Genomic DNA, 56,159 nt, shown 5'->3' on the forward strand with positions numbered 1-56,159 from the left:
TCTGCAGCACCTCGCCGATGCTCTTGCCGCGCCAGCTCACAGCCAGCGTCTCGGGGTTGAAACGCGCGCCGTGGCACACCTCGCAGGGCACCTTCACGTCGGGCAAAAAGCTCATCTCGATGGTGCGCACGCCGGCGCCATCGCAGCCGGGGCAGCGTCCTTCACCGGTGTTGAAGCTGAAGCGCGCCGGTCCGTAGCCGCGCGCCTTGGCTTCGAGCGTGTCGGCAAACAGCTTGCGGATGGTGTCCCAGAAGCCGATGTAGGTGGCGGGGCAACTGCGCGGCGTCTTGCCGATCGGCGTCTGGTCGACCTCGAGCACGCGGTCGATGGTTTCGTAGCCTTCGACGCGATCGCAGCCCGACCATGCGGGACGCTTGCCCGCGGCGTCCGCGTCGCGGCCAGCCTTGGTCATGCGCTGGACGACGATGGCATGCACGCTGGCCAGCAGCACGTCGCGCGCAAGGGTGGACTTGCCCGAGCCGCTCACGCCGGTCACCACCACCAGGCGGTGCAGCGGCAGCGCGGCGGTCACGTCTTGCAGGTTGTGCAGGTCGGCGCCATGCACGGTGAGCCATTGGCCGCTGTCTTCCGCCTTCGGGTCGGGCGAGGGAATCAGCCGCCTCGCCTGCAGCGGATGCTTGATAGCGTCGCGCAGGTATCGGCCGGTCTGCGAATCGCCCGCCGCCTGTATGTCGGCCACCGAGCCTTCCGCCACGAGGCGGCCGCCACGCTTGCCGGCGCTGGGGCCGATGTCGATGATGTGGTCGGCGCGGCGGATGGTGTCTTCGTCGTGCTCCACCACCACCAGCGTGTTGCCCTTGTCGCCCAGCTTGTGCAGCGCGTCGAGCAGGATCTGGTTGTCGCGCGCGTGCAGTCCGATGGTCGGCTCGTCGAGCACGTAGCACACGCCCTGCAGGTTGCTGCCGAGCTGCGCCGCGAGCCGGATGCGCTGGGCCTCGCCGCCACTCAGCGTGGGTGCGCCGCGGTCGAGCGTGAGGTAGCCCAGGCCCACTTCTTCGAGAAATTCGAGGCGGCTCTTGATCTCGGGCACCAGGTCGCGTGCGATCTCGGCCTCGCGTCCCGTGAGCGCGAGCCCTTCGAACCACTGCCGCACCTCGGTCACGCTCATGCGTGCGAGTTCGGTAATGCCGATGCCGCCCATCCCGTCGGCCGGCGAGGCGCCGAAGCTCACCGCGCGCGCGGTGGCATTGAGCCGCGTGCCCTCACAGGTCGGGCATGCCACGTCGGCCAGGTCTTCCACCTCGGGCTCGGCAAAGGTCTGCTCGCGCCCCTTGCTGTCGTCGTCGCGGATGGAATCGTCGAAGACCTTGCGCTGGTCCTTGCTGAGCTTGACGCCGGTGCCCACGCAGTCGGGGCACCAGCCGTGCTTGCTGTTGTAGCTGAACAGGCGCGGATCGAGCTCGGCGTAGCTGGTGCTGCAGACCGGGCAGGCGCGCAGCGTGGAGAACACGTTGACGCGGCCGATGCCGTGCGCCGACACGCCGGCCATCATCGCGGCCTTGAGGCCGTCGAGCTGGCTCAGCACGTGCACCACGCCCTTGCCGTGTTCGAGCGCTTTGGTCAGCGCCTCGCGCAATTCGTTTTCCTTCGAAGGCAGCACGTCGAGGCTGGCCACCGGCAGCTCGATGCTGTGCTCCTTGAAGCGGTCGATGCGCGGAAAGCCCGTGGTCGGCAGGAAGTCGCCGTCCACGCGCAGGTGCGTGAAGCCGCGCGGGCGCGCCCAATCGGCCAGCTCGGTGTACACGCCCTTGCGGTTGCTCACCAGCGGCGCGAGGAGGCCGATGTGCTGGCCCTTGAAGTTGCGCATCAGCTGCGCCGCGATGCTGTCGGGCGTCTGCGGCTGCACGGCCGCGCCGTCGTGGGTGCAATGCTGGATGCCCAGCTTCACGTACAAAAGCCGCAGGAAGTGCCAGACCTCAGTGGTGGTACCCACTGTGCTCTTGCGCCCGCCACGCGACAGCCGCTGCTCGATGGCCACCGTGGGCGGAATGCCGTAGACCGCGTCGACCTCAGGCCGGCCTGCCGGCTGAACGATGCTGCGCGCATAGGCGTTGAGCGACTCCAGATAGCGGCGCTGCCCTTCGTTGAACAGGATGTCGAAGGCCAGAGTCGATTTGCCCGAACCGCTGACGCCCGTCACCACGCTGAACTTGCCGCGCGGGATGTCCACGCTGAGGTTCTTCAGGTTGTGCTCGCGCGCGTTGACGATCTCGATGGCGTTGCTGCCGGGCGCCGTCTTGGCGTTGGCGATGTAGCGACGCGCCGCGCGCTCGGCCACCTTGTAGGCCTCGGGGCCGATGGCCAGCTCGTAGTCGGCCAGGGCCGCGCCGGTGAGCGAGGCGCGGTTTTCGCGCAGCTGCTCGGGCGTGCCCTCGGCCACCACCATGCCGCCGCCCTCGCCGCCTTCGGGGCCGAGGTCGATGCACCAGTCGCTGGCGCGGATCACGTCCAGGTTGTGCTCGATGACGATCAGCGAATGGCCTGCGTCGAGTAGCTTGCGCAGCGCGCGCATCAGCCGCGCGATGTCGTCGAAATGCAGCCCGGTGGTCGGCTCGTCGAACAGGAAGAGCGTGCCCCGGCGCGCCACCGATTGCCTGCTCGCCGTCGCGCTCTTCGCCGCTTCGGCCAGAAAGCCCGCGAGTTTGAGGCGCTGCGCCTCGCCGCCGCTCAGCGTCGGCACGGGCTGGCCCAGCTTCACGTAGTCGAGCCCCACGTCGGAAATGGGCTGCAGCACGCGCAGCACGTCGCGGTCGGCTTCGAACACCGCCGCTGCCTCCGCCACGGTGAGGTCGAGCACGTCGGCCACGCTATAGCTCTTGCCCTTGCGCTCGACCTTCACTTCGAGGATCTCGGGCCGATAGCGCTTGCCGTCGCAGTCGGGGCAGCGCAGGTACACGTCCGACAGGAACTGCATCTCCACGTGCTCGAAGCCCGAGCCGCCGCAGGTCGGGCAGCGGCCGTCGCCGGAATTGAAGCTGAACTTGCTCGCGGTGTAGCCGCGCTGGCGCGACAACGCCGCGGTGGCGAAGATCTCGCGGATCGCGTCCCACGCACCCACGTAACTCGCGGGATTGGAGCGCGCCGTCTTGCCAATGGGCGACTGGTCGACGAAGACCACGTCGCCGAGGTGATCGGCGCCCAGCATGCGGTCGTGCGCGCCGGGCGTTTCAGTGGCCTTGCCGAAGTGGCGCATGAGCGCGGGCGCGAGCACGTCCTGGATCAGCGTCGACTTGCCCGAGCCGCTGACGCCCGTCACGCACACCAGGCGCGCGAGCGGAAAGTCGACCGTGATGTTCTTGAGGTTGTGCTCGCGCACGCCTTCGAGGATGAGCCGGTGCGTGTTCTCGCTCACGAGCCGCTTGAAGCCCATGCCTATCTTCTTGCGCCCGCCCAAGTACTGGCCGGTGAGCGTGTCGGCATCGCGCAACTGGTCGGTGGTGCCGTCGAACACAATTTGCCCGCCACGGATGCCGGGACCGGGACCCATGTCGATCACGCGGTCGGCGGCGAGCATCACGGCCGGGTCGTGCTCGACCACCACCAGCGTGTTGCCCGCGTCGCGCAGGCGCAGCATGGCCTCTGTGATGCGGTTCATGTCGCGCGGATGCAGGCCGATGCTGGGTTCGTCGAGCACGAACAGCGTGTTGACCAGCGAGGTGCCCAGCGCCGTCGTGAGATTGATGCGCTGCACCTCGCCGCCCGAGAGCGTGCGGCTCTGGCGGTCGAGCGTGAGATAGCCGATGCCGACGTCATGCAGATAGCGCAGGCGGGTGGTGATTTCTTCGAACAGCAGCTTCAAGGCCTGCGCTTCGCCCTCGCTCGTGGTGTTGCCATTGCCATGGCGCTCGACGCGGTCGAAGAACCGCCGCAGCCGCTCAATCGGCAGCAGCATCAAATCATGCAGGCAAAGCCCCGGCAGCGCCTCGAGCTGCGGCCGCGTCCATTTGGCACCCGTCGGCATGAAGCGCTTGGCGGGCTCCAGCACCGCATCGGCGTCTTCCTTGCTGCCTATGCGCCACAGCAGGCTGTCCAGCTTGAGCCGCGCGCCGCTGCAGACGGGGCATGGCGTGTAGCTGCGGTATTTGGACAAGAGCACGCGGATGTGCATCTTGTAGGCCTTGCTTTCCAAGTAGCCGAAGAAGCGCCGCACGCCATACCACTGCTTGTTCCAGTTGCCTTCCTTGTAGTTGGGCGTGCCCTCGATCACCCAGTGCTTCTGCTCGTCAGTGAGCTTGTTCCAGGGCGTATCGCGCGGAATGCCCGCCGCCTCGGCGTGGCGCATGAGGTCGTCCTGCGCCTCCTTCCAGGCGGGGGTCTGGATGGTCTTGATCGCGCCGGCGCGCAAGGTGAGCTTGTCGTTCGGAATCACGAGGCCCAGGTCGACCCCGATCACGCGGCCGAAGCCGCGGCAGGTGTCGCAAGCGCCGACGGCCGAATTGAACGAGAACATCGACGGGATCGGGTCGGTATAGCGAATGTCGCTTTCGGGGCAGTGCAGGCCGGTGGAGAATTTCCACACCTCGGCCGGCGCGGCCTCATCGGCCGCCAGCGCATGCACCGTGACCCGCCCGCTGCCGCGCTTGAGTGCCACTTCGATCGCCTCCACCACACGCGAACGCTCGGCGCTCGAGATGCGGAAGCGGTCGGCCACCACGTCGAGCACCTTGCGCGGCCCGGTAAGCGTGGCCATCTCGCGTTCCGACTGCACCCGCGTGAAGCCGCTGGCCGACAGCCACTGCGTCACTTCTTCCGCCGACGTGCCCGCCGGCAGTTCGACCGGAAAGGTAACGACCAGCCGTGGATCGCCCGCCACGGCCGCCCGCCCGGCGATCTGCGCATAGATGCTATCGGGCGAATCGTGGCGCACCAGGAGCGCGGTCTCGCGGTCGAACAACTGGGCTGCGCGCGCGTAGAGCAGCTTCAGGTGGTCGTTGAGCTCCGTCATCGTGCCGACGGTGGAGCGCGAGGAGCGCACCGGGTTGGTTTGGTCGATGGCGATGGCGGGCGGCACGCCCTCCACCTTGTCCACCGCGGGCTTGTCCATGCGGTCCAGGAACTGGCGCGCATAGGCGGAGAAGGTCTCGACGTAGCGCCGCTGGCCTTCGGCATAGAGGGTGTCGAACACGAGGCTTGATTTGCCCGAGCCGCTCGGCCCGGTGACCACGGTCATCTCGCCGGTGCGGATGTCGAGGTCGAGGTTCTGGAGATTGTGCTGGCGCGCGCCGCGAATCCGGATGGAGCCCTGTGTCATGAGTGCCTTGGGGGGTGGGGCAAACATTCTAGGGAGTGGCAAGTGTCGGATTCGTGCACTCCGTCACATGATCCACGCCCGCGCAGGGGTTTGTACCAATTCAGTTTTAGACACTTTAAGTAACAAATAGTACCTTTGCTTGCGTTTCCAACTGCATTGGGAAGTTATCCATGAAGAAGCTGCATGTGCTTTGTGCCGCCGTGTTGGCACTGGCCGCGACGGCCGCGCCCGCCCAGATCCTGATCGGCCAGACGGCGGGCCTGACCGGTTCGGTGGCCGCCGGCGTGAATGAAACCATCACCGGCTCCCAGCTGGTGATCGATGCCGTGAACGCGCAAGGCGGCCTCCACGGCGAAAAGATCGAGGTCCTGCGCATGGACGACGGCTTCGACGTCAAGCGCGCGAGCGAGAACGCCCGCGTGCTGATCGAAGAGAAGAAGGTGGTAGCGCTCTTCATGAGCCGCGGCACCCCGCATTCGCAAGCCATCATCCCCTGGCTCGACAAGTACGACGTGGCGCTGGTCGGCCCTTCCACCGGGGCCATGGCGCTGCACAAGCCGGTTCAAAAGCACGTGTTCAACGTGCGCGCCACCTACCAGCGCGAAGCCGAGAAGGCGATCCAGCACCTGCTCACCACCGGCATCGCGCGCATCGCGGTGGTGCACGTGACCGACTCTTTCGGGCAGGACGCGCTCGAAGGCGCCATGACGGGCTTTGCCAAGGCACAGGCCAAACCCGTGGTCACCGTGCCGGCTGACCGCGAAAAGCCCGACTACAAGACCATCGTGCCCGCCATCAAGGAGGCCAATGCGCAGGCCGTGCTGTGGATCGGCTCGGGCGCTGCCGTGGTCGACGGCATCAAGGCGCTGCGCGCCTCGGGGTCGGCGGCGCAGGTGGTTACCTTGTCGAACAACGCCGCGTCGGGGTTCATCAAGCAACTGGGCGAAGCGAGCAAAGGGGTGATCGTGACCCAGGTGTTCCCGAACGAGCGCTCCATCAGCTACCCCATGGTCAAGGAAGCGCTCGCGCTGGCGCAGGCCAAGGGCCAGACCGAACTCTCCCCGGCCGCCCTCGAGGGCTTTGCCGCGGCCAAGGTGCTGGTCGAAGCGCTGCGCCGCGCCGGCCCCAAGCCGACGCGCGCCAAGGTGCTTACGGCGCTCGAAAGCCTTCGCGCTTACGACCTCGGCGGCCTGGAAGTGAGCTATTCGCCGCAGGACCATTCAGGCATCGATTTCGCCGACCTGGCGATCATCAGCGACGGCCGGTTCAAGCGCTAGACCTGCAGCGCTGGCGCCCCGCCGCAGCGGGGTGGCGCGGCCCTGGAAACGACTTTCTCTTTCCCTTTACTTGGGAGCTGCAGCAGGCGCAGGTTCATGCGTTGCGTCGCCACCGTGCTTCTCGCCCGACATGTCGATCTTGTCGCCGCCTTTCGAGATGACATACAGCGCAATGGCGGCAAAGATGATGAAGCCGACAACGAGTTTCCACATGGGTCTGTCTCCTGATGATGATGTGAGGGGCTCAAGAAAAAGGCCTCATGCCGACGGCATGAAGCCCCTTTGTTGAACGGAGGGCCGGCTTGCGCCACCCTCCTTCTGAACCTGCGTTCAATCGTTCGCGTAGATGTCGACGTCCTTGGTTTCCCGGATGAACAGCGTGCCGATGACCAGCGTCATCGCCGCGATGATGATCGGATACCAGAGGCCGTTGTACATGTTGCCGGTGGTCGCCACGATGGCGAAGGCGGTGGTCGGCAGCAGGCCGCCGAACCAGCCGTTGCCGATGTGGTACGGCAGGCTCATCGAGGTATAGCGAATGCGCGTCGGGAACAGTTCGACCAGCATCGCGGCGATGGGGCCGTACACCATCGTGACCAGCAGCACCAGCCAGAACAGCAGCGCGACGACCATCACCTTGTTCATCTTCGCGGGGTCGGCCTTGGCCGGATAGCCCGCCACCTTCAGGTCCTCGGCCACGCCCTTCTTGAAGGCGGCGATCTCCTTGGCGGAGGCTTCGTCGAACTTCAGGTTCACCACGTTGCCGATCGGCGCCTCGATGGTCTTGTCGCCGATCTTGACGATGGCCTTGGAACCGGGCGCGCCTTCGACGTTGTCGTAGCTCACCGAGTTCTGCACCAGGTAGCGCTTGGCAATGTCGCACGAGCTGCGGAAGTCGATTTCACGCGCCACAGGGTTGCCCTGGAACGAGCACGACTTGGGATCGGCCGTCACCGTAACGCCGGCCGTGGCTTGCGCCTTGGCGAGGTCGGGGTTGGCGTAGGCCGTGATCATCTTGAAGACCGGGAAGTAGGTCACCACGGCCAGCAGGCAGCCGGCCATGATGATCGGCTTGCGGCCGATCTTGTCCGACAGCGTGCCGAACACCACGAAGAACGGCGTACCGATCAACAGCGAGGCGGCGATCATCAGGTTGGCGGTCGTGGGATCGACCTTGAGCTGCTGCGTCAGGAAGAAGAGCGCGTAGAACTGGCCCGTGTACCAGACCACGGCCTGGCCGGCGGTCAGGCCGACCAGCGCCAGGATCACGATCTTGAGGTTCTTCCACTGGCCGAAGGATTCGGACAGCGGCGCCTTCGAGGTCTTGCCCTCGGCCTTCATCTTCTGGAAGGCGGGCGATTCGCTCAGCGAAAGGCGAATCCACACCGAGATGCCCAGCAGCGCGATCGACACCAGGAACGGAACGCGCCAGCCCCACTCGCCGAACGCCTGTTCGCCGAGCCAGGTGCGCACGCCCAGGATGACCAGCAGGCTCAGGAACAGGCCGAGCGTGGCAGTGGTCTGGATCCACGAGGTGTAGGCGCCGCGCTTGCCGTGCGGCGAATGCTCGGCCACGTAGGTGGCTGCACCGCCGTACTCGCCGCCGAGCGCAAGGCCCTGCAGCATGCGCAGCGCGATCAGGATCACCGGCGCCGCAACGCCGATGGTCGCGTAGCTGGGCAACAGGCCGACGATGAATGTCGACAAGCCCATGATCAGGATCGTGACCAGGAAGGTGTACTTGCGCCCGATCATGTCGCCGAGCCGGCCGAACACGATGGCGCCGAACGGCCGCACCAGGAAGCCTGCGGCAAACGCCAGCAGTGCAAAGATGAAGGCCGCGCCCGCATCCAGACCGCTGAAGAATTGCTTCGCGATGATCGCGGCCAGCGAGCCGTAAAGGTAGAAGTCGTACCACTCGAACACCGTGCCAAGGGAGGAAGCGAAGATGACCTTCTTTTCCTCCGCGGACATGGGCCGGGGGGCCGGGTGCGGCATCCCCCTCGAATCCAGTGTTGCTGCCATATGCGTCGTCTCCTGTGTATGCGTTCGTGTCGGTCCCGGCATTCGGGACCGTGAAGCATTCTTGGAGGCGCGACTGACCCGAGCCTTTCGCGAAACTGAACCGACGCTTACGAATTAAGGTGAAACCCGCGGGGCTCGTTTCAGCTTGTAAGAAATCGGCCGGTTACTCAGCTTTTGCTGCCGCGCAGCAAGGATGGCCGCTGGTCGGCGCCAGCCCATTCGGGGCCGTCGAACCACGCATCGCCAGCCAAGTAGGCGCTCAGCATCGCAAGGCCATCGAAACCCCAGAACAGGCGGCCGTCGACCACATAGGCCGGCGTACCGAACACGCCGAGCTGCAGCGCCTCATCGGTGTTCTGCTTGAGCAGTGCCTTGTTCTCGTCGCTGTTCATGTCGCGCTGCGGCTTCAGCTGCGCCGCCAGCGCGGCCAGGCGCGTGGCATCGCCCGCCTCTTCGCCGCCGTGCCACACGCTGCGGAAGATGGTTTCGGCCGCCAGGCGGCTGATGCTGCCGTCGCCGGAGGTCGAGAGCGCAAGCCGAAGGTGCGGAAGCGGGTTGTAGGGGTGCGAGGCCGGCATCTCGATCCGGACACCGTTCGCATGGCCGAGCCAGAGCACGTGGCGGTAGGTCCAGCTGCGCTTGGCCGGAATCTCGGCCGGGCCGAGCTGCCCGTGGTGCTTGAGGATTGCGCCGAGCAGCACCGGCTTGTAGGCCACGCTGTAGCTCAGGCCTTCGAGCGCCTCCGGCAGATGCTCGAACGCAAGGTGCGCGTAGGGCGAGATGAAGTCCAGGTAGAAGTCGATGTGCTTCATGCGTGCGTGTCTCCTGATTCCTCGGTGACGCGCCAGATGCCGGCGCGTGCCCGCAACTCTATCGCGTGCCACACGCCGCGCCGCGCTTCGTCTTCCATCTTGCTCCAGCCCGCGATCTCGGGGATGGTGCGCAGACACCCTTCGCAGAAGCCGCTCAGGCGGTCCATGCGGCAGACCGAGGTGCAGGGCGATGGCACCTCGCCAGCCGCGCGCTGCACGACGACGGCGCGCTCGGCCAGCGTTTGTGCGTCATCGAAATTCACACCACGTCCGCCACGGGTGCGCCGGTGAGTTTCTCGAGGTCTTGCGGGCGCAGCTGGAACACCGCGTGCGGATGGCCCGCGGCCGCCCAGATCTCTTCGAAGCGGAACAGCTCACGGTCGATCAGCACCACGGGCTTCGTCACATGTCCGACCGGCGACACGCCGCCGATGGTGAAGCCGGTGCGCGCCTTCACGAATTCGGCATCGGCACGGCCGGTCTTGCCGACCAGCGCATCGACTTTCTTTTCGTCGACCCGCTTGTCGCCCGAGGTGATGACCAGCACCGCCACCTCGTCGCTCTTGCGCCTGAAAATGATGCTCTTGGCGATCTGCCCGACCAGGATGCCGAGCGCGTCGGCCGCCTGCTGCGCGGTGCGGCAGGCGTCGTCGAGCATGCGCGGCAAGTGTGGATGGCCCGCGTCCTGCAGCACGCGAGAAACACGTTGCACGCCTTCCGGCAGCGAATGAAGTTCGGCGCCGCACATCACATGGCTCCCAAGGTTACTGGGGCGCTCATCAGCCGGCCCTCTTTGTGCGGATCGCCTTCGACGCCCGCGAATTCGGCTCGCGCCCCAGCGCCTCGCTGATGTACACGCCCGCGTCGATCAGCTTGTCGAGATCGATGCCGGTCTCGATGCCCATGCCGTGCAGCATGTAGACCACGTCCTCGGTCGCCACGTTGCCCGTCGCACCCTTGGCGTAGGGGCAGCCGCCAAGGCCGGCGGAGGACGACTGGAAGTTCCAGACCCCCAGCTCCAGCGAGGCCAGCGTGTTGACCAGTGCCTGGCCGTAGGTATCGTGGAAGTGGCCCGAGATGTGGTCCACGCCGAAATGCGCCAGCGTGGCCTCGATGGCGGCCTGAACCTTGCGCGGCGAGCCCACGCCGATGGTGTCGGCCACGTCAACGCGCTGCACGCCGATATCCTTCATCAGCTTCGCCAGCATGCCCACACGTTCGGGTGCGATCTCGCCTTCGTACGGGCAGCCGACGGTGCACGACATGGCGCCGCGCACGTCGATGCCTTTTTCGCGCGCCGCGGCCACCACGGGCGCGAAGCGCTCGATGCTCTCGGCAATCGAGCAGTTGATGTTCTTCTGGCTGAAAGCCTCGCTCGCAGCGCCGAACACCACGATCTCGTCGGGCCACTCTTCGCGCGGCGCGGCAATCGCGGCCTCGAAGCCCTTCATGTTGGGCGTGAGCACCGAGTAGCGCACGCCGGGCTTGCGTTGGATGCCATGCATCACCTCGGCGTTGTCGGCCATTTGCGGCACCCACTTGGGCGATACGAAGCTGGTGACCTCGATCTCCTTCAGGCCGGCGTCCTGCAGGCGGTGCACGAGGCCGATCTTCACTTCAGCCGAGACCGGCTGCTTTTCGTTCTGCAGCCCGTCGCGCGGGCCGACGTCGACGATCTTGACTTTGGAGGGTAGCTTCATGGCATGTCTCTGGGTTTGCACTGAAAAGAAAAAAGCCGTCTTTCAATTGTCGGCCGTCTGCGCGCGGCGTGCTCGGCAGCGCGGTCTACGCCGTTCCGCGCTGCACGAAATCCGATGGCGGCTCGGCGGGCGCGGGGACCTCCGCCACATCCAGTGCACTCACCTGCGCGCCGTCCGGACCGTTGCGGGCCCACGCCGTCAACGCGTCGACCGCCACGGCCGGACCGAAGGCCAGCGCCTCCACGCTGCCGTCGCGCCGGTTGCGCACCCAGCCGCGCACGCCCAGGCGCTGTGCGGCCTGCACCATCGACCAGCGATAGCCCACACCCTGCACGAGGCCGCGGACGACGAGATGGCGGGTGACGGCGGGTGGATTCATGGCGTTGGCAACATCGGTACGAGGTGGGCGTTTCCAGCGCGCCTTCAGTAGCCCCGGATCGGATCGACCACGCCGCTGACCGGAAGGCCCTGCTCCATCGCGCGGATCTTTCCGGCGATCTGGCTGATGGATTCTTCCCGCAGCGTGCGCGCCGAGGCGTGCGGCGTGACGACAATTTTTGGATGGCGCCAGAACGGATGTTCGGCCGGCAGCGGCTCGACCTGGAACACGTCGAGGGTGGCGCCAGCGAGCTGACCTGCGTCGAGCATCGGAATCAGGTCGTCTTCGACCATGTGCGCGCCACGCGCGATGCTGATGAGGTAACCGCCCGGCTTGAGCTTGCCGAGCGTATGGCGGTTGAGGATGCCGCGCGTGGCTTCGGTCAGCGGCAGCAGGTTGACCAGCACGCGCGTGGACGACAGGAACTCGTCGAACTGCGCCTCGCCGCTGAACACCTTCACGCCATCGATCGCCTTGGGCGAGCGGCTCCAGCCCAGCACCGGAAACCCGAACTGCGCAACGGCTTTTGCGACCCGTTCGCCGAGCACGCCCAGCCCCATGATGCCGACCGGAAAGTCGCGCCGGAGCTTCGGCTTGCGATAGCTCCATCGGCCTTCGCGCGCATCGGCCTCGTAGACGTCGAATTCGCGAAAGTGGCGGATCAGCGTGTGGCAGACGTACTCCGCCATCTGCACCGACATGCCCGCATCGTCCAGCCGCACGATCCGCGTGTGCGCTGGCACCTTGAGCTTGAGTAGCGCGTCGACGCCGGCACCGATATTGAACAGGCCGCGCAGGCCCGGCTGTTCGTCGAGCAGTTGCTGCGGCGGCACCCACACGACCGCATGGTCGGCCTGTGCCGCTCCCGGCTGCCAGGGCTCGATCTGCGCGTCGGGCAGCTCGGCCTTGAGGCCTTCGATCCACGGTTCGGGGCGGTTGTCGGTGAGAGAGACGATGATTTTCATGAATCGAATCTTATTAGGGCCTCGGCCTGTCCGCAGCTTGTCGCCCTTTGTTCCTTCTTCTATGCTCGTGCGCCAGCATCCAAGACCAGACACACCAGGAGACCGAAGCATGATCAAAGTCAGCGTGATGTACCCCTACACAGACGGCGCAAGGTTCGACCACGCCTACTACCGTGACAAGCACATGCCGCTGTTGAAGGCGCGCATGGGCGATGCTTGCAAGTCGTACACCATCGACAAGGGGCTTGCCGGCGGCGCACCCGGAACCCCACCGACCTACGTCGGCATGTGCCACGTGTTCTGCGACTCGGCCGAGGCGTTTCAATCCGCGTTCGGCCCGCATGCCAAAGAGATCCTGGGCGACATCAAGAACTACACCGACATCGCACCCGTGTTGCAGATCAGCGAAGTGGTGGTGGGCTGACCGCAATAGGGTCAAGCCGCCGCGGCCATCCGCAACAGCTCGTCACCTTCGGTCACCTGCTCGCCGGGCGAGAACATCAGTTCTTCCACCGTTCCGTCGGCCGGCGCGGCAATGGTGTGCTCCATTTTCATGGCCTCCATCACCGCCAGCGGCTGGCCGCGGCTGACCTTGTCGCCGGCCTTGACCGCAAAAGACACCACCTTGCCCGGCATCGGTGCCGTGAGGCGGCCGCCTTCGGCATGGGTGTCGCCCGCGTGGGCCAGGCGATCGACGGCCGTGATCTTCGTGGCGCCCTTCGACGCGAACACATGGGCCGTGGCGCCATCGAGGTGCACGTCCAGCGTCTGCCGCATGCCGGCAAATTCGACCTCGAACTCGCCCGACGGAAATTGGCCAACCACCAGCAGGCCTTGGACGCCGCCGGCCTCGAGCCACAGGCTGCCGTCGCGCTTGTAGGTCAGCAAAGCGGTCTGCTCGGCACCGCGAAACTCGAAGTCGAAGTGCCGCCGGTATTCGCCATGGGAGCGCCAGCCGTCGCGCCGCTCGAACGGATCGGGCGCGCCGGTCGGCCGTTCGGTGATCAGCGTGCGCGTGATGGCGGCGGCGGCGGCCAGCGGCAGGCCCAGCGCCTCGCGGTCGAACAGCACGGCGCGCTCGCGCTCGATCAGCGCCGTATCGAGATTGGCCTTCGAGAACGACTCGGTCGCGAGAATGCCGCGCAGGAACTGCACGTTGGTCGACACGCCCACGATCTGCACCTGCGCCAGCGCCGCATCGAGCCGCGCCAGCGCCTCGGCGCGCGTGCTGCCGTGCACGATCAGCTTGGCGATCATCGAGTCGTAGAAGGGCGAGATCTCGCCGCCCTCGCGCACGCCATCGTCGATGCGCACGCGGCTGCGCTGGAACGCCGTGGCTTGCGGCTTGCGGTACACGCGCAGCGTGCCGGTGGCGGGCAAAAAGTTGTTGTCGGGGTTCTCGGCGCAGATTCGCGCTTCGATCGCGTGGCCGTGGATCTGCAGCTCTTGCTGCTTCGCCGGAAGCGTCTCGCCCGATGCGACGCGCAATTGCCATTCGACGAGATCGAGGCCGGTGATGGCCTCGGTCACGGGATGCTCCACCTGCAGACGGGTGTTCATCTCCATGAAGAAGAAGTTCATCTCGCCGCCTTCCCGCTGCTCGACGATGAACTCGACAGTGCCCGCACCCACGTAGTTAACGGCGCGCGCTGCAGCCACGGCGGCTTCGCCCATCTGCTTGCGCATTGCCTCGGTCATGCCAGGCGCGGGCGCTTCTTCCAGCACCTTCTGGTGGCGCCGCTGCACCGAGCAGTCACGCTCGAACAGGTAGACGTAGTTGCCGCGCGTATCGCCGAACACCTGGATCTCGATGTGGCGCGGGCGCTGCACGTACTTCTCGATCAGCACCGCGTCGTCGCCGAAGCTGTTGATCGCTTCGCGCTGGCATGAAGCCAGTGCGGCCGCGAAGTCTTCCGCCCGGTCGACCGCGCGCATGCCCTTGCCGCCGCCGCCCGCGCTGGCCTTGATGAGCACGGGGTAGCCGATGCGATCGGCCTCGCGCTGCAGCAGCGCGGAGTTCTGGTCGTGGCCGTGGTAGCCGGGCACCAGTGGCACGCCGGCTTTTTCCATCAGCTGCTTCGACTCGGCCTTGAGGCCCATGGCCTTGATGGCCGAAGGCGGCGGGCCGATGAAAACCAGCCCCGCGTCCGCGCAGGCCTGCGCGAACTCTTCGTTCTCGCTCAGGAAGCCGTAGCCCGGATGCACGGCCTCGGCGCCCGTGGCCTTGGCTGCTTCGAGGATCTTCTCCCAGCGCAGGTAGCTGTCCTTCGGCGCGCTGCCGCCCAAGTGCACCGACTCGTCGCAGGCGCGCACATGGTTGGCATGCGCGTCGGCATCGGAGTACACGGCCACGGTGCGGATCGCCATGCGTCTCGCGGTTGCGGCAACACGGCAAGCGATTTCACCGCGATTCGCAATCAGTATCTTCTTAAACATGGTGGACTTTCGCGGTGAAATTGCCAGAGCACGCTGCGCGTGCCATGCGATTTGGCTTCGCCGCTGCGCCGCTTTGCGGCTGGTCACCGCGATTCGCAATCAGGATCTTCTTAAACATTCGGAGTGTCTCCCGGAGGATTCTTTTTCAGTTGAAACGCAGGCGTGACGCCCGGATCGGGTCGGCCGCTGAAGATGCGTGCCACGCGGGTGAACAGCGCCTTGAGAAAGCGCCAGCTCTTGCGGATGAGCCACACGCTGAGCACCAGCACGAGGATGAACAGCGCGAGAAAGACCAGCGGATGCGCCACCGCGAGCCACAGCCCGGCGGGCACCATGCTGTCTTCGACCAGCGATGCGCCCACGTTGGAAAACGGCTCGGGCGAGGTGTTGATGGCTGCACGCGTCGTGGCCTTGGCCGCATGCGCGGTGGCCGCGAAGCCGCCGCCCAGCAGCGCCGCCACGATGGCCATCACGCCATGGTCGGCGCCGAACACACTGGCCGCGAGCGCCGCACCGGCGGGAATGCGGATGGCGGTGTGCACCACATCCCACAGGGAATCGAGGCCGGGAATCTTGTCGGCGAAAAACTCGATGAACACCATGAACCCGCTCGCCGCGATGACCACCGGATGCGCGAGCAGCTGCAAGCCGCTCGGCAACGGCACCCATCCGAAGTAACCGGCGAGCCCCGTCAGGAGCACGACGAGGTACAGCCGCACGCCGCTGGCCCAGCCGATGGCCGCAGCCAGGGCGAGCAGTTGGGGCATGTCGAGCGCGTTCATGGCATGCGCTCAGTGGCCCAGCCAGGACGGCTTGCGCTTCTGCAGGAAAGCCTGCACGCCTTCGCGGCCTTCATCGCTGGCACGTATGTCCGCGATGCCTTCCACGGTCTTCGCGATCAGCGCGTCGTCGATCTCGCGGCCATTCACGTCGGCAATCAGCTGCTTGCACGCGCGCACCGCGGCCGGGCTGGCACCGGTGAGTGCTTTCAGCAGCTCGTCGACCTTGGCGTCGAGCACGTCGGCAGCGACGACTTCATGCACGAATCCGATGCGGTGCGCCTCGGCGGCGGTGAAGCGCTCGGCCGTGAGAAAGTAGCGCTGCGAAGCGCGGGTGCCCATGGCGCGCAGTACATACGGGCTGATGGTCGCGGGCACGAGGCCGATCTTGACTTCGCTCAGGCAGTACCAAGCCGTGTCGACGCTCACCGCCATGTCGCAGGCCGCGACCAGCCCCATGCCGCCGGCATACACATCGCCCTGCACGCGCGCGATGGTGGGCTTGGGGCATTCGGCGATGGTGCGCAGCATCTCGGCCAGCTTGCCCGCGTCGGCGATGTTCTCGTCGCGCGTGTAGTCGGCCATGCGGCGCATCCAGTTGAGGTTCGCGCCCGCGCAGAAGGCCGGGCCGTTGGCGCCGAGCACGATGGCTTTCACCTGCGGCGCGGCGCCGGCTTCGGTGAAGGCCTGCGTCAGCTCGGCGATCACGACATCGTCGAAAGCATTGCGCGCATCGGGCTGGTCGAGCCAGATGCGTGCGATGGCGCCTTCGATCGTGAGGTTCAGCTTGGTGAAAGTGCTCATGCCGCGCCCCTCGTCACATGCGGAAGATGCCGAACTTCGGCTCTGGAACGGGTGCGTTGCGCGCGGCCGCCAGGCCCAGCGCCAGAACGCGCCGCGTATCCGCCGGATCGATGATGCCGTCGTCCCACAGCCGCGCCGTCGCGTAGTAGGGATGGCCTTGGTCTTCGTACTGCTGGCGGATCGGCGCCTTGAAGGCTTCTTCCTCTTCCTTGCTCCAGCTGCCGCCCTTGAGCTCGATGCCGTCGCGCTTCACCGTGGCCAGCACGCTCGCGGCCTGCTCGCCGCCCATCACGCTGATGCGCGCGTTGGGCCACATCCAGAGAAAGCGCGGGCTGTACGCGCGGCCGCACATGCCGTAGTTGCCGGCGCCGAAGCTGCCGCCGATGATGATGGTGAACTTCGGCACGTTGGCCGTGGCCACGGCCGTCACCATCTTGGCGCCGTGGCGCGCAATGCCTTCGTTCTCGTACTTGCGACCCACCATGAAGCCCGTGATGTTCTGCAGGAACACCAGCGGGATCTTGCGGTGGCAGCACAGCTCGATGAAGTGCGCGCCCTTCTGGGCCGATTCGCTGAACAGGATGCCGTTGTTCGCGATGATGCCAACGGGCATGCCCTCGATCTCGGCAAAGCCGCAGACAAGCGTGGCGCCGAAGCGGGCCTTGAACTCGTGGAACTCGCTGCCATCGACGATGCGCGCGATGATCTCGCGCACGTCGAAGGGCTTGCGGGTGTCGGTCGGGATCACGCCGTAGAGTTCTTCGCGGGGGAATGCGGGCGGGTGCACCTCGGCCTTCGCCGGAGCTTCGACTGCGTTGGCATTGAGATTGGCCACCGCCGAACGTGCCAGCGCCAGCGCATGCAGGTCGTTCTGCGCCAAGTGATCCACCACGCCCGAGAGCCGCGTGTGCACGTCGCCGCCGCCCAGGTCTTCGGCCGTGACGACCTCGCCGGTGGCCGCCTTCACGAGCGGCGGGCCGCCCAGGAAGATGGTGCCCTGGTTCTTCACGATGATCGACTCGTCGCTCATCGCCGGCACATACGCGCCGCCCGCCGTGCACGAGCCCATGACCACCGCGATCTGCGGGATGCCCTGGGCGCTCATGTTGGCCTGGTTGTAGAAGATGCGGCCGAAGTGGTCGCGGTCGGGAAACACCTCGTCCTGGTTCGGCAGGTTGGCGCCGCCCGAATCGACCAGGTAGATGCAGGGCAGGCGGTTCTGCTCGGCGATCTCCTGCGCGCGCAGGTGCTTCTTGACGGTCATCGGGTAGTAGGTGCCGCCCTTCACCGTCGCGTCGTTGCAGACGATCATGCAGTCGACGCCGTTCACGCGGCCGATGCCGGCGATGAGGCCTGCGCCCGGTGCCGATTCAGCCCCCTTCGCGTCGAGGTACATCGCATGCGCGGCCAGCGGCGCGATCTCCAGGAATGGCGTGCCGGGGTCGAGCAGCTCGGCCACGCGGTCGCGCGGCAGCAGCTTGCCGCGTGCCGTGTGTTTGGCGCGCGCGGCCTCGCCGCCGCCCTGCTCCACTTTCGCGAACTGCTTGTACAGGTCGTCGACCAGCGCGCGCATGGCCGCGACGTTGGCCTGGAAGTCGGCCGACCGCGCGTTGAGTTTGGTTTCGAGTTTGCTCATGCTGTCTTTTCTTGTTCGAGGCCGAGTTGTTCCGCCATCGCTTCGCGGATCTTGAATTTCTGGATCTTGCCGGTCACCGTCATCGGGAACGCGCTGACGAACTGGATGTACCTCGGCACCTTGTAGTGCGCGATCTGGCCCTTGCAGAAGTCGCGGATCTCGGTGTCGGTCGCGGTCTGGCCGGGTTTGACGATGATCCAGGCGCAAAGCTCCTCGCCGTACTTCTTGTCCGGAAGGCCCACCACCTGCACGTCCTGCACCTTCGGATGACGGTAGAGGAACTCTTCGATCTCGCGCGGGTAGATGTTCTCGCCGCCGCGGATCACCAGGTCCTTGATGCGGCCGACGATGTTGACGTAGCCCTCGGCGTCCATGGTGGCAAGGTCGCCGGTGTGCATCCAGTGCTCGGCGTCGATGGCTTCGCGGGTCTTTTCTTCGTCTTCCCAGTAGCCGTGCATCACCGAGTAGCCGCGCGTGCAGAACTCGCCGGAGGTGCCGCGCGGCACGATGGCGCCGGTCTCGGGATCGATGATCTTGATCTCCAGATGCGGCTGCACGGTGCCCACCGTCGACACGCGCTTGTCCAGCGGCGTGTTTGTGCTGCTCTGGCAGCTCACCGGGCTGGTCTCGGTCATGCCATAGGCAATGGTGATTTCGCTTAGGTGCATCTCGTTCACCACGCGCTTCATCACCTCGATGGGGCATGGCGACCCGGCCATGATGCCGGTGCGAAGCGTGGAGAGGTCGAACTCCTTGAAGCGCGGATGGTCGAGCTCGGCGATGAACATCGTGGGCACACCATGCAGGCCCGTGCACTTCTCGGCCTGCACGGTCTCCAGCACGGTGAGCGGGTCGAACCCATCGTTCGGGTACACGATGGCCGAGCCGTGCGTGAGGCAGGCCAGGTTACCGAGCACCATGCCGAAGCAGTGGTACAGCGGCACCGGAATGCACAGCCGGTCGGACGGCGTGAGCTTCATGCATTCGCCGATGAAGAAGCCGTTGTTCAGGATGTTGCGATGCGTGAGCGTCGCGCCCTTGGGAAAGCCCGTGGTGCCGCTGGTGAACTGGATGTTGATCGGATCGATGGCCTTGAGCGTCTTCTGCACCTGCGCCACGCGCGGGTCGGCCGCATCGCCGCTCGCGAGCAATTGGCTGAAGCGCTGCATGCCGGGTTCTTCGACATCTGCCGCGGCCTTGCCGTCGATCCAGAAAGTGTGCTGCAACTGCGGCAAGCGCTTCGGTCCGAGTTCGCGCAGCATGCCGAGGTAGTCGCTGGTCTTGAACTGCGCCATCGTCACCAGCACCTTGCAGCCGACCTTGTTGAGCGCGTATTCGAGCTCTGACGTGCGGTAGGCCGGGTTGATGTTGACGAGGACGAGGCCGGCCTTGGCGGTCGCGATCTGCATCAGCACCCAGGGTGCGTTGTTGTGCGACCAGATGCCCACGCGGTCGCCGGGTTCGAGGCCCAGGTTCAGCAATGCGCTGGCGAGTTTGCTGGACTCGGCCTGCAGTTCGCGGTAGGTGAAGCGCTTGCCTTCATGGCGGCTGACGAGCGCCTCGCGGTCGGGGTGCTTCGAGACCATGTCGTCGAAGAAGTCGCCGATGGTTTGCTCGATGAGGGGGACGTCGGTGGCGCCCTGGCCGTAGCTTTGATTCAGCGCAACAGTCATATCTATGTCCTTGTCTGGCTCCTTCCCCTTTCGGGGGAAGGCTGGGATGGGGGCAAGCGGCGCCTGTTCGGCGCAGTGCTTCATCGACAGCCCCTGCCCCCACCCCCGCCCTCCCCCAGAGGGGGAGGGAGAAAAACATCCTACGCAGTTTCCGCGAACAACTCGCGCCCGATCAGCATCCGCCGGATCTCGCTCGTCCCCGCGCCAATCTCATACAGCTTGGCATCACGCCACAGCCGCTCCACCGGAAAGTCCTTGGTGTAGCCCACGCCGCCTAGCGCCTGGATCGCCTCGCCGGCCATCCACGTCGCCTTCTCGGCCGAATAGAGAATCGCGCCCGCCGCGTCCTTGCGGAAGGTGCGCGCATGGTCGTTGCGGTCGCAGGCCTTGCCCACGGCGTACACATAGGCGCGCGTAGCCTGCCACGTCGAATACATGTCCGCCAGCTTGCCCTGCATCAGCTGGAATTCGCCGATGCTCTGGCCGAACTGCTTGCGCTCGTGGACAAAGGGCAGCACCGCGTCCATGCAGGCGGCCATGATGCCTAGCGGGCCGCCCGAGAGCACCGCGCGCTCGTAGTCGAGCCCGCTCATCAGCACCTTGGCGCCCATGCCCTCGCCGCCGAGCACGTTTTCTTCCGGCACTTCGCAGTTGTCGAAGAACAGCGGGTAGGTGTTGGAGCCGCGCATGCCCAGCTTGTCGAGCTTGGTGCCGGCCGAAAAGCCCTTGAAGCCCTTTTCGACAATGAAGGCCGTCATGCCGCGTGCGCCCATTTCAGGTTCGGTCTTGGCATAGATCACCAGCGTGTCGGCGTCGCCGCCGTTGGTGATCCACATCTTGCCGCCGTTGAGCACGTAGTAGCCGTTCTTCTTTTCGGCCTTGAGCTTCATGCTCACCACGTCGGAGCCGGCGTTGGGCTCGCTCATGGCCAGCGCGCCGACGTGCTCGCCGCTCACCAGCTTGGGCAGGTATTTCTTCTTCTGCGTGTCGCTGCCGTTGCGGTGGATCTGGTTCACGCACAGGTTGGAGTGCGCGCCGTATGAGAGGCCCACCGACGCCGAGGCGCGCGAGACTTCTTCCATGGCCACGATGTGCGCCAGGTAGCCGAGCTCGGTACCGCCGAACTCTTCCTTCACCGTCATGCCGTGCAGGCCGAGCTCGCCGAGCTTCTGCCACAGGTCGTGCGGAAACAGGTTGTCGCGGTCGATGTCCGCGGCGCGCGGCGCGATTTCGTTCGCGGCAAAGTCCTGGATGGCGCTGCGCAGCGAATCGATGGTCTCGCCCAGGTCGAAGTTCAGGCCGGGATCGTGCATGTGTCTTGTCTCCTCTGAGGGGGTCGGCGCGCAGGCTGTCCCACGCGGATTGGCGCTTGGTAGAAACGCAGCTTACGCTTCGCGGCGCCGCAATTGGCGCCACAATGGTTGCAAATTGCGCCACGTCTTGTCCGTCCATCCATGACTTCGCCCGCCCTCCTTCGACCTGCCCGCGCTGCCACGCCGATGGCCTTCGTGAGAGCCATCGTGCGGGGCTACGAGCGCTACGGCGCCGATCCGGCGGCGGCCCTGCAGGCGGCACAGATCACGCCGCCTGAACTGACCCGGCCGGACGCGCGCGTGACGGCCGGGCAGTTCGAGGCGCTGTCGGGCCACGCGATGCAGGAACTCGACGACGAGGCCCTTGGCTGGTTCTCCCGGCGGCTGCCATGGGGCAGCTACGGCATGCTGTGCCGCGCCTCGCTGACCTCGCCCGACCTGGGCGTGGCCATCAAGCGCTGGTGCCGCCACCACCACCTGCTGACTGACGACATCACGCTGGCGCTGGAAGTGTCCGGCGGCGTTGCCACGCTGCGCATTACCGAGAACCGCCCGCTGGACGAGGCGTTTCGCGAGGTCTGCCTGGTGACCACCCTGCGCTTCCTGCACGGGTACGTCTGCTGGGCCATCGACTCGCGCATTCCGCTGCGCGACGCCGCGTTTCCGTTCGCGGCGCCGCAGCACCGCGACGCCTACCCGCTGATGTTCACGGCCGACGTGCGCTTCGATGCGCCCGAGGCCAGCTTCACCTTCGACGAGCGGTACCTCGCCCTGCCGCTGCAGCGCGACGAACGCGCGCTGCGCACCATGCTCAAGCGGGCGCTGCCGCTCACGGTGCTCCAGTACCGGCGCGACCGGCTGCTGGGGCAGCGCGTGCGCGAACTGCTGCGCTCACGCGCCAGCGAGGCCACCACCGCGGAGGCCTTGGCCACGCTACTCAACGTGTCAAGCCGCACGCTCCACCGTCAGCTGCATGAGGAGGGCACGTCGATGCAGACGCTGAAGAACGAGGTGCGCCACGAGATGGCAGTGGACCTGTTGCGCCGGACCACACGCCCCATCAAGCAGGTGGCGCTGTCGGTCGGCTTCAGGAACGAGAAGAGTTTTTCGCGCGCCTTCCTGCAATGGACCGGGCACGCACCGCGCGATTTCCGGCAGCAGGGAAAGTAGCGCTCAGGCAGCCGGTGTGTCGATGAGTGCGAGCGCGTCGACGATGGATCGGCTGTCTTCCGGCCGCACCAGCTTGGCGACCTGCTGTCCGTCGCGCATGAACACCAGCGTAGGCCACAGCCGCACGTTGAACGAGCGGCCCAGCGGGCGTCCGCTGCCGTCCTCGACCTTGATGCGCTTGATGTGGGGGTACTTGGCGAAGGCCTCGGCGATGTTCGGCTGCGCAGCCTTGCAGATGCCGCACCAATTGGTGCCGAACTCGACCACGGCGGGGCCCGCAAGCGCATCGATCTCGGCGCGGTCGGGCTGCTCGGTCTTGTACTCGGAAGTCATGCGATCTGGCTCCTTGTGGACTTGCTTTGCCGCCATTGCAGCAGAAACCCGGCGGGCTTGCCCGCGGCAGGGGCTTGGTTTTTCTTCGGCTTTTTTTTCAGGCCGGCTGCAAGCCGTGCGCGGCCAACAGCGCGGGCAGTTCCTTCATGTCGCCGAACACCTGCAGTGCGCCGACGCTGCGCAGCGCCTCGGGGCCGCTGTGGCCCGATTCGCCGGTGCTGTAGCCGAACACCGTGGCACCCGCGGCCACGCCGGCCATCGCACCGGTGACCGTGTCCTCGACCACCGCGCAGCGCTTCGGGTCGACGCCGAGTGCTGCTGCGGCTGCAAGGTACACGTCGGGATGCGGTTTGGAGCGCGGCATCTCGTGCCCGCTGAAGATGCGTCCCTCGAAGCAGTCGAGCAGGCCCACCTTCGCCAGTTGCAGCTCGACCTTGTGGCGATCGGCACCCGAGGCGCAGGCAATGCGGCCCTCGAGCGCCGCGTGTATTTCGCGGATGGCCGCGGGAGCATGGGGAATCGCCATCAGGTCGCGTTCGAGTGCGTCGTTGCGGCGGGCCCTGAATGCTTTGAGCCACTCTTCGGTAATCCGGACGCCGGTTTTGGATTCGATGAGCGCGGTTTCGTCCTTCACGGCCTTGCCGGTGAAGGTGTTCATCGACTCTTCAGTGGTGAGGTGCCAGCCGAGTTCGCCGAGCATTTCGGCGAGGACGCGATTGGTGATGGGTTCGGAATCTACTAGGACGCCGTCGCAGTCGAAGAGGATGGCGTCGAAGGGGTATGAGGGCATTTGGTTTGTTCGGCTTTGCTTGGTTTTGGGGACGATGGTAGCAATTGGAGGTTTTTGAGTTCCGAGGCCGGGTGTCGCCCCGGCGGGCGACCTACTTTTCTTTGCTTCGCCAAAGAAACGTAGGCAAAAGAAAGGCGACCCCACTGTCTGCGACCCTCCGCTGCGCTGCGGGCAACCTGCGGTGCTCGGGTTTCGCGGGGTCTCGCAGAACTCGCTTCGCTCAAACAGCTGCGAGCCCTGATCCGCGAAACCCTGCGCTCCTCGGCGCATACAGAGGGGCTTGGAGACCGAACGGGCCTTTGCTTCGCTCGGCCACCGGGCCACCACAGGCGCGCAGCGCCTGGGTGGTTGGTATTGGGCTTCGGTATCGAGTTTGGCTGTTGGCCTTGGGGCCGAGCGAAGCGATGGCCTGTCGGCTCCCACCCCTTCTGTATGCGCCGAGGATCGCAGATGGAGGTGGGATCAGGGCCGCAGCTGTTTGAGCGAAGCGAGTTCTGCGGACCCCCGCCGGAATCGAGCACCGCAGGTTGCCCGCAGCGCAGCGAAGGGACGCAGACAGTAGGGTCGCCTTTTCTTTGCTTACTTTCTTTTGGCGAAGCAAAAGAAAGTGAGTCGCCCGCCGGGGCGAGTCCCGGCCTCGGAACTCAAAAGAAGACAGCGATCAACGCGCGTGCGTAACCCCCCCATCCACCACCAACGTAGACCCCATCACATAGTCCCCCGCCCGCGAAGCCAAATAAATAGCCGCCCCCGCCATATCCTCAGGCGTCCCGATGCGCCCCGCAGGAATCCGCTCCTTCACCTCATCGCCATGATCGCGCGCCAGCTTGTTCATGTCCGAAGCAAACGCCCCCGGCGCAATCGCGCTCACGACGATGCGGTCTTGCGCCAGCCGAAGCGCCATGCGCCGTGTGAGCTGGATCAACCCAGCCTTGCTCGCGGCGTAGGAATACGTCTCCTGCGGATTCACCGAAATGCCATCGATAGAGGCAATGTTGATCACCTTCGACAGATGATCGGTCGCGGCCTTCTTGAGCATCGGCGTCAGCGCCTTGGTCAAGAAGAACGGCGTCTTGAGGTTCAGGTCCACCACCTTGTCCCAACCGCTCTCGGGAAACTCGTCATACGGCGCGCCCCAGGCCGCCCCGGCGTTGTTGACCAGGATGTCGAGCGAGCCTTCGTGCTTCGCATAGGCATCGACCAACGCTTGCGCCCCCTCCAGCGTGGACACGTCGGCCGGCAGCGACACGCAATGGCCGAAGGCCGAAAGTTCCTTGGCGGTCTGGTCGCAGGCCTCGGCTTTGCGGGCCGAGATGTACACGCGCGCGCCCTGCGCCAGGAAGCCCTCAGCGATCATGCGGCCGATACCGCGCGAGCCGCCGGTGATCAGGGCGCTGCGGCCCTTCAGCGAGAAAAGTTGGGTGGTGTCCATGGCGAAGGTGTCTCCTGAATGAATGACTGACTGACTGACGAAAGATCCAGGAAACGAGCTTAGTGCGCCGCACGCCGGCGGCGCGTCACCTTGGCGGCAGCGACAGACTCCGCGGGCTCGTGAAGCTGCGCAGCTCGCCGCTCACCGGGTCCTGGAACGCCACCGACTTGGCCAGCAGCTGCAGCGGCTTGTCGAAGTCGTCGCTGCCCTGCGGCAGCAGCGTCGGGTAGATCGGGTCGTTCACGATCGGCATGCCCAGCGCCATGCAGTGCACCCGCAGCTGGTGCTTGCGGCCGGTGACAGGCGAGAGATCGAGCAAGGCATGACCGCCCGCCGCCTGTTGCACCACGATTCGCGTCTCGGAGTTGGGCTCGCCTGCCTCTTCCTTCACCCGCATGAAATGTTCGTCGTCCGCCAGCCGGCTGCGGTAGGTGCCGGGCACCGACGACACGCCCGGCTGCCACGGCACCACGGCCTCGTAGTGCTTGGCGATTCGGCGCTCCGGGAACATGGCCTGGTAGGCGCCGCGCGTTTCGGGCCGCACCGAGAACAGCACCAGCCCCGCCGTGCTGCGGTCGATGCGGTGCAGCGGCACCAGGTCGTCGAGCTTCAGCTTGCGCTTGAGCCGCACCAGCAGGCTTTCCTGCAAGTACTTGCCGGTCGGCGTCACGGGCAGGAACGGCGGCTTGTCGACCACAACCAACTGGTCGTCCTGGAACAGCACCTGCTCGTCGAATGGAATGCGCACCTCGGCATCGAGCGTGCGGTAGTAGTACACACGCAGCGGCGCCTGGTAGCGGCGCTGCGCGGTCACGGGCACGCCGTGTTCGTCGACCACGTCGTTGGCCTCGATGCGCGCCATCCACGCTTCGCGCGTGATCGCCGGAAAGCGCGCCATCAGGAACTCGGCGATGGTGGGCCACGGGCCTTGCGGCAGGCCGACGCAGCTCGGACCGACGCCGTCGCGCGTGGGCAGCGGCAAGCGCGGGCTCGTCATTGCGAGAGCGCGTTCTGCAGCAGCGACAGCGCCTCGGTGAACAAGGGCCGCGCCGCCACGTCGGCTTGCATGCAGCGGACTTTGAGGGCAGCCATGGCTTCTGGCGGTGCATCGCTGCAATGCGCGAGCAGTTCTTCGAGCAGGCAGCCGAAGGCGCGCATCTCCAAGCGCTGCAGAGCCTCGGCTTGCACCGGATCGAGCGCGCCGGTCATCCAGGCCGCGCCGAAGTCGCCGAGCAACCCGCCGCCCTGCACGCTCCAGAGGATGTTGTGCGCGTAAAGGTCGCCGTGCAGGATGCCGCTCGCATGCAGGTGCCGCATGGCCGAAGCGATGTCGCGGGCGATGCGCAGTGCCACGACGGAGGTCCATTGCGCGTCGGCCGGATAGACGTCGCGCGTGCAGGAGGCAAGGCTGGGCGGCCCCGCGAGCGTGCGGAACGATGGGTCCACCAGCGCCATGACCAGGCCTTCGGCGCCGCCCGGATGCCCGTCGATTCTGCTTTGAGCGGCAATGAGAGTCGGGTGCGCGCCGGCCGCGATGCTGGCGGCCATTTCACTGTGCGGCCAGCCATCGCTCGTCACCGCGCCCTTGAAGAGCTTGACGGCCACCGGCCGCATCGCCGAGCCCAGAGTTGCCTGGTGGATTACCCCCGACGCCCCTTCGCCGAGTTTCGGGCCGAGCGCCAATTCGCACCAATCGACATGCGGCACCGACTGCGCAGCAATGGCTGCATCCTCGGCCTGCGCATCGAAAGGATTGCCCGCACCCGCGAGCCACGAGAGGCGCGGCAGCGAGAGCAGCCGCGGAGGCAGCACCTCGAAGCGGTTGGCGGAAATGCGCAGCAGTTCGAGCTGGCCGCAGGCCGCCAGCGATTCCGGCAGCGTACGCAGCTGGTTGCCGGCGAGCATGAGTTTCTGCATCGCGGTGCACTGACCCAGCGCCTCGGGCAAGGTCTCGATGCTGTTGTCCGTCAATATCAGCCAGCGCAGCAACGGCAGCCGTAGCGCGGCGGCGGGCACGGAGCAGATGCGATTGGCCTTGAACCCGACCATTTCCAAGGCTTGGCACTGACCGATCGATTCGGGCAGGTGCGTGAAACGGTTGTCAGAGCAGAACAGCACGCGCAGGCGATGCAGCCGGCCCAGGTCATCGGGCAGCGAATCGAGCGCATTGCCTGAGAGATTCAGGATTTCGAGCGAATCGGCCAGGTCGAAGATCTCGCGCGGAAACTCGGTGAGTCCGTACGAGAGATCGATTCGTTTTGCGCCTGCCAGCCGGCCCGCGCGCAGCTCAGCAAGCGTGTCCATCCACCGAGTCTAAAGTGCCTGGGTCGCGGCGGCTCCGGCGCCAAAACGGTAGATGCCGTCCGCGCCCAGCTCGCGCCTGACCTGGCCCGCAAACCACAGCAGGTGCAGGTGCGCCACCGTCTCGCCCATCGCGAAGGTCATCTGGTGCAGGTCGAGTTCGCGCTTGAAGAGGATGGGCAGGCCTTCGGCTGCAGTCAGCGGACGTGCGGTGCACGCCTCGAGCAGTTCGGCCAGGCGGTCGCGGTGGTGCTCCTGCAGCTGGTCGACGCGACGGTGAATGCCGGTGAACGGCTTGCCGTGCGATGGCAGGCCCAGCGTATCGGCCGGCAGCGCCTTGAACTTGTCGATGCTGTCCAGGAAGAGCCGCAGCGAATTGGCTTCGGGCTCGCCGGCGTGCACGCTCACGTTGGTCGAGATGCGCGGCAGCATCATGTCGCCGCCCAGCAGCAGCTTCAGCTCGTCGCAGTACAACGCGATGTGCTCGGGCGCGTGGCCGTAGCCACTGATGCAGCGCCAGGCGTGGCCATTAATGTCCACGGTGTCGCCGTCCAGCATACGTGTGAAACGGTCGGGCACCGAGGGCACCATGTTGGCGTAGTAGTTGGTGCGCGCGCGAATCTTGGCTACGGCCGCGGGATCCGTCAGGCCGTGCGAGGCAAAGAAGCTCGCCGCGGCATCGCCGCCCGCCAGCGTGTCGCCGTTGGTGCTCAGCACGCGCGCCACGTGGTAGTCGGTCGAGCTGATCCACAGCGGCGCATTCCAGCGCGTGCACAACCACTCGGCCAGGCCGATATGGTCGGGATGCATGTGGGTGACGATCACGCGCAAGATCGGCAGGCCCTGCAACTGGGTCTCGAAGATCTGCTCCCACTGCGCGCGGGCTTCGTCATGCGCGATGCAGCAGTCGACCACCGTCCAGCCTTCGACGCCGTCGATGCTGTCGCGCAGCAGCCAGAGGTTGATATGGTCGAGCGCAAACGGCAGCCGCATGCGGATCCATCGCACGCCCGGCGCGACTTCCAGTGCTTCGCCGGGGGCGGGCAGGGTGTCGCCCAGGGGGTAGTGAAGTTCGCGTTCGAGGAGGTTCATGTAAGATTGACGTTTACGTAAACGTCATGGGTTGATGGCACCATTGTAGGGAGCGCGGGGCAAACCTGCTGTCGCGCCCGCAACGCCCCCACAGCCGGCTTCCAGACAAACCGCAGCATATGTCCGCGCAGACCTTCACCATCAGCCAGCTCGCGAAGGAGTTCGACCTCACGACGCGCGCCATCCGCTTCTATGAAGACATGGGGCTGCTGACGCCGGAGCGCTCCGGCATGCAGCGCATCTACAGCGCGCGCGACCGGGCGCGGCTCACGCTCACGCTGCGTGCCAAGCGCCTGGGCCTGAGCCTGACCGAGGCCAGGGAAATCCTGGACATGTACGACAGCCCGCGCGACACCGTGCCGCAGCTCGAGAAGTTTCTCGGCGTGCTCGGCGCGCACCGCGCTCAGCTCGAAGCCCAGCTGACCGAGCTGCAGGCCAACCTGGCGGAAGTGCGCGAACACGAGAAGAAAGGCCGCGCGACGCTGGCCAAGGCGCAGAAGGCGGCCAGAACGGCCTGATATACCGCACCCAATCACGACTCATCGACAATCACGCCCATGTCCGACACTCTTGATGACCTGTTTGCCCACAACCGTGCCTGGTCCGCACAGATGGAACGCGACCGGCCTGGCTTCTTCACCAGCCTGGTGAAGCAACAGACGCCGCGCTACATGTGGATCGGCTGCTCCGACAGCCGCGTGCCCGCCAACCAGATCACGGGCCTGGAACCTGGCGAGGTCTTCGTGCACCGCAACGTCGCCAACATCGTGGTGCACTCCGACCTCAACGCGCTTTCAGCGATTCAGTTCGCGGTCGAGCACCTGAAGGTCGAGCACATCATGGTGGTCGGCCACTATGGCTGCGCCGGGGTCAAGGCGGCGCTCAGCGGCAAGCGCATCGGCCTGGCCGACAACTGGATCCGCCACATCCAGGACGTGCGCGACCGCCACTCCGTGATGCTCGAAACCCTGCCCGAAGACGTGCGCGTCGATGCGCTGTGCGAACTCAACGTGGCCGAGCAGGTGGTCAACGTGGCCGTCAGCACCGTCATGGTAGATGCCTGGGGCCGCGGCCAGAAGGTCAAGATCCACGGCTGGACCTTTGGCGTGCACGATGGCCTGCTGCAAGACCTGGGGCTGAATGTCGACGGCGCGAAGCCGCTCGACGCGGTGTACAAGGCCGCGGTGCAGCGCATCCGCTACAAGTGGAGCAAGCCCCTGGGTATCTCGCCCTCTGCGCAGGCCGGGTCCGATGGCACCGAGGTCATCGAAGTCATTCCGGCTGCCGAGGCCAACACCCCCGTTGGCGAAGGCACCGAAGCGAAATCTGGCTGAAGCCATGTTCCCGCAGCGTCTCGATTCACCGCTGGCCTACGACATTGCCAAGGCGATGATCGATGGATTCAATCGCCATTACAGCCTGTTCCGCGCTGAATCGGCACGCGCCAAGCACCGCTTCGAAACGGCCGACTGGCATGGCCAGCAGCGCGCGCAACGCGAACGCATCGAGTTCTATGACCTGCGCGTGAACGAGGCCGTGGCCCGCCTCGAGAAAGAGTTCAAGGCCGGCGACCAGCCGATGGAGGTGTGGCACCAGGTCAAGCTGCACTTCATCGGCTTGCTGGTGGACCACCACCAGCCCGAACTGGCCGAGAGCTTCTTCAACTCAGTGACCACGAAGATCCTGCACCGGGCCTACTTCCAGAACGACTTCATCTTCGTTCGCCCGGCCATCAGCACCGAATACATCGAGCCGCGAGGCGCGCCCACCTACCGGCCCTACTACCCTTCGCACGAGACGCTGGCCGACACCATCGAGCAGATGCTCGACGACTACGCCCTGCAGGGCGGCTTTGCCAACAAGCGGCGCGATGCCGAGCGCGTGGCGCACGCCATCATGGGGCGCTTTCACCAGGTGAAGCTGCGCGCCAATTTCCAGCTGCAGGTGCTCTCGGGGCTGTTCTATCGCAACAAGGGCGCCTACGTGGTCGGAAAGATCATGAACGGCTTTGTCGAACTTCCGTTCTCGCTGCCCATCCTGCATGACAGCCATGGCAAGTTCTATGTGGATGCGGCGCTCTTCGGCGAAGACGACCTGCAGATGCTCTTCAGTTTTGCACGCGCCTATTTCATGGTCGACATGGAAGTGCCGTCGGCCTGCGTGCAGTTCCTGCGCTCGCTCATGCCACGCAAGCCGCGTGCGGAAATCTACAACGCGCTGGGCCTGGCCAAGCAGGGCAAGACGCTGTTCTACCGCGACTTTCTTTCGCACCTGAACTACTCGAGCGACCGCTTCCGCATCGCCCCCGGCATCAAGGGCATGGTCATGCTGGTGTTCGACCTGCCGTCGTTCCCGTTCGTGTTCAAGGTCATCAAGGATTTCTATCCGCCACAGAAGGACACCACGCGCGAGCAGATCAAGGGCAAGTACATGCTCGTGAAGCAGCACGACCGCGTGGGCCGCATGGCCGACACGCTGGAGTACAGCGACGTGGGTTTTCCGCTCGACCGCTTCGAGCCCGAGCTGATCGAGGAGATCCGCAAGTTCGCGCCCAGCCAGCTCGAGATCGGCGACCGCGACGGCAACGGGGAGATGGAGCTGGTGCTCAAGCACGTCTACATCGAGCGCCGCATGATCCCGCTCAACATCTTCCTGCAGGAAGCCTTCGACACGCTGGCCCACCCCGAAAGCCCGGCCCATGCCAAGCGAGCGAAGGAGCAGCTGGAGCATGCGGTGATTGAATACGGCAACGCGATCAAGGACATGGTCGCCGCCAACATCTTCCCGGGCGACATGCTGTGGAAGAACTTCGGCGTCACGCGCGGCGGCAAGGTCGTGTTCTACGACTACGACGAGATCGAATACATCACCGACTGCCGGTTTCGCAAGGTCCCTGCAGCACGCAACGAGGAAGACGAAATGAGCGGCGAGGTCTGGTATTCGGTCGGCCCGAAGGATGTGTTTCCCGAAACCTTCGAACCCTTCCTGCTCGGCAACAGCGACGTGCGCGCGGCCTTCATGGCGCACCATGCCGACCTGCTCGATGCTGCCTTCTGGCAGCACCACAAGGAACGCATCGAGGCGGGCCAGATGCTCGACGTGTTCCCGTATGAAGAATCGCAGCGCTTCCAGCACGAAGGCCATGCGACCCATTTCTGATTGAGTCCCCGGTCCACGACGACCACTTTCAACTTTCCGAAGGAGACCTCCATGCCTGAATCCATCGTCATCGTCGGCGCCGCCCGCACCCCCATGGGGAGCTTCCAGGGCGACTTTTTTTCCCTCTCGGCGCACGACCTCGGCGGCGCCGCCATCAAGGCCGCCGTCGAGCGCGCGGGCATCGCCCCTGACAGCGTGGGCGAAGTGTTGTTCGGCAACTGCCTGATGGCCGGCCAGGGCCAGGCCCCGGCCCGCCAGGCGGCCTACAAGGGCGGCCTGCCCGACAGCGCGGGCGCGGTCACGCTCAGCAAGATGTGCGGCTCGGCCATGAAGGCCGCGATGCTCGCGCACGACCTGCTCTTGGCCGGCACGCACGAGGTGATGGTGGCGGGCGGCATGGAAAGCATGACCAACGCGCCCTACCTCATGCTCAAGGGCCGTGGCGGCTACCGCATGGGCCATGACCGCATCTTCGACCACATGATGCTCGACGGCCTGGAAGACGCCTACCAGCCGGGCCGCTCGATGGGCACCTTCGGCGAGGACTGCGCCGCCAAGTACAAGTTCACGCGCGAGCAGCAGGACGCCTTCGCCATTGCCAGCGTGCAGCGCGCCAAGGCGGCCACCGAGTCTGGCGCGTTCAAGGAAGAGATCACGCCCGTCACCGTGAAGGGCCGTGGCGGCGACACGGTCATTTCCATCGACGAAGGTCCGGGCAAGGTCAAGCTCGACAAGATCGCCACGCTCAAGCCCGCGTTCAAGAAAGAGAACGGCACCATCACCGCCGCATCGAGCTCGTCGATCAACGACGGCGCCGCCGCGCTGGTGATGATGACCGAGTCGCACGCGAAGAAGATCGGAGCCAAGCCCATCGCCCGCCTCGTCGGCCATGCCACACATGCGCAGCAGCCCGAGTGGTTCTCCACCGCCCCGGTCGGCGCCGTGGCCAAGCTGTTCAAGAAGACCGGCTGGACGGTCAAAGACGTCGACCTGTGGGAAGTGAACGAGGCTTTCGCGGTGGTGCCGATGGCGCTGATGCACGAGCTCGACGTGTCGCACGACATCGTCAATGTGAACGGCGGCGCCTGTGCGCTGGGGCACCCGATCGGCGCCAGCGGCGCGCGCATCATGGTCACTCTGATTCATGCGCTGAAGGCACGCGGCAAGAAGCGCGGCGTGGCCACGCTGTGCATCGGCGGCGGCGAAGGCACGGCCGTGGCGCTCGAATTGCTCTGATAAAAACAACCGCCACGAGCGCCCCCGACCGGGGCGCTTCGTGGTTTTACTTTACGACCATTGCACCCGGCAGGAGATTCTTCATGCGCCCATTCAACCAACGTACCGTCATGGCGGCCTTGCTGGCCGGCGCTTTCCTGGCGCCCGCCGCCAGCTGGGCACAAAAGCGCGACAACGTGCTGTTCCAGGCGGCCACCGATGCGCAGCCCGCGGTGCTCAAGACGTTGGAGCAGCTGGTCAACATCGAAACCGGCACGGAAGACGCCGAAGGCATTGCGGCCGCCGGCAACTACCTGGAAGGCGAGCTCAAGAACCTGGGCTTCACCGTCACGCGCAGCAAGTCCACCGGACTCGTGGTGGGCGACAACATCGTCGGCAAGCTCAAGGGCCGCGGCGGGAAGAACCTGCTGCTGATGTCGCACATGGACACCGTGTACCTCAAGGGCACGCTCGCGAAGGCGCCGTTCCGCATCGAGGGCACCAAGGCCTACGGCCCGGGCATTGCCGATGACAAGGGCGGCAACGCCGTCATCCTGCACACGCTGAAGCTGCTCAAGGACTACGGGGTGCGCGACTACGGCACCATCACCGTGCTCTTCAACACCGACGAGGAAAAAGGCTCCTTCGGCTCGCGCGACCTGATCCAGGAAGAAGCCAAACAGGCCGACTACGTGCTGTCGTTCGAACCCACGAGCGCGGGCGACGAGAAGCTTTCGCTCGGCACTTCCGGCATTGCCTATGTACAGGTCAACATCACCGGCAAGGCCTCCCATGCGGGCGCGGCGCCCGAGCTGGGCGTGAACGCCCTGGTGGAGGCTTCCGACCTGGTGCTGCGCACCATGAGCATCGACGACAAGGCGAAGCACCTGCGCTTCAACTGGACCATCGCCAAGGCCGGCAACGTGTCGAACATCATTCCCGCCAGCGCCACGCTGAACGCCGACGTGCGCTATGCGCGCAACGAAGACTTCGACGCCGCCGTGAAGACGCTCGAGGAAAAGGCGCAGCAGAAGAAGCTGCCCGAGGCCGACGTCAAGGTGATCATCACGCGCGGCCGTCCGGCGTTCAACGCCGGCGAAGGCGGCAAGAAGCTGGTCGACAAGGCCGTGGCCTTCTACAAGGAAGCCGGCGGCACGCTCGGCGTGGAAGAGCGCACGGGTGGCGGCACCGATGCGGCCTACGCGGCGCTCTCGGGCAAGCCGGTGATCGAAAGCCTGGGCCTGCCGGGCTTCGGCTATCACAGCGACAAGGCCGAGTATGTCGACATCAGCGCCATTCCCAGGCGCCTATACATGGCCGCACGCTTGATCATGGATCTGGGCTCGGGCAAGTAAGACGCAAGAAAAAGAGAAAGACAGGAGACACGCCATGCTGCTCAGTGCCGACCAGGAAGCCATCCGCGACGCGGTACGCGATTTTTCTCAAGCTGAACTTTGGCCCAACGCCCCGAAGTGGGATCGCGAGCACAGTTTCCCGAAGGAAGCGCATCAGGGCCTTGCGGCGCTGGGCGCCTATGGCATCTGCGTGCCCGAGGAACACGGCGGTGCGGGCCTGGACTACCTCACGCTCGCGCTGGTGCTGGAAGAAATCGCGGCCGGCGACGGCGGCACCAGCACCGCCATCAGCGTGACCAACTGTCCGGTCAACGCGATCCTCATGCGCTACGGCAACGCGCAGCAGAAGAAGAAATGGCTCGAGCCGCTCGCGCAAGGCCAGATGCTCGGCGCCTTCTGCCTCACCGAGCCGCAGGCCGGCAGCGATGCGTCGAGCCTGCGCACCACGGCGCGCAAGGAAGGCGATGCCTACGTGATCGACGGCGTGAAGCAGTTCATCACCAGCGGCAAGAACGGCCAGGTCGCCATCGTCATCGCGGTGACCGACAAGGGCGCGGGCAAGCGCGGCATGAGTGCGTTCATCGTGCCCACCAACGCGCCCGGCTACAGCGTGGCGCGGCTCGAGGACAAGCTGGGCCAGCACAGCAGCGACACCGCGCAGATCAATTTCGACGGCTGCCGCATCCCGGCGGAAAACCTCATCGGCGCCGAGGGCGAGGGCTACAAGATCGCGCTCGGCGCGCTCGAGGGCGGGCGCATCGGCATCGCGGCGCAGAGCGTGGGCATGGCGCGCAGCGCCTTCGACGTGGCGCTGGCCTATGCCAAGGAGCGCCAGGCCTTCGGCGGTTCGATCTTCGAGCAGCAGGCAGTCGGTTTCAGGCTGGCCGAATGCGCCACGCAGCTTGAGGCCGCGCGCCAGCTGATCTGGCATGCCGCCAGCCTGCGCGACGCGGGCCGGCCCTGCCTCAAGGAGGCCGCCATGGCCAAGCTGTTCGCGAGCGAAATGGCCGAGCGCGTGTGCAGCGCGGCCATCCAGACCCTGGGCGGCTACGGCTACGTGAACGATTTTCCGCTGGAGCGCATCTACCGCGACGTGCGCGTGTGCCAGATCTACGAAGGCACCTCGGACATCCAGAAACTGCTGATCCAGCGCGCGCTGGCGTGAGCATGCGCCGCGGGCGCTTCGTTGTCATCGGTTTGGATGACAGACAGCAACGCGCTGGCGGCGCAGCATGGCGGTCTCTTCGTCGGAGGTCTTTGCCATGTCCAATTTCAAACCTGTTCCCCTCGCCCTCGCTCTGCTGTGCCTCGGTGCCATGGGCTCGTCCGCGCAAGCTCAACCTGCCGTCCCGGACCTCGCCACGCTGACCGCGAGCGACGCGGTGCGTCAGCTCTGCGAGGGCACGGTGAGCAGCGAGCAACTGGTGGCGGCCTACATCGCCCAAGCCAATGCAAGAACGAACCTCAATGCCTTCGTCACGCTCGATGAAGCCGGAGCGCTGAAAGCCGCGCGCGCCGCCGATGCACAGCGCAAGCGCGGCGGCGCCTGCAAGCCGCTGGCCGGCCTGCCGGTGGTCATCAAAGACAACATCCAGGTGCGAGGCCTGCCCGCCACGGCCGGTTCACCTGCACTCAAGGGCTTCGTGCCAATGACAGACGCCCCCGTAGTCGCCAAGCTTCGGGCTGCGGGCGCGGTCATCCTCGGAAAGACGAACATGCACGAGCTGGCCTTTGGCGTCACCGGCTACAACCCCGCGTTCCAGAGCGGCCCCGAGGTCGGTGTGCGCAACGCCTACGACCCGAGCCGCATTGCGGGCGGGTCGTCATCGGGCAATGGCGCGGCGCTCGGCGCGCGCATGGCGCCGGCCGCGCTGGGCACCGACACGGGCGGTTCGGTGCGCATTCCGTGCGCGTTCAATGGCTGCGCATCGCTGCGCCCGACGATGGGGCGCTATTCGCAGCAGGGCATCGCGCCAATCTCGCACACGCGCGACACGGCCGGACCGATGGCGCAGTCGATGGCTGACGTCGCGCTGCTCGATCGCGTTATCGCAAGCGGCCCGCCGCTCAGGCCGATCGACCTGAAGCGGGTGCGGCTTGGCGTGGTGCCGGCGTTCTACTCGAACCTCGACGCGGATACGCGCGCCGCCACCGATGCAGCACTTGCCAAGCTGCGTGCGGCCGGCGTCACGCTGGTGGACGTCGAGATGCCGAAGCTCATGGAACTCAACGGCGATATCGGGTTTCCGCTTGCACTCTACGAGGCGCACGACGACATGGTGGCCTACCTTGCGAAGTACCGCACCGGGATCGACATCGCGCAGCTGACAGCCGGCATCGCAAGCCCCGACGTCAAGGGCACCTTCGAAGCCTTCGTGATCCCGCGCAAGCTGCCCGCGCCCAATGGTGTAGTCGACGCCAAGCCGGCTTACGACAACGCGATGCGAGTCGCGCGGCCCGCATTGCAGAAGCTCTACCGCGACACCTTCGCGAAGAACAGGCTCGATGCGCTCGTGTTCCCGACGGTGCCGCGTGTGGCATTGCCGGCCGGGCCGGAGGCCAGCAGTCCCGAGAACTTCGGCGCGCTGATCCAGAACACCGACCCCGGCAGCAACGCCGGAATTCCTGGCGTGCAGTTGCCCTCGGGCCTGGGTGCGCAAAGCGGGCTGCCAGTGGGGCTGGAGCTCGACGGACCGGCCGGCAGCGACCGCAAGCTGCTCGCCGTCGGGATCGCGGTGGAAGGCGTTCTGGGCCGCCTGGCTGCGCCCAAGGCGAAATAGCGCCTTCTCGACCGATCAGCGCTTCGACAGGCCGGCAAGCGCCGACCGTCGCTCGATGCCGAGCTTGTCGAAGGTGCGACGCAGATAGGTGCGCACCGTCGGCACGCTCACGGCCATGCGGCGCGCGATCTCCTTGTCGGTGAGGCCTTCGCACACGGCCCGCGCGACCTCCCGTTCGCGCGTGCTCAGTTCGCGCCAGGCGGTTTCGGCAGGCAGCGGCATTGCAGCAGCCGTGCGCTGCGCACGCTGCAGCGCACCGACGAACGCCGGCTCGATCAGGTCGAGCAGCGCCTTCTCGTGGTCGCCAAAATCCCCGCGCCCCTTGCGCCGCCAGATGCGCAGATCGCCCAGCGCACGGCTGCCCTCGAAGGCATGCAGGTTCATCCCCCAGTGCAGTCCATCGCGCGAGAGAAAGTCGGTGAAAAACTCCGTCTTCATCAGTTCGCGCTGAGGCATTACGTCGGTCACCCGCGTGGCGCGGCGGTGCGACTGCAACACAAAGGTGATTGGGTCGTGGTGCTGGTGCCATTCGCCGTAGCGGTCGAGGTTGGCGGGGTCCATGTTCAGCGCCACGCGGCCCTCGAAGCGGCCGGTTTCGGCATGCCACACGAAGGAGGCGAACTGGTCTGCATGCAGCAGGTCGAGCAGCGCCCAGCCCAGCTGTTCGCGGATGTCGCTTTCGCCGCGGTCTTGAGCGAGCAGCGTGAAAACGCCGCGCAGCGCCTGCTGTTCGGAGCCTGTCAGGTACATCGCCGCCTTGCTCTGTGGGTATGCCAAAGAAGGCTAGCGTCTAGCAAGCGCTGCGCCAAGGGAGTATCTCCGGAGCCGCCGCAGGGCTTGCCCCATCGGAGGGAAGGCCTCGAGGTGTTCCAATAGGGGCTTCATGAGTGCCACCGATCCCACCACCGGACCTTGCCCCTGCGGCCGCACGGACCGCCGAGACAAGCCCATCGGCTTCGCCCTGTGCTGCGGCCGCTACCTCGACGATTTCGAGGGCACGCCCGCGCCCGACGCCGAATCGCTGATGCGTTCCCGCTACACGGCCTTCGTGCTGGAGCGCGGCCCCTACCTGCTCGCCACCTGGCACCCCTCGAAGCGCCCGGCCTCGATCGAGTTCGAACCCGGGGTGAAATGGCTCGGGCTCGACATCCGCTCGCGATCGGTGCTGGACGCCGACCATGCCGAGGTCGAATTCGTCGCCCGCCAGCGCAGCAGCACCGGCACCGCCACCCGCCTGCACGAGCGCAGCCGCTTCGTGCGCGAGGGAGACCGCTGGTTCTACCTTGAGGGCGACCTGCAGACCCCCGGTTGACGCACCGGGCCTCGGCCCGCACAATAGGCCCCGCTCCGGGGTGCACGCATGTGGCGTGCTGAGATGGCAAGTGCCGACCCGCGAACTTGATCCGGGTCATACCGGCGTAAGAAGAGCTGCACTCCCTGACTCCGGTCCCGCCAACCACCCCGCGTGGCGGCCCAAAGTCCTCAGAGCGATTGCGGAGCACCCTTTCCCTCAACAAGGAGTGCCCCGCATGAATGCCCCCGACAAGTTCACCTCCCTGCTTTCGCTGACGCGCGAGCCGTTTCCCGCTTCGCACAAGTGCCTGATTCCGGGCAGCCGGCCCGACCTGAACGTGCCGGTGCGCGACGTGCTGCTGACCAACGGCGAGACCGTTTCGCTCTACGACACCTCGGGCCCGTACACCGATGCCAAGGTTGACATCGACGTGCGCCGCGGCCTGCCCGGCGTGCGCGATGCATGGATCGCCGAGCGCAACGACACCGAAAGCTACGAGGGCCGCTCGCACCAGGCGCTCGACGAAGGCCTGAAGCACGCGCACGACCACGACGCGCAGCGCCTGGCCGAACTGCGCGCTGGCGCTTCGGCGCTGCAGCGCACGCCGCGCCGCGCGAAGTCGGGCGCCAACGTCACGCAGATGCACTACGCACGCCGCGGCATCGTCACGCCCGAGATGGAATACGTGGCCCTGCGCGAGAACGGCAAGCGCGAATGGATGGCCGAATACCTCGCCAACGAGGAGCGCGCCAAACGCGTCGCCGGCAATCCGATGGGCGCAAGCATTCCGCGCATCATCACGCCCGAGTTCGTGCGCGACGAGGTCGCGCGCGGCCGCGCGATCATTCCGGCCAACATCAACCACCCCGAAGTGGAGCCGATGGCGATCGGCCGCAACTTCAAGGTGAAGATCAACGCCAACATCGGCAACTCGGCCGTTACCTCGAGCATCGAGGAAGAGGTTGAAAAGCTCGTGTGGGCGATCCGCTGGGGCGCCGACAACGTGATGGACCTGTCGACCGGCAAGAACATCCACACCACGCGCGACTGGATCGTGCGCAACTCGCCGGTGCCCATTGGCACCGTGCCGATCTACCAGGCGCTCGAAAAGGTGGGCGGCGTGGCCGAGGACCTCACCTGGGAGATCTTCCGCGACACGCTCATCGAGCAGGCCGAGCAGGGCATCGACTACTTCACCATCCACGCCGGCGTGCGCCTGCCTTTCATCCACCTCACGGCGGACCGCATGACGGGCATCGTCTCGCGCGGCGGATCGATCATGGCCAAGTGGTGCATCGCGCACCACAAGGAGAGCTTTCTCTACGAGCGCTTCGAGGACATCTGCGACATCATGAAGGCGTACGACGTGAGCTTCTCGCTGGGCGACGGCCTGCGTCCGGGCTCGGGTGCCGATGCCAACGACGAGGCGCAATTCGCCGAGCTGCGCACGCTGGGCGAGCTCACGCAGATCGCGTGGAAGCACGACGTGCAGACCATGATCGAAGGCCCGGGCCACGTGCCGATGCACATGATCCAGGCCAACATGGACGAGCAACTCAAGCACTGCCACGAAGCGCCGTTCTACACGCTCGGGCCGCTGACCATCGACATCGCGCCGGGCTACGACCACATCTCCAGCGCCATCGGCGCCGCGATGATCGGCTGGGCCGGCACCGCCATGCTCTGCTACGTGACGCCCAAGGAGCACCTGGGCCTGCCCGACCGCGACGACGTGAAGCAGGGGATCATTGCCTACAAGATCGCCGCGCATGCAGCGGACGTGGCGAAGGGGCACCCCGGGGCTCGTTCGCGCGACGATGCGCTGAGCAAGGCTCGCTTCGAGTTCCGCTGGCAGGACCAGTTCAATCTGGGGCTCGACCCGGACACCGCGCGCGAATTCCACGATGAAACTTTGCCGAAGGATTCGAGCAAGGTGGCGCACTTCTGTTCGATGTGCGGACCCAAGTTCTGCTCGATGAAGATCACGCAGGAGGTGCGAGAGTACGCGGCGAAGAAGGGCGTGGCGGAGGCCGAAGCCATGGCGGCCGGCATGGCCGAGAAGTCGCAGGAGTTCGCGGCGGCCGGCGGGGAGATGTATATCCCGATCCGGGCGGTCTCCTAGGGTTTGATTCCGGGGCCGGGCCTCGCTCGCCCCGGCCTCGGACCTCAAGACCACCGAGGCACAGCCTCATCCTTGAGCTGCTGCCGGAGCAGGTCGTAGTCCGGCACCACGCTCTCCACCGTCTCCCAGAACCGGTGCGAGTGATCCATCACCCGCAAATGCGCGAGCTCGTGCGCGACCACATAGTCGATCACCGGCAGGCGAAAGTGGATCAGGCGCCAGTTCAGCCGAATCGACCCATCGACGCTCGCACTGCCCCACCGCGTGGCGGCATTCGACAGCGACAACTTCTGCCAGCGCACGCCGAGCCGCGGCGCGAAGTGGTCGAGCCGTTCGATGAAAAGACGCCGCGCCTGGCGCATGAGCCAGGCCTGGGCCGCATCGCGAATCTGCGAAGCTTCAGCGTTCTGCGCCACGGCCAGCCGCAGGATGCGCGGACCGCGGCCGTCGTCATCGCCCGAGTCGAGCGTGCCGCCGACGCTTGCGAAGCCGTGCTTCGGATCGAGGCGGATCACGACCGTTTCGCCCATGAACGGAAATTGCGCGCCATCTTTCCAATCGATGCGCGTGGCCTCGACGCGCGCGTGGCGCTGCCGCGTTTCGAGCAGCTTGCGCAGGATCCAGTCGGACTTTTCCTTGATGGCGGCATCGACGTCGCGCAGCGTGACCCAGCGCGGCGCACGCACCGACAGTCCTTCGGCGCCGACCACGAATCCGATGGTCTTGCGCTTGCCGCGCTTGAACTCGTAGGCCACGCGCGCCGAACCCAGCACCGCTTCGCGCGTGGCCTGCGGGTGCACGAAGCTCGCAAGCGTCAGCGTGTCGCGCAGCGGAATGGCGGGCAGTGCGGGGCCGGTGTCATCGGACGAAGGCGGCGCCGCGACGGGCGGCGCGGCCTTCTTCTTGACCTTTCGGGTCCGCGGCAGAGGCGGCTTGGCCGGCGCAATCTCGTTGCCCAGCCCTTCGAACAGGTCCATCGTGAACTGAAGCAGTCCCCGCATGTCGGGCTCTTTTCTTTCTTCTTCAGCCCGCTTCTTGCGGCACCTGCAGCGGCGGGCTGTCGCGGTAGGCCTCGGGGTCGAGCCGGCGCATCTCGGATTCAATCCAGGCCTCGACTTCGCGCATCAGCTCGTCGGGCTTGCGGCCGATGCTGGGAATGGCTGGGCCGATCGACACGTCGACCACGCCGGGGCGCTTGATGAAGGCCTTGCGCGGCCAGACCTTGGCCGAGGTGACAGCAACGGGAATCACCGGCACGCCGGTTTCGCACGCGAGCCGCGTGCCTCCGCTCTTGTAAGTGCCCTTCTGGCCGCGCGGAATGCGGGTGCCTTCGGGAAACATGATGATCCAGATGCCTTGCGCCAGCAGCTTGCGGCCCTGGTTCACGACCTTGTTGAAGGCCTGCGCGCGCTGGCTGCGGTCGATGTGGATCATGTCGAGCCGGGCCATCGCCCAGCCGAAGAAAGGCACGTAGATCAGTTCCTTCTTGAACACGAAGGCCAGCGGATGCGGCATCAGCGTGGGCATCAGAAAAGTCTCGAAGGTCGACTGGTGCTTGACCAGCAGGACCGCGCCTGCGAGCTTGTCGGAGGGCAGGTTTTCCATGCCCGTCACGCGGGTGCGGATGCCCAGCAGCACGCGCGCGCCGCCGATGGCCCAGCTGAGCCATTGCACCGCCATCCAGTAGAGCGGAATGCCGCGCTTCCAGAGCGAGCTGACGCACATGATGATGCCCCAGGGCACGACGGTGACGAGCATCCAAAGGGCATGGAGCACGGAACGGATAAACGCCATCAGACAGCCACCTGCAGTGCGGCCTGCGCTTCGCGCGCAAGCAAGAAATCGACAAAGGCGGCCAGGTTCTCGTGAACCATGGTGTTCGCCGGGTATTCGGGGGGCAGCGGATCGACGCCGCGACAGGCCGCGCCCATGCCGGTGAGCAGCAGGTGCGGCTCGCAGCCGGCCGCCGCGCCGGCCTGCAGGTCGCGCAGGCTGTCGCCCGCGGTGGGCACGTCTTTCAGGTCGATGCCGTAGCGGTCGCCGATCTGGCGAAACAGGCCCGGCGCGGGCTTGCGGCAATCGCAGCCTTCGTCGGGGCTGTGCGGGCAATAGAAGACCGCATCGACCCGCCCGCCCACGGCCGCGAGCATCTTGTGCATCTTGGCGTGCATGGCGTTGAGCGACGCCATGTCGAACAGGCCGCGCCCGAGGCCCGACTGGTTGGACGCGACCACCACGTGCCAGCCGGCATGGTTGAGCTTGGCCACGGCCTCGAGCGCGCCGGGCAGCGGCGTCCACTCGATGTCGCTCTTGACGAAATCTTCGCGGTGCACGTTGATCGTGCCGTTGCGGTCGAGGATGACGAGTTTCATGGCGTTGGTAAAAAAGCCCGTGCTGCGCTTCAGGCTGCCAACCGTTCGAGTTGCGCCACGCGGTTCATCGCGACGTGCAACGACATCAGCAAGCCCAGCCGGTTGAGGCGAAGGTCGGCCTGTTCGGCATTGACCATCACGCCGTCGAAGAAGGCATCGACCGGCTCGCGCAGCGCGGCCAATGTCTGCAGCGAAGCGGTGTAGTCGCCGGCGTCGAACTGCGCATTGGCGGCGGGCACGACCTCGGCCATGGCGGCGTGCAGCGCCTTTTCGGCCGGCTCGTGCAGCAGCAGTTCGCTCACGTGCGCATCGGCTTCGGGCGCTTTCTTGAGGATGTTGCCGATGCGCTTGTTGGCGGCGGCCAGCGCGGCCGCGGCGGGCAGCGCGGCGAAGGCCCGCACGGCCGCCAGCAGCTTGGGCACTTCGCCCAGGCGCTGCGGTTGCGGCGCGAGCACGGCGTCGACTTCTTGCGCGCTGGCGCCCTGCTCGCGCAGGCTGCCGGCCAGCCGGTCGAGAATGAAGTCCTGCAGCAGGGCCGTGGCCTTGCCGGCGTCGAAGCCGTCGATGTCCTTGAACTGCGCGGCGGCATCCTGCAGCAGCGCATCGAGCTTCAGCGGCAGGTCCTTCTCGATCAGCATGCGGATCACGCCGAGCGCATGGCGGCGCAGCGCGAACGGGTCGCGGTCGCCGGTCGGCAGGTTGCCGATGCCGAACATGCCGACCAGGGTTTCGACCTTGTCGGCCAGCGCGACCACGATGCCGACTCTGTGGCGCGGCAGGTCGTCGCCGGCAAAGCGTGGCTTGTAGTGGTCCTCGATCGCGTCGGCCACTTCGGCGGAGAGGCCGTCGTGCAGCGCGTAGTAGCGGCCCATGGTGCCCTGCAGCTCGGGAAACTCGCCGACCATGTCGGTCACCAGGTCGGCCTTGGCCAGCTGCGCCGCCTGCACGGCGTGCGCGGTGAGCGTGGCGTCCCCCAGTGGCGCCGCAATGGCGCGCGCAATGCGCATCACGCGCTCGACCCGTTCGCCCTGGGTGCCGAGCTTGTTGTGATAGACCACCTTGCCCAGCGATTCGACACGCGAGGCCAGCGACTTCTTGCGGTCCTGGTCGAAGAAGAACTTGGCGTCGGCCAGGCGCGGGCGCACCACGCGCTCGTTGCCGCCGACCACCGCGCTCGCATCCTCGGGGCTGATGTTGCTGACGACCAGGAACTTGTTGGTGAGCTTGTTCGATGCGTTGAGCAGCGGAAAGTATTTCTGGTTGGCCTTCATCGTGAGGATGAGGCACTCCTGCGGCACTTCGAGAAACTCGCGCTCGAAGCTGCAGACCAGCACATTGGGCCGCTCGACCAGCGCCGTCACTTCGTCGAGCAGCGCGTCGTCGTCGATCGGCACGGTGCCGCCGCCGACCCGCACGGCCGCGGCAGCGAGCTGGCGCGCGATCTCGGTGCGGCGGGCCTCGAAGCTCGCGATGACCGCACCGTCGTCCTGCATCTGCAGCGCATAGCTGTTGGCGTCGCGCAGCACCACCGGATCGACGGCCGCTTCAAAACGGTGGCCGTGGGTTTCGCGGCCCGCATGAAGACCCAGCGCCTCGACCGGCACCACGGTGTCGCCGTGCAGTGCCACCAGGCCGTGCGCGGGGCGCACGAAGCTCACGCTGCTCCAGCCCGGCAGCTCGCAGCCGGTTTCGAGCTGGTAGCTCATTACCTTGGGAATCGGCAGCTTGGCGATCGCTTCGGCCAGCGCCTTTTGAAGGCCTTCGGCCAGAGTTGCGCCCTTGGCAGTGCTTTCGTAGAACAGGGCTTCGGCCTTGCCGTCCAGCGCGCGCTTGAGGCCAGGCACGGCCGAGGCGTCGGCACCCAGCGCGGCCAAGCGCTTGAGCAGCGCGGGCGTGGGCTGGCCCGAGGCATCGAGCCCCACGGCCACGGGCATGAGCTTTTGCGACACGGCCTTGTCGGCGGCGCGCTCGGCCACGTGCGTGAGGTGCGCGGCCAGGCGGCGCGGCGATGCGTAGGCGGTGAGCACAGCCCCCGCCTCGGCGAGCCCCTGCGCCACGAGCTGATCGCGCAGCACGCCGGCAAAGGCGTCACCGAGCTTCTTCAAAGCCTTGGGTGGCAATTCCTCGACAAACAGTTCGACAAGAAGGCTGGCAGACGACATGGCTCAGAGGGATAGGACGAAAACTGCGCCGTGGACGGCGCCGGTCACGGGCACGCAGCGATGCGGCACCGTGGAAGGGAAAGAAAAGAAGCAGGGGCGGCTCATGCGGCAACGGCCCCATTGTGGCGGCGCTCCATGGTGCGGCGAGCCATCAGCGCGAGCACCGCTGCCACCAGCAGCGGCGCCCAGACAGTGAACATCTCGTTGAGCAGCACCTGCGCGCCGCGTGGCGAGAAGAAGCGCTTGAGCGCGATCGGCGACACCTCGATGGGTCGCCACGGGCTGAAGTAGCGCACGTCGCTGAACGGCCAGAAGAAGGCGATGCCGATGCCGCCGTTGGTCAGCATGTCCAACAGCGGATGCGACACGGTGCACAGCGAAATCCAGGCCCAGCCGGTCGCGCGGCGCATGCCCCAGCGCGGCGCGAACCACCAGCCGGCAAGGCCGAACACCAGCGCGAACAGCAAGGTGTGCGTGAAGCCGCGGTGTCCGCTCATGCCGCCATAGGCGATGCCGAGCTTGAAGGCCAGGCCGTCGAAGTCGGGCACGATGGACGCGAGCATGCCCGCAAGCAGCGCCGCGACCGGCACGCGACGCGTGCCCAGCGCAATGGCTGCGCAGACGGGAACGGCGACGTGGGTGAAGACGGTGGGCATGGGGCAGTTTCGGCAATGGCCTGACCGGTCAGGCGGCCTTCTTCGGCGGCATCTGCGCGACCCACTCGCGCGGCGCCATCGGGAAGCCCAGCCGCTCGCGGCTTTCGTAGTAGCTCTGCGCCACGCTGCGCGCGAGGTTGCGGATGCGGCCGATGTAGGCCGCGCGCTCGGTCACGCTGATGGCGCCGCGCGCGTCGAGCAGGTTGAAGCTGTGCGCAGCCTTGAGCACCTGTTCGTAGGCCGGCAGCGCGAGCTGCTCGGTCATGAGGTGCTTGGCCTGCTTCTCGTGCGCCGCGAAGGCGGTGAACAGGAATTCGGCGTCGCTGTGCTCGAAGTTGTAGGTCGACTGCTCGACCTCGTTCTGCTTGTAGACGTCGCCGTAGCTGAGGCCTTCGGTCCACGTGAGGTTGTAGACGTTGTCCACGCCCTGCAGGTACATGGCCAGGCGCTCGAGGCCGTAGGTGATCTCGCCGGTGATGGGCTTGCAGTCGATGCCGCCGACCTGCTGGAAGTAGGTGAACTGGGTCACCTCCATGCCGTTGAGCCAGACCTCCCAACCCAGGCCCCAGGCGCCGAGCGTCGGATTTTCCCAGTCATCCTCGACAAAGCGGATGTCGTTCTTCTTCAGGTCGAAGCCCAGCGCCTCCAGGCTGCCGAGGTAGAGCTCCAGGATGTTGCTGGGCGCCGGCTTGAGCACCACCTGGTACTGGTAATAGTGCTGCAGGCGGTTGGGGTTCTCGCCATAGCGGCCGTCCTTGGGGCGCCGGCTGGGCTGCACGTAGGCGGCCTTCCAGGGCTCGGGGCCGAGCGCGCGCAGGAAGGTGGCGGTGTGCGAGGTGCCCGCGCCCACTTCCATGTCGTACGGTTGCAGCAGCGCGCAGCCCTTGTCGGCCCAGTACGACTGCAGTTTGAGAATGATTTGCTGGAAGGTCAACATGAAGCGGGCCGGCGTGACCGGGCGTTGGACGGTAGCGCGGCGGTTCACCGCGAAAGCAGACGATTTTACGGTCGGAGGGCAACTCTCCCACAGCCGGCCGGGATGCCGGCCGCCGGCGCGGCGCCGCGGGGCGTGGGATAACGACCTGCCGGTTGCGCGCGATCTCTTCTCGATCGCCTCGCAATTGCCTTTTTCAAGTCTTTCCGAGCTTCTCCGAGCCCCTACCCCGGTCTCCCGCCCTCGTCCCGCAGTCTTGCACGAGCCCGCGAGCCGGCCCCGCCTTTCTCCGTTTCATACAGACATGCCAGCGCCCCGCATCGGTCCGAGTTCCCCGCTATTCATCGTCCTCAATGCCGGCTCCGGCAGCGCGGATGCCGCCCAAACCCGCCGGATCGTCGAGGAGGGCTGCGCCGGGGCGGGCCGCCGGCACCGCATCTTCGTCGTCGACGAACGCGCCACGGTGCAGGCGCTGGCGCGCGAGGCCGTCGAGCGCGCCCGCGCCGTGGGCGGGGTGGTGGTGGCCGCGGGCGGCGACGGCACCGTCAACGCGGTGGCGCAGGCCACGCTCGGCAGCGGGCTGGCCTTTGGCGTGCTGCCGCAGGGCACCTTCAACTATTTCAGCCGCACCCATGGCATTCCGCGCGACACGGCAGAGGCGCTGCAGGTGCTGTTGACCGGTCAGCCCCGGCCGGCGCAGGTGGGGCTGGTCAACGACCGCGTCTTTCTGGTGAATGCCAGCATGGGCCTGTACGCCGAACTGCTGGAAGACCGCGAAAGCTACAAGGCGCGCTATGGCCGCAGCCGCTGGATCGCGTTCTTCGCCGGCCTCCTCACCGTGATGCGGGGCCACCGGCACTGGAACCTGCGCATGGCCTGGCGCGGCCAGGAGCGTGACCTGCGCACGCCGACGCTGTTCGTGGGCAACAACCCGTTGCAGTTGCTGCAAGTCGGCATCGAACACGCCGATGCGCCTGAAAACGGGCAGCTGGCCGCCGTGGCGCTGAAACCCGTGGGAGTGCTTGCGATGCCGGAGCTCCTGGTGCGCGGTGCCCTGGGCCGGCTCGGCGGCGCCGACGAGGTATTGAGCTTTCCGATCGAATCGATGACAGTGAAAGCCAGCCGTTCGCACGGCCCGCGCCGCGTAAAGGTGGCAACGGACGGCGAGATCGCATGGGCCGAGATGCCGCTGCTGTTCCGCGTCTCGCCCGAGCCGCTGTGGCTGGTGCGGCCCGACACCGCGCCCGAACTGGAAGCCGCCAAGGAATGAGCTGCCTGCTTCAGATCTCCGACACGCATTTCGGCACGGAACGGCCCGAGGTGGTGGAAGCGCTCGAACGGCTTGCGCATGTCTTGTCGCCGCAGGTGGTAGTGCTCTCCGGCGACATCACGCAGCGCGGCACGCGCGCGCAGTTTTCGGCGGCGCGCGCCTTCGTCGACCGGCTGAACGCACCGGCGGTGATTGCCATACCGGGCAACCACGACATACCGCTTTTTCAGCTGGGGGCACGGCTGTTCGCGCCGTATGAAAGATACGCCGGCGCATTCGGCACCGACCTGGAGCCGGTCTTCGAATCCGCCGAATGGCTGGTGGTCGCGGTCAACACCACGCGCTGGTACCGGCACGCGCACGGCGAGGTTTCATCCGCGCAGATCGAACGGGTGGCGGCACGGCTGGCGGCCGCTTCGCCCGATCAGCTTCGCGTGGTGGTCACGCACCAGCCGGTGATGGTGACGCGGCAGGAAGACATGCAGAACCGGCTGCACGGGCGCGAAGCCGCCGTCGCGAGCTGGTGCGCGGCCGGCGCGGACCTGATCCTCGGGGGGCACATCCACCTGCCGTTCGTGCGTTCATTGCACGACGCCTACGCCGGCTGTCCACGCACGACCTGGGCGGTGCAGGCCGGCACGGCGGTGTCGTCGCGCATGCGTGCGGGGCATCCCAATTCGGTGAACGTGCTGCGGCCGGGCGACGCCGAAGACGGCCGCACCTGCCAGGCGGAGCGGTGGGACCATTCAGCCGCGGACAAAGCCTTCGTGTGCGCCAAAGTATTGCAGCTCCCGCTTGCCAGCGCCGCGGCACCCGCTTAGGGTGCGCGGCATGTTGACGGAAGCCCCTGCCCTCGTTCTTCTTGCACGCCAGCTCGGCGAGCATTCCCTTGCGTGGTTCGCATGCGTTCTCGCCCTTTCGGTGTTCGGCGCCGGCGTGGCCTGCCGGGCATGGCGGCAACGCCGCGCCCGGACCTTGCCGACGGGGGAACCGGAAGAACCGCGGCTCGCGGCCGCGCTGGCGATGGGCTTCCTGGTGATCCTCGGCGCGGCGAGCCTGGTGGCGTACATCGCGTCGAAGCTCGGCGACGGACGCCTGCTCGGCCTGGCCGACCAGGCACTGGCCGACGCCATTGGCGACCACGTGCCCTGGGCGGCCCTCGTGGTTTTCAGCTGGCTCACGCACCTGGGCGACGCCGAACTGCTCGCGCCGGTGTGCCTGATGGTGGCCTTGCTGCTATGGCGTAAGGCACATCATGGTCTGGCGCTGGGCTGGGTGATGGCGCTCGGAGGCATCGTGCTGCTGAACCCCGCCCTCAAGCGCATCTTTGCACGGGCGCGGCCGCTGCACGACCATGGGCTGGCGCTGGAAACGAGCTTCAGCTTTCCGAGCGGCCACAGCGCGGGCGCGATCGTGAGCTACGGCATGCTGATGTACTTGGCGCTGCGCCTGTTGCCGGCGCGCTGGCATGTGCCGGCGGCCATGGCGGCTGCGGCCGCCATCGTCACCATTGCGTGCAGCCGCGTCTTCTTGCAGGTGCATTTCGCAAGCGACGTGGCGGCCGGCCTGCTGACCGGGCTCGCCTGGCTGCTCGTGTGCGTGAGCAGCTTGGAATACGCGCGGCACCGCAAACGGCGTGCCGCGCGCTAGCGGAGATCAATACTCCCAGAAGATGCGCTGGAGTTCTTTCGTGTCGCTCGTCTTCGTCAGGGCGACCATCGCCAGGATGCGCGCCTTCTGCGGACGCAGGTCGTGCGCCACCACCCAGTCGTACTTGTCGTCGGGCTGCTCGGCATTGCGGATCACGAAGCCGTCGGCCACGCGCGAACTGCGGATGATGATGGCGCCATCGGTGCGCGCCTTCTGCAGGTTCGGCACGATGCGGTTGGCCACCGAGCCGTTGCCCGTGCCGCCATGGATGATCGCCTTGACGCCGCTCTTGGAGAACGCGTCGATGGCCGTGGACGATACGCCCTCGTAGCCCATGGCAATTTCGACCGGCGGCAGCGCATTGATCGCGTCGATGTCGAATTCCGAAGCCATGGTGTGGCGCTTGACCGGCGCGCGGAACCAGTAGTTCTTGCCCTCGACCACCATGCCGAGCGGGCCCCACTGGCTCGAGAAGGCGCTGGTCTTGACGTTGACGTTCTTGCTCACGTCGCGGCCGCTGTCGATGTTGTCGTTCATCGTCACGAGCACGCCCTTGCCGGCCGCGTCCTTGCTGCCTGCCACGCTGACCGCGTCGTACAGGTTGAGCGCGCCGTCGGCCGAAAGAGCCGTGCCCGGGCGCATCGAACCGACCACGACGATCGGCTTGCTGGTGTGCACGGTGAGGGTCAGGAAGTAGGCGGTTTCTTCCAGCGTGTCGGTGCCGTGGGTGATGACGATGCCGTCCACGTCGGCTTGCTTGGACAGCGCGGAAACGCGCTTGGCGAGCGTCAGCAAATTGTCGTTGGTGAGGCTTTCGGAAGCGACCTGGAACACCTGCTCGCCGCGCACGTTGGCGATCTTGGAGAGTTCAGGCAGGCCGGCAATCAGCTTGTCCACGCCGACCTTGGCGGCCGCGTAGGTGGCGCTGTTCACGGCCGAGGCGCCCGCCCCCGCAATGGTGCCGCCGGTGGCCAGGATCACCACATTGGGCAATGCCTGCTGGGCTTGCGCTAGGGCGCTGGCCGCGAGCAGTGCGGCGCCGGCCGCGAAGGCCCTGAAACGGGGAGAAAGGTACATGAGGGAACTCCTTTGTCTTGAACGAATTTCTGGAAGCGGCGAAAAGATACATGAACCATGCCCGCATGCCTTGGTCTTCCATGCCGGCATGGCATGCGGTGATGCGCCAAGGATTACCATCGGCTCGCGCACCGCCGCAAATCCCCATGCAATGAACGCCGATCCCACCGCCCCTCCCCGCACCACAGCCCAGGAAATGCCCGCCCCCGATGGCCCGCTGTCGCGCGCCCGTCCCGGCCGCGAGCGCATCATGGCGGCCATCCGATCGGCGGCGGTCACCGAGTTCAGCCTGCATGGCCTGAAGGGCACCTCGACACAGGCCATTGCCGCCCGCGCCGGCCTGACCAAGCCCCAGCTGCACTACTACATCGCCGGCAAGGAAGAGCTCTACGAAGAGCTGCTGATGCAGGTGCTGCATGCCTGGAAGGTGGTGTTCTCGTTCGAGGACGCCAGCGACCCGGCCACGGTGCTGGGCGACTACATCCGCAAGAAGCTCGACCACGCCTTCGACAACCCGGAGATCTCGCGCATCTTCACGCGCGAAGTGCTCGACGGCGGTCGCAATCTCGACCGCTACTGGCCCAATGCCAGGGCCTGGACGCAGAAGAAGGTCGACGTCATCAACGGCTGGATCGCACGCGGGCAGATGCGCCCGCTCGACGCGCGCCTGCTCCTGATGCACATCTGGGCCATGACCCAGAGCTACGCCGACTACGCGATACAGACGCGCGTGATGCTCGGCCTGCCGCCCGACGCACCCATCGATCGCGAGCCGATTGCGCGCGAGCTGGTGGCTTTCGTGCTGGGCGGCTGCGGGATCAAGGCTTAGCCTTTTGCAGCGCCTCGCCGAAGGCGCCGATCACGATGCCTCGGCCTCCCAGGCGCGGCCGTTAGGATCGGCCAGCGCGAGCCGCATCGCCTCGATGAAACGGCGCAGACGCGCTGGCTGGAAGCGCGCATGCGGATAGACCAGATAGACGGGCAGCGCCGCCACCTGCCATTGCGGCACGAGCTGCACCAGCCGGCCGTGCGCGACGTCGTCCTTCATGAGCCAGGCCGAGCCCATGCAGGCGCCCACGCCCATGAGAGCTGCGCTTTGCAGGGCATAGAGGCTGTCGGTGCTCATGCGTGGTCGGATTTGCACCCGCGCGGTCTCACCGGTTGGCGGGTGCGAGAGCAGCAGCTCGTTGCGGTAGAAGGTGCGCAGCGCAAGCCACGGCAGCTCGGCCAGCTCTGACGCATGCTCGGGCGGCGCCCGACCGGCCAGCACCGACGGTGCCGCAACCAGCACGCGGGGCACCTCCGAAAGCTTGATGGCCACGGCCATGCTGTCGGTGATCTCGCCGACCTGAACCGCGCAGTCGACGCCTTCGGCAATGAAGTCGGGCCGCCGGTCGCTCAGCAGCCATTCGACGGACACCCGTGGGTAGGCGCGCAGGTAGCCGGCCAGCGGGCCGACCAACAGAAGCTGGCCCAGCGCATGCGGCACCACCACGCGCAGCATCCCTTCGGGCTCGTCGCCCACGCCGCGAATGTCGGCCTCGAAGGCTTGCCAATCGGCAATCAGCTCCCGGGCACGCTCATAGCAGCGCTCGCCATCCTCGGTGAGCTTCATGGCGTGCGTGGACCGACGCAAGAGCCGCACCCCCAGCGAGCGCTCCAGGGCCTGCAACCGCCGGCTCACGGTGGGCTGCGTCGCGCCCATCTGCTGGGCGGCGGCCGAGAGGCTGCCGGCCTCGACGATGTGGACGAAGGTCTGCATCAGCTCTATGCGATCGGCGGCGGCGGGGGAAGGATTCGGCATGGCGGCCTGCTTTATACGTGGTGCGTATAGACATTGTGCAATTCAAAGGGCTACCAAGCCCTTTCTCTTGGGGGCACATTTCAACCCTTGCCAGATAGTTAAGGGTTAACACCATGTCTTCCATTCAATCAGCGCATGCAAATGTAGAAAGCGCCGCTGCGGCGGCACACGATCTGCCGGCGTCCCTGGTCCTGCTGCTGGCCACCGCCGCCGGCTTGTCCGTGGCTTCGCTTTATTACGCCCAGCCCATGCTCGGCGTGCTGGGGGCCGACATCGGCGCCTCTGCCAGGTCGGTCGGCTTCATTCCCACGCTCACGCAACTGGGCTACGCGCTCGGCATCCTGCTGCTGGCGCCGCTTGGCGACCGATTCGACCGGCGCCGCATCGTGCTGGCCAAGGCGGCCGTCTTGTGCGCCGCGCTGTTGGTGGCCGGCGCCGCGCCGTCGATCGGTGTGCTGCTCGCGGCCGGCCTCGCGATCGGCCTTGCGGCGACGATGGCGCAGGACATCGTGCCCGCTGTCGCCACGCTGGCGCCCGAAGCCACGCGCGGCAAGACGGTCGGCACGGTGATGACGGGGCTGCTGCTCGGCATTTTGCTATCGCGCGTGGTGAGCGGCTTCGTGGCCGAGCACTTCGGCTGGCGCTCTATGTTCATTGCGGCGGCGGCCAGCATCGCGCTCATCGGCGCCGCCGCCTGGCGCGGGCTGCCGCGCTTCAGGCCCACCACGCACCTGGCCTACGGCGCGCTGCTCGGTTCGCTGGCCACGCTGTGGTCGCGCCACGGCACGCTGCGCCGTGCGGCGCTGGCCCAGGCGCTGCTGGCGGTGGGCTTCAGCGCGTTCTGGTCGACGCTGGCGGTGATGCTGCACGGGGAGCCCTTCCACCTGGGCAGCGCGGCGGCGGGCGCCTTTGGCTTGGCGGGCGCAGCGGGCGCGCTCGCGGCGCCGCTGGCCGGACGGCTGGCCGACCGGCGCGGGCCGGAACTGGTGACGCGCCTCGGCGCCGGGCTGGTAGTGGTGTCGTTCGCAGCCATGGGGCTGGCACCGCTGATGCTGCCGCATGCGCAGCTCTGGCTGCTGGCGCTCGCCGCCGTAGGCTTCGACCTCGGCATGCAGGCGGCGCTGATCGCGCACCAGACGATCGTCTACGGCATCGAGCCCGGCGCGCGCAGCCGACTCAACGCGGTGCTGTTCACCGCCACGTTCATCGGCATGGCGGCCGGCTCGGCGCTGGGCGCGCTGGTGCTCGCCCAATGGGGCTGGGCTGGCGTGACGTGGTTGGCAACCGGCACGGCCGCCTCTGCGCTGGCGGTACGGCTCTGGCCACGGGCCGCCTTTGCCGCCATGGGCCACAGCGCCAGCAGCAGCTTGGGATAGGTGGCACTGAAGGCCGATGAGTGGGTCATGGAGTTGGAACGGTGCGGCTTCAGGCGGTGGCGGAAATGACTTCGTCGATGTGCGCGTCGTTCGTGGTTTCGGGCCGGCTGCGTGTTCGGCTGCGCCGCCCGTCGATGGCCACGGCGGCTTCGCCATGCACCGTCACGCGCCGCACCAGGCGCGGCTGGTTGCCGTAGTCGTTGATCGCAAAGTGCTGCGTGGCGCGGTTGTCCCAGATCGCCACGTCGTCCTGCTGCCAGCTCCAGCGCACCGTGTTCTCCAGGCGGGTCACGCGGTTCTGCAGCAGCTCGAAGATGCGCGCCGACTCGCTGCTCGACAATCCCACCAGCTTCTTCACGAAATGCCCGAGCAGCAGCGCGCGCTCGCCCGAGACCGGGTGCACGTGCACCACCGGATGCTCGGCCTCGTACACCGCCGAGACGAACACATTGCGGTGGTGGCGCAGGCGTTCTTCCTCCAACTGCACGCGGTCGGCGCCATAGTCGTAGTCGTTGCTGTGCACGGCCCAGAGCTGGTCGGCCAGTTGCTTCAGCTGCGCGGGAAGGCGCTCGTAGGCCAGGGCGGTGTTGGCCCACACCGTGTCGCCGCCGTAGGCGGGAATCTTCACGCCGCGCAGGATGGAGATCTTGGGAAAGGCATCGACGAAGGTCACGTCGGTATGCCAGGAATCGGCGCGTCCGCCGCCTTTGGAGGCGTCGAGCTCGAACAGCTTGGTGCCCGTGGGCGACGGCACCGTGGGATGCGCCACCGTGCGGCCGAAGCGCGCGCCGAACGCCTGGTGCGCGGCGTCGTCGAGATGGTCCTGCCCACGGAAGAACAGCACCTTGTGCTTCACCAGCGCTGCATTGAGCTGCTCGATCACTTCCCGCGACAGGTCGGCGGACAGCTTCAGGTTCTGCACCTCGCCGCCGATGTGGCCCGCAATGCGGCGGATGCGCAGGTCGCCGAAGCTCGTATCGAAGGGCGTCGTGGAGGCGTTGTCGCTCATCGGGGGAATCTCCTGTTCGTGTCGCTGGAACCGGCAAGGCCGGAGGCCGCCGATTCTCAGCGTGCATGTGGCTGCCCCCAACGAATGAGTCCGTGTTTCGACATGCGCAAATCTTCTATGAAGGACGGTGCGTAGAACCACCCCGACACCGGCCGATCCCCACTCCGGTGCATCCGGACTGGCACGTCGCTTGCATAACCTGACCACTTGCTCTGATTAAGCGGTCAAATTCATGCGCGTGCTCGTCGTCTACTGCCATCCGGTCGAAACCAGCTTCCATGCGGCTCTGCACCAAGAGGTGCTGAAAAACCTGCGCGCGGCCGGGCACGAGGTGGACGACTGCGACCTATACGCCGAGGGCTTCAACCCGGTGCTCTCCCGCGAGGAGCGGCTGGGCTACCACGACGTGCCGAACAACCAGCTGCCGCTCAAGCCTTATGTGGAGCGGCTGCAGTGGGCCGAGGGCATCGTGTTCTGTTTTCCAACCTGGTGCTTCGGCCTGCCCGCGATGCTGAAGGGCTACTTCGACCGGCTCTTCATGCCCGGCGTGGCCTTCGACATCAGCGACCCCGCCAACGTGAAGCCGATGCTCACGCACATCAAGCGCATCAGCGCCGTGGTCACTTACGGGCGCCCGCGCTGGATGGCCTGGTACATGGGCGACGCGCCGCGCAAGATCGTCACGCGCTACTTGCTGCGGCTCACCGGCCGGCGCGCCCGCGTGGACTACCACGCCCACTATCACATGAACGTGGCGACCGAGCCCCAGCTCAAGCGCTTCTTGGAGCGGGTGGGCACCGCTATGGGGCGCTTCGCATGAAGGCGCCTTCGCTGCTCGGAAACGCGCGCCTGCCGCGCTGGCTGCTGCCCGCCGACTGGCCACAGCACGATGGCGCGCCGGTACTCGCGCACATCGCACTCGAAGCCGGCCGCGTGCAATCGGTGCGGCCAGCGTCCACTGACGACGCCGCGCTTCCGGCCAACGGCTGGGACTTGGCCGGCACGCTCGTACTGCCGGGCTTCGTCGACGCCCACACGCACCTTGACAAGGCCTTCACGCTGCCGCGCATGAAAGAGGTGCAGCCGGGCCTGCTCGGCGCCATCGACGCGATGCTGAACGACCGCGTGCACTGGAGCGCCAGCGACGTGCACAAGCGCGCCTCGCGCGGGTTGCAGTGGGCCTGGGAGTGCGGCACCACGCATGTGCGCACCCATGTCGACTGGTGGGAGCCCGATACGGTGCCGCTGGCCTGGCCGGTGATGGCCGAGCTGGCAGAGGAATGGGCGGGCCGGGTGCGGCTGGAGCAGGTCAGCCTCATCAAGCTGCCGCTGTTCGAAGACGCGGCACAGGCCATGCGGCTCGCCAGGCAGGTGAAGGCCACGGGGCCGCATGCGCTGCTCGGCGGCTTCGTGCACTCCACCAACTGGAGCGAAAACGCGCTGCGCAACCTGCTGGTGTCAGCGCAGGCCTGCGATCTGGACGTCGACCTGCACGTCGATGAAGAACTGAATCCCTCTGCGGTCGGCTTGCAGACCACCGCTCGCATCCTGCGCGAGATCGGCTTCGAAGGCCGAGTGGTCTGCGGCCACATCTGCGCGCTGGCGGCGCAGCCCGAGGCTCAAGCCTTTGCCACGCTCGATGCGGTGGCGCGCGCACCCATCACCGTGGTGTCGCTGCCCGCCACCAACCTGCTGCTGCAGGACGCCGTGACGGGCCGCACCCCGCGCCTGCGTG

50 protein-coding genes and 1 riboswitch (2 of these 51 only partly in view) are annotated in these 56,159 nt (G+C 66.5%); of the genes, 19 read left to right on the forward strand and 31 right to left on the reverse strand.

Going from position 1 to position 56,159, the window contains the following annotated elements:
• A protein-coding gene (gene uvrA / locus BLR24_RS11745) for an excinuclease ABC subunit UvrA (protein WP_093016961.1) crosses the window boundary here: on the reverse strand, window positions 1-5,272 show its 5' portion. Its footprint begins 482 nt before the window's first position; only the first 5,272 of its 5,754 coding nucleotides appear in the window; it begins with the start codon at window positions 5,270-5,272; the stop codon falls past the left edge of the window.
• Window positions 5,273-5,442: 170 nt separating this feature from the next.
• Between uvrA and BLR24_RS11750 the strand changes: the two genes are divergently transcribed.
• Window positions 5,443-6,549 carry an ABC transporter substrate-binding protein gene (locus tag BLR24_RS11750; protein WP_093016963.1) on the forward strand — a complete coding sequence of 369 codons (1,107 nt, stop codon included), beginning with the start codon at window positions 5,443-5,445 and terminating at the stop codon, window positions 6,547-6,549.
• 66 nt (window positions 6,550-6,615) lie between these two features.
• On the opposite strand, the gene BLR24_RS30695 is transcribed toward BLR24_RS11750, so the two are convergent.
• The 8 genes from BLR24_RS30695 to BLR24_RS11785 all read right to left on the reverse strand — a co-directional run bounded on the left by BLR24_RS30695 (window position 6,616) and on the right by BLR24_RS11785 (window position 12,430).
• The gene (locus BLR24_RS30695) at window positions 6,616-6,762 is read right to left on the reverse strand and encodes a hypothetical protein (protein WP_175543254.1); all 147 of its coding nucleotides are present in this window, start codon (window positions 6,760-6,762) and stop codon (window positions 6,616-6,618) included.
• A 117-nt stretch (window positions 6,763-6,879) separates the two neighbouring features.
• Complete coding sequence (locus BLR24_RS11755; protein ID WP_093016965.1) at window positions 6,880-8,574, reverse strand: MFS transporter; 1,695 nt, start codon at window positions 8,572-8,574, stop codon at window positions 6,880-6,882.
• A gap of 167 nt (window positions 8,575-8,741) precedes the next feature.
• Window positions 8,742-9,386: a 2-hydroxychromene-2-carboxylate isomerase gene (locus BLR24_RS11760; protein ID WP_093016967.1), complete on the reverse strand. Its 645-nt coding sequence runs from the start codon at window positions 9,384-9,386 to the stop codon at window positions 8,742-8,744.
• Entirely contained in the window at window positions 9,383-9,649 is a 267-nt protein-coding gene (locus tag BLR24_RS11765) for a DUF1289 domain-containing protein (protein ID WP_093016969.1), read from the reverse strand. Before BLR24_RS11765 ends, BLR24_RS11760 begins: the two co-directional genes overlap by 4 nt.
• Window positions 9,646-10,134, reverse strand: a complete 489-nt coding sequence (locus tag BLR24_RS11770; RefSeq protein ID WP_093016971.1) for a YbaK/EbsC family protein — start codon at window positions 10,132-10,134, stop codon at window positions 9,646-9,648. The genes BLR24_RS11765 and BLR24_RS11770 overlap by 4 nt, the downstream gene beginning before the upstream one ends.
• 31 nt (window positions 10,135-10,165) lie before the next feature.
• Entirely contained in the window at window positions 10,166-11,086 is a 921-nt protein-coding gene (locus tag BLR24_RS11775) for a hydroxymethylglutaryl-CoA lyase (RefSeq protein WP_093016973.1), read from the reverse strand.
• 85 nt (window positions 11,087-11,171) lie between these two features.
• On the reverse strand, window positions 11,172-11,465 hold the full coding sequence (locus BLR24_RS11780; RefSeq protein ID WP_093016975.1) for an acylphosphatase: 294 nt from the start codon (window positions 11,463-11,465) through the stop codon (window positions 11,172-11,174).
• 44 nt (window positions 11,466-11,509) lie between these two features.
• Complete coding sequence (locus tag BLR24_RS11785; protein WP_093016977.1) at window positions 11,510-12,430, reverse strand: 2-hydroxyacid dehydrogenase; 921 nt, start codon at window positions 12,428-12,430, stop codon at window positions 11,510-11,512.
• 109 nt (window positions 12,431-12,539) lie between these two features.
• Between BLR24_RS11785 and BLR24_RS11790 the strand changes: the two genes are divergently transcribed.
• Window positions 12,540-12,854 carry an EthD family reductase gene (locus BLR24_RS11790; protein WP_093016979.1) on the forward strand — a complete coding sequence of 105 codons (315 nt, stop codon included), beginning with the start codon at window positions 12,540-12,542 and terminating at the stop codon, window positions 12,852-12,854.
• A gap of 11 nt (window positions 12,855-12,865) precedes the next feature.
• Here BLR24_RS11790 and BLR24_RS11795 read toward each other — a convergent pair whose 3' ends face one another.
• The 6 genes from BLR24_RS11795 to BLR24_RS11820 form a co-directional block, all read right to left on the reverse strand.
• On the reverse strand, window positions 12,866-14,866 hold the full coding sequence (locus BLR24_RS11795) for an acetyl/propionyl/methylcrotonyl-CoA carboxylase subunit alpha (RefSeq protein WP_093016981.1): 2,001 nt from the start codon (window positions 14,864-14,866) through the stop codon (window positions 12,866-12,868).
• A 110-nt stretch (window positions 14,867-14,976) separates the two neighbouring features.
• A complete protein-coding gene (locus tag BLR24_RS11800; protein WP_093016983.1) occupies window positions 14,977-15,648 on the reverse strand; it encodes a DUF4126 domain-containing protein in 672 nt (223 codons plus the stop codon).
• 9 nt (window positions 15,649-15,657) lie between these two features.
• Entirely contained in the window at window positions 15,658-16,449 is a 792-nt protein-coding gene (locus tag BLR24_RS11805; protein ID WP_093016985.1) for an enoyl-CoA hydratase/isomerase family protein, read from the reverse strand.
• 13 nt (window positions 16,450-16,462) lie between these two features.
• Window positions 16,463-18,085, reverse strand: coding sequence for a carboxyl transferase domain-containing protein (locus BLR24_RS11810; RefSeq protein ID WP_093016987.1), 1,623 nt, complete (start codon window positions 18,083-18,085; stop codon window positions 16,463-16,465).
• Window positions 18,082-19,758, reverse strand: coding sequence for an AMP-binding protein (locus tag BLR24_RS11815; protein ID WP_093016989.1), 1,677 nt, complete (start codon window positions 19,756-19,758; stop codon window positions 18,082-18,084). Before BLR24_RS11815 ends, BLR24_RS11810 begins: the two co-directional genes overlap by 4 nt.
• A 140-nt stretch (window positions 19,759-19,898) precedes the next feature.
• On the reverse strand, window positions 19,899-21,071 hold the full coding sequence (locus tag BLR24_RS11820; RefSeq protein ID WP_093016991.1) for an isovaleryl-CoA dehydrogenase: 1,173 nt from the start codon (window positions 21,069-21,071) through the stop codon (window positions 19,899-19,901).
• Between the two features lie 141 nt (window positions 21,072-21,212).
• Between BLR24_RS11820 and BLR24_RS11825 the strand changes: the two genes are divergently transcribed.
• Window positions 21,213-22,241 (forward strand): AraC family transcriptional regulator, encoded by a 1,029-nt coding sequence (locus tag BLR24_RS11825; RefSeq protein ID WP_093016993.1) that lies wholly within the window; start codon window positions 21,213-21,215, stop codon window positions 22,239-22,241.
• A gap of 3 nt (window positions 22,242-22,244) precedes the next feature.
• On the opposite strand, the gene BLR24_RS11830 is transcribed toward BLR24_RS11825, so the two are convergent.
• The 6 genes from BLR24_RS11830 to BLR24_RS11865 all read right to left on the reverse strand — a co-directional run bounded on the left by BLR24_RS11830 (window position 22,245) and on the right by BLR24_RS11865 (window position 28,189).
• The gene (locus tag BLR24_RS11830) at window positions 22,245-22,574 is read right to left on the reverse strand and encodes a thioredoxin family protein (RefSeq protein WP_093017372.1); all 330 of its coding nucleotides are present in this window, start codon (window positions 22,572-22,574) and stop codon (window positions 22,245-22,247) included.
• A gap of 97 nt (window positions 22,575-22,671) precedes the next feature.
• The gene (locus BLR24_RS11835) at window positions 22,672-23,364 is read right to left on the reverse strand and encodes an HAD family hydrolase (RefSeq protein WP_093016995.1); all 693 of its coding nucleotides are present in this window, start codon (window positions 23,362-23,364) and stop codon (window positions 22,672-22,674) included.
• Between the two features lie 661 nt (window positions 23,365-24,025).
• Entirely contained in the window at window positions 24,026-24,796 is a 771-nt protein-coding gene (locus tag BLR24_RS11850; protein ID WP_093016997.1) for an SDR family oxidoreductase, read from the reverse strand.
• Between the two features lie 85 nt (window positions 24,797-24,881).
• Window positions 24,882-25,793 (reverse strand): pseudouridine synthase, encoded by a 912-nt coding sequence (locus tag BLR24_RS11855; protein WP_093016999.1) that lies wholly within the window; start codon window positions 25,791-25,793, stop codon window positions 24,882-24,884.
• Window positions 25,790-27,100 carry a leucine-rich repeat-containing protein kinase family protein gene (locus BLR24_RS11860; RefSeq protein WP_093017001.1) on the reverse strand — a complete coding sequence of 437 codons (1,311 nt, stop codon included), beginning with the start codon at window positions 27,098-27,100 and terminating at the stop codon, window positions 25,790-25,792. Before BLR24_RS11860 ends, BLR24_RS11855 begins: the two co-directional genes overlap by 4 nt.
• Before the next feature lie 9 nt (window positions 27,101-27,109).
• Entirely contained in the window at window positions 27,110-28,189 is a 1,080-nt protein-coding gene (locus BLR24_RS11865) for an MBL fold metallo-hydrolase (RefSeq protein WP_093017003.1), read from the reverse strand.
• 119 nt (window positions 28,190-28,308) lie between these two features.
• On the opposite strand from BLR24_RS11865, the gene BLR24_RS11870 reads away from it, so the two are divergent.
• The 7 genes from BLR24_RS11870 to iaaH all read left to right on the forward strand — a co-directional run bounded on the left by BLR24_RS11870 (window position 28,309) and on the right by iaaH (window position 36,698).
• On the forward strand, window positions 28,309-28,707 hold the full coding sequence (locus tag BLR24_RS11870) for a MerR family transcriptional regulator (RefSeq protein WP_093017005.1): 399 nt from the start codon (window positions 28,309-28,311) through the stop codon (window positions 28,705-28,707).
• Between the two features lie 39 nt (window positions 28,708-28,746).
• Window positions 28,747-29,523: a carbonate dehydratase gene (gene can, locus BLR24_RS11875; protein ID WP_093017007.1), complete on the forward strand. Its 777-nt coding sequence runs from the start codon at window positions 28,747-28,749 to the stop codon at window positions 29,521-29,523.
• Window positions 29,524-29,527: 4 nt separating this feature from the next.
• Entirely contained in the window at window positions 29,528-31,348 is a 1,821-nt protein-coding gene (aceK, locus tag BLR24_RS11880; RefSeq protein ID WP_093017009.1) for a bifunctional isocitrate dehydrogenase kinase/phosphatase, read from the forward strand.
• Window positions 31,349-31,399: 51 nt separating this feature from the next.
• Window positions 31,400-32,584, forward strand: a complete 1,185-nt coding sequence (locus BLR24_RS11885; protein ID WP_093017011.1) for an acetyl-CoA C-acyltransferase — start codon at window positions 31,400-31,402, stop codon at window positions 32,582-32,584.
• A gap of 83 nt (window positions 32,585-32,667) precedes the next feature.
• Complete coding sequence (locus tag BLR24_RS11890) at window positions 32,668-33,918, forward strand: glutamate carboxypeptidase (protein ID WP_093017013.1); 1,251 nt, start codon at window positions 32,668-32,670, stop codon at window positions 33,916-33,918.
• A gap of 34 nt (window positions 33,919-33,952) precedes the next feature.
• Window positions 33,953-35,083 carry an acyl-CoA dehydrogenase family protein gene (locus BLR24_RS11895; RefSeq protein WP_093017015.1) on the forward strand — a complete coding sequence of 377 codons (1,131 nt, stop codon included), beginning with the start codon at window positions 33,953-33,955 and terminating at the stop codon, window positions 35,081-35,083.
• 97 nt (window positions 35,084-35,180) lie between these two features.
• A complete protein-coding gene (iaaH, locus tag BLR24_RS11900; RefSeq protein ID WP_093017374.1) occupies window positions 35,181-36,698 on the forward strand; it encodes an indoleacetamide hydrolase in 1,518 nt (505 codons plus the stop codon).
• 15 nt (window positions 36,699-36,713) lie between these two features.
• Here iaaH and BLR24_RS11905 read toward each other — a convergent pair whose 3' ends face one another.
• Window positions 36,714-37,448 carry a helix-turn-helix transcriptional regulator gene (locus BLR24_RS11905; RefSeq protein ID WP_093017017.1) on the reverse strand — a complete coding sequence of 245 codons (735 nt, stop codon included), beginning with the start codon at window positions 37,446-37,448 and terminating at the stop codon, window positions 36,714-36,716.
• Between the two features lie 133 nt (window positions 37,449-37,581).
• Between BLR24_RS11905 and BLR24_RS11910 the strand changes: the two genes are divergently transcribed.
• Both BLR24_RS11910 and thiC read left to right on the forward strand, forming a co-directional pair.
• Window positions 37,582-38,010 carry a YchJ family protein gene (locus tag BLR24_RS11910; protein WP_093017019.1) on the forward strand — a complete coding sequence of 143 codons (429 nt, stop codon included), beginning with the start codon at window positions 37,582-37,584 and terminating at the stop codon, window positions 38,008-38,010.
• Between the two features lie 26 nt (window positions 38,011-38,036).
• Window positions 38,037-38,140, forward strand: a riboswitch (TPP riboswitch).
• A gap of 87 nt (window positions 38,141-38,227) precedes the next feature.
• Window positions 38,228-40,114 (forward strand): phosphomethylpyrimidine synthase ThiC, encoded by a 1,887-nt coding sequence (gene thiC / locus BLR24_RS11915; RefSeq protein WP_055808218.1) that lies wholly within the window; start codon window positions 38,228-38,230, stop codon window positions 40,112-40,114.
• Window positions 40,115-40,158: 44 nt separating this feature from the next.
• On the opposite strand, the gene BLR24_RS11920 is transcribed toward thiC, so the two are convergent.
• From BLR24_RS11920 to glyQ, 6 genes are all read right to left on the reverse strand, one after another.
• Window positions 40,159-41,115, reverse strand: coding sequence for a M48 family metallopeptidase (locus BLR24_RS11920; RefSeq protein WP_254787249.1), 957 nt, complete (start codon window positions 41,113-41,115; stop codon window positions 40,159-40,161).
• 22 nt (window positions 41,116-41,137) lie between these two features.
• Window positions 41,138-41,908, reverse strand: a complete 771-nt coding sequence (locus BLR24_RS11925) for a lysophospholipid acyltransferase family protein (RefSeq protein ID WP_093017023.1) — start codon at window positions 41,906-41,908, stop codon at window positions 41,138-41,140.
• Window positions 41,908-42,486 (reverse strand): D-glycero-beta-D-manno-heptose 1,7-bisphosphate 7-phosphatase, encoded by a 579-nt coding sequence (gene gmhB, locus BLR24_RS11930; RefSeq protein ID WP_093017025.1) that lies wholly within the window; start codon window positions 42,484-42,486, stop codon window positions 41,908-41,910. The genes BLR24_RS11925 and gmhB overlap by 1 nt, the downstream gene beginning before the upstream one ends.
• A 29-nt stretch (window positions 42,487-42,515) precedes the next feature.
• Window positions 42,516-44,648, reverse strand: coding sequence for a glycine--tRNA ligase subunit beta (gene glyS / locus BLR24_RS11935; protein WP_093017027.1), 2,133 nt, complete (start codon window positions 44,646-44,648; stop codon window positions 42,516-42,518).
• A 101-nt stretch (window positions 44,649-44,749) separates the two neighbouring features.
• A complete protein-coding gene (locus BLR24_RS11940; RefSeq protein ID WP_093017029.1) occupies window positions 44,750-45,304 on the reverse strand; it encodes a metal-dependent hydrolase in 555 nt (184 codons plus the stop codon).
• A 28-nt stretch (window positions 45,305-45,332) separates the two neighbouring features.
• Entirely contained in the window at window positions 45,333-46,241 is a 909-nt protein-coding gene (glyQ, locus tag BLR24_RS11945; protein WP_093017376.1) for a glycine--tRNA ligase subunit alpha, read from the reverse strand.
• Between the two features lie 301 nt (window positions 46,242-46,542).
• On the opposite strand from glyQ, the gene BLR24_RS11950 reads away from it, so the two are divergent.
• Genes BLR24_RS11950 through BLR24_RS11960 form a run of 3 tightly spaced genes read left to right on the forward strand, consistent with a single transcriptional unit; the run spans window position 46,543 to window position 49,158 of the window.
• Entirely contained in the window at window positions 46,543-47,508 is a 966-nt protein-coding gene (locus BLR24_RS11950) for a diacylglycerol/lipid kinase family protein (protein WP_093017030.1), read from the forward strand.
• A complete protein-coding gene (locus tag BLR24_RS11955) occupies window positions 47,505-48,329 on the forward strand; it encodes a metallophosphoesterase family protein (RefSeq protein ID WP_093017032.1) in 825 nt (274 codons plus the stop codon). Before BLR24_RS11950 ends, BLR24_RS11955 begins: the two co-directional genes overlap by 4 nt.
• Before the next feature lie 10 nt (window positions 48,330-48,339).
• A complete protein-coding gene (locus tag BLR24_RS11960; protein WP_093017378.1) occupies window positions 48,340-49,158 on the forward strand; it encodes a phosphatase PAP2 family protein in 819 nt (272 codons plus the stop codon).
• 6 nt (window positions 49,159-49,164) lie between these two features.
• Here the strand turns inward: BLR24_RS11960 and BLR24_RS11965 are convergent, their stop codons facing one another.
• Window positions 49,165-50,235 (reverse strand): asparaginase, encoded by a 1,071-nt coding sequence (locus BLR24_RS11965; RefSeq protein ID WP_093017034.1) that lies wholly within the window; start codon window positions 50,233-50,235, stop codon window positions 49,165-49,167.
• A gap of 151 nt (window positions 50,236-50,386) precedes the next feature.
• Here BLR24_RS11965 and BLR24_RS11970 point away from each other — a divergent pair, with 151 nt between their 5' ends.
• Window positions 50,387-51,064 (forward strand): TetR family transcriptional regulator C-terminal domain-containing protein, encoded by a 678-nt coding sequence (locus BLR24_RS11970; RefSeq protein ID WP_175543255.1) that lies wholly within the window; start codon window positions 50,387-50,389, stop codon window positions 51,062-51,064.
• Between the two features lie 30 nt (window positions 51,065-51,094).
• On the opposite strand, the gene BLR24_RS11975 is transcribed toward BLR24_RS11970, so the two are convergent.
• Window positions 51,095-52,039, reverse strand: a complete 945-nt coding sequence (locus tag BLR24_RS11975) for a LysR family transcriptional regulator (RefSeq protein WP_093017036.1) — start codon at window positions 52,037-52,039, stop codon at window positions 51,095-51,097.
• Window positions 52,040-52,152: 113 nt separating this feature from the next.
• Here BLR24_RS11975 and BLR24_RS11980 point away from each other — a divergent pair, with 113 nt between their 5' ends.
• Window positions 52,153-53,415, forward strand: a complete 1,263-nt coding sequence (locus tag BLR24_RS11980; RefSeq protein ID WP_093017038.1) for an MFS transporter — start codon at window positions 52,153-52,155, stop codon at window positions 53,413-53,415.
• 49 nt (window positions 53,416-53,464) lie between these two features.
• On the opposite strand, the gene BLR24_RS11985 is transcribed toward BLR24_RS11980, so the two are convergent.
• The gene (locus tag BLR24_RS11985; RefSeq protein WP_093017040.1) at window positions 53,465-54,424 is read right to left on the reverse strand and encodes a TauD/TfdA dioxygenase family protein; all 960 of its coding nucleotides are present in this window, start codon (window positions 54,422-54,424) and stop codon (window positions 53,465-53,467) included.
• Between the two features lie 232 nt (window positions 54,425-54,656).
• Here BLR24_RS11985 and BLR24_RS11990 point away from each other — a divergent pair, with 232 nt between their 5' ends.
• Window positions 54,657-55,244 (forward strand): NAD(P)H-dependent oxidoreductase, encoded by a 588-nt coding sequence (locus tag BLR24_RS11990; protein WP_093017042.1) that lies wholly within the window; start codon window positions 54,657-54,659, stop codon window positions 55,242-55,244.
• Window positions 55,241-56,159 carry the 5' portion of an amidohydrolase family protein gene (locus BLR24_RS11995; RefSeq protein ID WP_093017044.1) on the forward strand. Its footprint extends 359 nt past the window's final position, so only the first 919 of its 1,278 coding nucleotides appear in the window; it begins with the start codon at window positions 55,241-55,243; the stop codon falls past the right edge of the window. Before BLR24_RS11990 ends, BLR24_RS11995 begins: the two co-directional genes overlap by 4 nt.

Origin of the sequence: Variovorax sp. OV700 (assembly GCF_900099805.1) — a bacterium.
Classification (GTDB): Bacteria; Pseudomonadota; Gammaproteobacteria; order Burkholderiales; family Burkholderiaceae_C; genus Variovorax.

Bases quoted from the DNA above. Each gene is read 5' to 3' on its own strand.
- BLR24_RS11970 (WP_175543255.1), top strand. From the start codon at position 50,387: ATGAACGCCGATCCCACCGCCCCTCCCCGCACCACAGCCCAGGAAATG.
- can (WP_093017007.1), top strand. From the start codon at position 28,747: ATGTCCGACACTCTTGATGACCTGTTTGCCCACAACCGTGCCTGGTCC.
- BLR24_RS11810 (WP_093016987.1), bottom strand. From the start codon at position 18,085: ATGAGCAAACTCGAAACCAAACTCAACGCGCGGTCGGCCGACTTCCAG.
- iaaH (WP_093017374.1), top strand. From the start codon at position 35,181: ATGTCCAATTTCAAACCTGTTCCCCTCGCCCTCGCTCTGCTGTGCCTC.
- BLR24_RS11890 (WP_093017013.1), top strand. From the start codon at position 32,668: ATGCGCCCATTCAACCAACGTACCGTCATGGCGGCCTTGCTGGCCGGC.
- BLR24_RS11870 (WP_093017005.1), top strand. From the start codon at position 28,309: ATGTCCGCGCAGACCTTCACCATCAGCCAGCTCGCGAAGGAGTTCGAC.
- BLR24_RS30695 (WP_175543254.1), bottom strand. From the start codon at position 6,762: ATGTGGAAACTCGTTGTCGGCTTCATCATCTTTGCCGCCATTGCGCTG.
- BLR24_RS11865 (WP_093017003.1), bottom strand. From the start codon at position 28,189: ATGAACCTCCTCGAACGCGAACTTCACTACCCCCTGGGCGACACCCTG.
- BLR24_RS11920 (WP_254787249.1), bottom strand. From the start codon at position 41,115: ATGCGGGGACTGCTTCAGTTCACGATGGACCTGTTCGAAGGGCTGGGC.
- BLR24_RS11820 (WP_093016991.1), bottom strand. From the start codon at position 21,071: ATGCACGATCCCGGCCTGAACTTCGACCTGGGCGAGACCATCGATTCG.
- BLR24_RS11775 (WP_093016973.1), bottom strand. From the start codon at position 11,086: ATGAAGCTACCCTCCAAAGTCAAGATCGTCGACGTCGGCCCGCGCGAC.
- glyS (WP_093017027.1), bottom strand. From the start codon at position 44,648: ATGTCGTCTGCCAGCCTTCTTGTCGAACTGTTTGTCGAGGAATTGCCA.
- BLR24_RS11790 (WP_093016979.1), top strand. From the start codon at position 12,540: ATGATCAAAGTCAGCGTGATGTACCCCTACACAGACGGCGCAAGGTTC.
- BLR24_RS11955 (WP_093017032.1), top strand. From the start codon at position 47,505: ATGAGCTGCCTGCTTCAGATCTCCGACACGCATTTCGGCACGGAACGG.
- BLR24_RS11885 (WP_093017011.1), top strand. From the start codon at position 31,400: ATGCCTGAATCCATCGTCATCGTCGGCGCCGCCCGCACCCCCATGGGG.
- BLR24_RS11975 (WP_093017036.1), bottom strand. From the start codon at position 52,039: ATGCCGAATCCTTCCCCCGCCGCCGCCGATCGCATAGAGCTGATGCAG.
- BLR24_RS11940 (WP_093017029.1), bottom strand. From the start codon at position 45,304: ATGCCCACCGTCTTCACCCACGTCGCCGTTCCCGTCTGCGCAGCCATT.
- BLR24_RS11950 (WP_093017030.1), top strand. From the start codon at position 46,543: ATGCCAGCGCCCCGCATCGGTCCGAGTTCCCCGCTATTCATCGTCCTC.
- BLR24_RS11895 (WP_093017015.1), top strand. From the start codon at position 33,953: ATGCTGCTCAGTGCCGACCAGGAAGCCATCCGCGACGCGGTACGCGAT.
- BLR24_RS11965 (WP_093017034.1), bottom strand. From the start codon at position 50,235: ATGTACCTTTCTCCCCGTTTCAGGGCCTTCGCGGCCGGCGCCGCACTG.
- BLR24_RS11760 (WP_093016967.1), bottom strand. From the start codon at position 9,386: ATGAAGCACATCGACTTCTACCTGGACTTCATCTCGCCCTACGCGCAC.
- BLR24_RS11785 (WP_093016977.1), bottom strand. From the start codon at position 12,430: ATGAAAATCATCGTCTCTCTCACCGACAACCGCCCCGAACCGTGGATC.
- BLR24_RS11860 (WP_093017001.1), bottom strand. From the start codon at position 27,100: ATGGACACGCTTGCTGAGCTGCGCGCGGGCCGGCTGGCAGGCGCAAAA.
- BLR24_RS11755 (WP_093016965.1), bottom strand. From the start codon at position 8,574: ATGGCAGCAACACTGGATTCGAGGGGGATGCCGCACCCGGCCCCCCGG.
- BLR24_RS11905 (WP_093017017.1), bottom strand. From the start codon at position 37,448: ATGTACCTGACAGGCTCCGAACAGCAGGCGCTGCGCGGCGTTTTCACG.
- BLR24_RS11990 (WP_093017042.1), top strand. From the start codon at position 54,657: ATGCGCGTGCTCGTCGTCTACTGCCATCCGGTCGAAACCAGCTTCCAT.
- gmhB (WP_093017025.1), bottom strand. From the start codon at position 42,486: ATGAAACTCGTCATCCTCGACCGCAACGGCACGATCAACGTGCACCGC.
- BLR24_RS11830 (WP_093017372.1), bottom strand. From the start codon at position 22,574: ATGACTTCCGAGTACAAGACCGAGCAGCCCGACCGCGCCGAGATCGAT.
- glyQ (WP_093017376.1), bottom strand. From the start codon at position 46,241: ATGTTGACCTTCCAGCAAATCATTCTCAAACTGCAGTCGTACTGGGCC.
- BLR24_RS11805 (WP_093016985.1), bottom strand. From the start codon at position 16,449: ATGAGCACTTTCACCAAGCTGAACCTCACGATCGAAGGCGCCATCGCA.
- BLR24_RS11960 (WP_093017378.1), top strand. From the start codon at position 48,340: ATGTTGACGGAAGCCCCTGCCCTCGTTCTTCTTGCACGCCAGCTCGGC.
- BLR24_RS11770 (WP_093016971.1), bottom strand. From the start codon at position 10,134: ATGTGCGGCGCCGAACTTCATTCGCTGCCGGAAGGCGTGCAACGTGTT.
- BLR24_RS11825 (WP_093016993.1), top strand. From the start codon at position 21,213: ATGACTTCGCCCGCCCTCCTTCGACCTGCCCGCGCTGCCACGCCGATG.
- aceK (WP_093017009.1), top strand. From the start codon at position 29,528: ATGTTCCCGCAGCGTCTCGATTCACCGCTGGCCTACGACATTGCCAAG.
- BLR24_RS11985 (WP_093017040.1), bottom strand. From the start codon at position 54,424: ATGAGCGACAACGCCTCCACGACGCCCTTCGATACGAGCTTCGGCGAC.
- BLR24_RS11980 (WP_093017038.1), top strand. From the start codon at position 52,153: ATGTCTTCCATTCAATCAGCGCATGCAAATGTAGAAAGCGCCGCTGCG.
- BLR24_RS11925 (WP_093017023.1), bottom strand. From the start codon at position 41,908: ATGGCGTTTATCCGTTCCGTGCTCCATGCCCTTTGGATGCTCGTCACC.
- BLR24_RS11800 (WP_093016983.1), bottom strand. From the start codon at position 15,648: ATGAACGCGCTCGACATGCCCCAACTGCTCGCCCTGGCTGCGGCCATC.
- BLR24_RS11910 (WP_093017019.1), top strand. From the start codon at position 37,582: ATGAGTGCCACCGATCCCACCACCGGACCTTGCCCCTGCGGCCGCACG.
- BLR24_RS11850 (WP_093016997.1), bottom strand. From the start codon at position 24,796: ATGGACACCACCCAACTTTTCTCGCTGAAGGGCCGCAGCGCCCTGATC.
- thiC (WP_055808218.1), top strand. From the start codon at position 38,228: ATGAATGCCCCCGACAAGTTCACCTCCCTGCTTTCGCTGACGCGCGAG.
- BLR24_RS11855 (WP_093016999.1), bottom strand. From the start codon at position 25,793: ATGACGAGCCCGCGCTTGCCGCTGCCCACGCGCGACGGCGTCGGTCCG.
- BLR24_RS11780 (WP_093016975.1), bottom strand. From the start codon at position 11,465: ATGAATCCACCCGCCGTCACCCGCCATCTCGTCGTCCGCGGCCTCGTG.
- BLR24_RS11795 (WP_093016981.1), bottom strand. From the start codon at position 14,866: ATGTTTAAGAAGATACTGATTGCGAATCGCGGTGAAATCGCTTGCCGT.
- BLR24_RS11835 (WP_093016995.1), bottom strand. From the start codon at position 23,364: ATGCCCTCATACCCCTTCGACGCCATCCTCTTCGACTGCGACGGCGTC.
- BLR24_RS11815 (WP_093016989.1), bottom strand. From the start codon at position 19,758: ATGACTGTTGCGCTGAATCAAAGCTACGGCCAGGGCGCCACCGACGTC.
- BLR24_RS11750 (WP_093016963.1), top strand. From the start codon at position 5,443: ATGAAGAAGCTGCATGTGCTTTGTGCCGCCGTGTTGGCACTGGCCGCG.